The sequence below is a fragment of the Streptococcus sp. LYSM12 genome (genome assembly GCF_004569635.1).
Lineage (GTDB): Bacteria > Bacillota > Bacilli > Lactobacillales > Streptococcaceae > Streptococcus.
Genome location: NZ_SPOZ01000012.1, coordinates 1 through 57671, shown reverse-complemented (window position 1 = coordinate 57671; position 57671 = coordinate 1). Strand labels below are relative to the sequence as shown.

The window sequence follows — 57671 nt, the reverse complement described above, 5'->3', positions numbered from 1 at the left end:
GTATGGAGCAAGGGGATTTACGGCCCATCATAATACGGATGGCTTTGGTGATACTGCCCCTCAATCTCATGCACTGGGAGCAGCTATTTGGGTTTTAACTGTTCCTTGGCTATGCACCCACATTTGGGAGCATTACCAGTATTTTGGAGACAGGACTATACTAGAAAAACACTTTAACTTGATTCAGGAAGCCTTTCTATTCTTTGAAGATTATTTATTTGAGTGTAATGGCTATTTAATGACAGGTCCCACTGTGTCCCCTGAAAATAAATATCGTCTTAAAAATGGTATTGAGGGGAGTGTCTGTCTTTCATCCACGATTGATTATCAAATTCTAAGATATTTTTGCGATTCTTGTATTGGCATTGCGAGAGTTTTAGATGATGTTTCTGATTTTACAGAACGTGTTACGAAAATTAGAGGGAAACTACCCGTCACAAAAATTGGTAAGTTAGGCCAAATTCAAGAATGGTTTGAAGATTACGAGGAGGTTGAACCAGGACATCGGCATATATCTCCACTATTTGGGCTATATCCTTATGATGAAATTGATCTTGAAAAGACACCTGAACTGGCTAATGCGGCTAGAGTTACCATTGAGCGTCGCCTGTCACACGCAGGATTTCTTTCCTCAGAAGATAGGGAAAAAGCAATCGGTAACTGGTTAGTTAGTGGCCTACATGCTAGCACTCAAACAGGTTGGAGTGCTGCATGGCTCATTCATTTCTTTGCTCGATTAAGACAAGGAGATGCTGCATATAAGGAAATAGACGGGCTGTTGAAAAATGCAACACTAGGGAATTTATTTTTAGACCATCCCCCTTTCCAAATTGACGGTAATTTAGGATTGGTTAGTGGTATATGCGAAATGTTAGTCCAAAGCCATAATAATAGGATAACCTTGTTACCTGCCTTGCCACGTGATTGGACTGAAGGAGAAGTAACAGGATTTAGGACAAGAGGAGGTTATAAAATTTCCTTTAGCTGGGTTCAAGGGAAAGTGAATTATTTCAAAATTGAAGGAGGTCAGCAAGATGAAGAATTGATGATTTGTTTAGCTGATCGTACCTGTCATAACAACAAGATGTTACTAACGTTTAACGAGGATAAACTGATAGAAAGAATATTCTAGGTGTTGAGTATGAAAAACATAAGCTACAAGAAAACAATTTCCATACTATCAATTTTGCTACTAGCTATTTTTTGTCTTAAGGTTTCCGAAAATGTTACAGCAGAAAGCGACTTTCAAATGAGAACAACAATAAACAGTCATTCTCCCCTGCTATTATCCCCATTGTATGGTAATGATGAGGGTAACGGTTTTTGGTGGGGGAATACTTTAAAGGGGGCTTGGGATGCTATTCCAGAAGATGTTAAACCATATGCTGCAATCGAACTGCACCCTGCAAAAGTTTGTAAACCCACAAGTTGTATACCTAAGGATACTGTTGAGTTACGTACTTGGTATGAAAAAAAGCTTGCAGAAGCCCAAAAGTATGCTATTCCTGTTTTTTTGGTTATTATGTCTGCTGGAGAGCGCAACACGGTTCCTCCAGAATGGCTAGAAGCTCAGTTTCAAAAATATAGTGTATTAAAAGGTGTTTTAAATATTGAAAATTATTGGATTTACAATAATGAAATCGCACCCCACAGCGCCAAGTATTTAGAAATTTGTGCTAAATATGGCGGTCATTTTATCTGGCATGATCATGAAAAATGGTTCTGGGAAACCATCATGAATGATCCGACATTCTTTGAAGCTAGTAAAAAATACCATAAGAATCTGGTATTAGCGACAAAAAATACACCAATACGAGATGATGCAGGCACAGATTCGATTGTGAATGGTTTTTGGTTGAGTGGCTTATGCGATAATTGGGGTTCATCCACAGACACATGGAAATGGTGGGAAAAACATTATACGAATACATTTGAAACTGGTAGAGCTAGAGACATGAGGTCATATGCTTCAGAACCAGAGTCAATGCTCGCTATGGAAATGATGAATGTATATACAGGTGGAGGTACAGTTTATAATTTTGAATGTGCAGCTTATACATTTATGACAAATGATGTACCTACACCTGCATTTACAAAAGGCATTATTCCTTTCTTTAGACATACTATTCATAACCCTGCACCAACGAAAGAAGAAGTTATAGAAAGAACGAAAGCCGTTTTTTGGAATGGTGAGGGTGGAATTAGCACATTAAATGGTTTCTATACTGGACTTTATTCAGATGATGAGAGCATGCCATTATATGATAATGGTCGTTATCATATTCTTCCCGTTATTCACGAGAAAATTTCTAAAGATGAGATTACGTCAATTTTTCCAAATGCAAAGATACTGACGAAGAACAGTGAAGAATTGTCTGATAAAATAGGGTATCTTAATTCCCTTTATCCGAAACTTTATGCTGGAGATGGATATGCTCAACGTGTAGGGAATGAGTGGTACGTTTATAATAGTAATGTTAATAAAAACATCAATCAACAAGTCCTATTGCCGATGTACACAAACAACACAACATCTGTTTCATTAGATATAACTGCACACACCTATGCAATCATAAAGGAAAATGTTAGCAGTTTAGAGATAGTCTTGAATAATTACAGGACCGACAAGACTGCTATGTGGGCAATGAGTGGCAATTTTGATGCGTCAAGAAGTTGGAAACAAGAAGAATTGGAGTTAGCAAATTGGTTAAGCAGTCATTATTCTGCTCATCCAGCAGATAATGAATTTAGAACGACTGTTTTAACCCTAGAAGGGCATACTGGTGGTAAACCTACTATCATCATTAGTGGTGATGTGAATCATTATTCATATGATGAAAATTGGGATGAAGCAAACCATAGGTATACTTTAACGGTCAATCATAATGGAAAGGTAGAAATTGTAATGGAAACTGAGGGGAATGGTCCAGTCCCATTACCAGAAGCAGATAGCTTTGATGATAGTCATTTGAATATTGCGTATGGAAAACCGACATCACAAAGTTCAACAGATTATGGTGGTCATTCTGATAGAGCGGTAGACGGCAATATTAACGGTGATTTTGGTTTAGGTTCAGTTACCCATACCCGCAATGATAATCCGTCCTGGTGGGAAGTTGACTTGAGGAAGACTGATAAAATTGGCAGGGTAAACATTTACAATCGGACAGATGCGGAGCCTCAAAGATTAGCGAATTTTGATGTCATTCTTTATGACAGTGATAAAAAGGAGGTTGCTAAAAAACATGTTGATTATTTAACTGCAGATTTTATTGAGTTAAGGTTTCAGGCAAAAGAAGCAAAATTTGTCAGAATTCAGCTGAAGACAGGTGGTGTTCCACTGAGTTTAGCAGAAGTTGAGGTATATAGAGAAACAGATATACAGGTCAGTGATTCTGACAAGGAGGAAGAAGCCGCTCTAGCAGTTGACGGAAATGATGGTTATCGTTCTACCCAGACAGGGTTAGAAAAACATGCAGGATAGCAACTGGTTTTGGAAGAAGAAACTTGAGAAGACACGTTGAAGAGCCAGCCGCAAGAGGGAGTAGTAGAGCGGCTACTTTCGATCAGCTCATTGACTTGCTAGGATGTATCTCCATAGACAGTAGGTATCTCATACCTAGGTATAGTATAGTCCTTTCGTTTATTTTTAGTACTAGGCAACGAGTCGCAGGTAGTACGGGAGTACGAGTTAACGAAGTAATAAAAATATAAACGAAATGACTATAAAACAGTTCCAGAGTCGCTACCGCTGTCGTTTATACGCGATAGAAAATGGATATAGTCACCTATATAGTTCGATTATTATCCGTTTTCACAATTTTTTTACATTAAAAATTTGTATAAAATGAAGAAAAATAGTAAAGTGGTAGATGTAGATTCATCAAACACGAGGAGAAAATATGAAGAAATGTTTTTGGTTAAAAAGTAGTGTACTTGCCTTGGTTGCGACTTACGGAGTGTGGGCAGCACATGCGAGTGCCGAGGAAGTTGCAGTCCAAATTTTGGGAGTGAACGATTTCCATGGTGCCTTGGATACAACGGGAAGTGCCTACCTGCCTGAGGGGAAAGTATCTGGAGCAGGAACCGCAGCCTTGTTGGGTAGCTATCTGGATGATGCAGAAAGTGAGTTTAAGGATACGAATAGTGATAAGCATAGTGAAAGTATTCGCGTGCAGGCTGGTGATATGGTTGGTGCTAGTCCAGCTAACTCAGGTCTTTTACAAGATGAGCCAACAGTCAAAGTTTTTAATGAGATGAATTTTGAGTATGGAACGCTTGGAAACCATGAATTTGACGAGGGACTGGCGGAATATAATCGAATTATAGAAGGAACAGCGCCAACTCAAGGGACATTCCACAAGATTGTAGATGACTATGAACGTGAACCCGCTAAACAAGAAATTGTTATTGCAAATGTGGTGGATAAGTCTACAGGGGAAATACCATTTGGCTGGAAACCCTATGCTGTGAAGAAGATTGTAACGCCTTCTAACGAAGAAGTCCAAGTTGGCTTTATCGGTGTTGTAACGACTGAAATTCCAAACCTCGTACTTCGTAAACATTATGAACAATATGATTTTCTTGATGAGGCAGAAAGTATCGCCAAATATTCAAAAGAGCTTCAAGAACAGGGCGTCCGTGCGCTTGTTGTCCTAGCTCATGTACCATCTACTAGTAAGGATGGCCAGGCCTTTGGTGATGCTAAAAAGATGATTGATAAATTGAACACCATCTATCCTGAAAATAGCGTGGATGTCGTTTTTGCAGGACATAACCATGTTTATACTAATGGTTTGGCCGATTCAGATACACTCATTGTGCAGGCAACTTCTCAAGGAAAAGCTTATGCGGATGTTCGTGGAGTATTGGACACAGTGACGAAAGATTTTGTTGCTGTACCAACTGCAACAGTCACTGCGGTAGCACCAAATACGAAGCAACCAAAAGCCTCTATTCAAGCTATTGTTGACGAGGCAAACCGAATTGTAAAAACAGTCACAGATGCCAAAATCAGTACAGCAGCTAGCGGAGAGACGATCACACGTGAGTTAAATGATGCTAAAGAAAGTGCTGTTGGAAATTTGATTACTTCTGGCCAGTTAGCTATTGCACGTAAGGCAGGGTACAATGTAGACTTTGCTATGACCAATAACGGTGGTATCCGTGCAGACTTGCTTGTTAAAGAAGATGGTACGATTACCTGGGGCGCTGCACAAGCCGTACAACCGTTTGGTAATATCTTGCAAATTGTTCAAATGACTGGTCGGCAGATTTATACCGTTCTCAATCAACAGTATGATGAGGAAGAAAGATATTTCCTCCAAGTGGCTGGACTCAGCTATACTTACACAGATGCGGATAACGCGACACCAGAACGTCCATTCCAAGTAGTGGATGTTTACAATGAAGCAGGAGAGAAACTGGATCCAGAGAAAGTATACACTGTAGTAATCAATGATTTCTTATTTGGTGGTGGAGACGGTTTTGCTGAATTCCGCAACGCAACACTTATTGGCGCTATCAACCCAGATACAGAAGTCTTTGTGGAATACCTAACCGATATCGAAAAAGCTGGGCAGAAAGTATCTGCTGAGGTTGGTGGTAAAAAGACATATGTGAAGAAACCTGAAATGGAAACAACTCCTAATCAGCCTGTTCCAGATAACAAACCGAGTCTTTCAGAAGACGGTACAAAAGTATCAGCGCAAGGAACTAATCATGAGGCATCACCTCAAACGAAGCAAACTAATAAACTCCAAAAACTAGGAGGAGCTAAAGAAGAGAAAGATGCATCACAGATAATGAAATCAGTTGTTGTACCGGCTTCTAAACAAATACTTCCAAAGACTGGCGATACAGCAACAGCACAGTTTTGGAGTCTACTTGGTTTGACTAGCTTATTGGTGGGTGCAGTTCGTATCCGGAAAAGTAGAGAAAATCACTGATACAGTTTCTTAGTCCGTGCTTTTGCTAGCAGACAGAGTACAATCCGATAATAGACGATAAACTGAAATGGCTAGACTACAATTATGAAAAGGGATTGGATTCACACCAGTGGGTGAAGAAAGATTTATTTTTGGAAATTGACGTTCCATGGCTCATGCAGGGTTGAGTAAGGAAAAACTGTTAGAGTAGCATAGCAACTACATTGAGAGATACATTTTGTAAAACTGTTTTTAGGGAATGCGGCTGGGACATAAGTCCCAGCTTTTTAACTCTATGAACCGAATGACGTTGATGCAGTGGTGGATTGCTTCAATGGCTATCATACCGTTGAAGGTGGGAAATGAACTGCTGCTCCTTTTTGTTTTAAGGGAACAGACTCAAAAGTCCCAGTGGAGCTTTTTATAGTCTTTTAGTTTACTTTTATTACTAGGCAAGGTGCTGTAGGCTGTACTGGAGTACGGCAAAGCGAGTTAACGAAGTAATAAAAGATAAACGAAACGACTATACTCATATTTGTTCGTATTTCTCACTCCACATCTGACCTATACGACTGATGCGAACGAATTCGCTTCATTTCCAACTTCCAACAGTCACGATTCTGACTGTTGGAGCTGTGCGGGGTGGGAGTGAAACGGTTTGGGAATAGACCGTTTCAGCCCGAAGCTAGAATGTAGGAAATAAGGAAAACCCAACTCTTTTTTTGACTTATCGAGTTCTTTCCTACTCCCTATTCATATATTTGTCATGGTTTGGGCTTAAAGCTGTTGCAGGCTGTGCCTGCTTTACAGATATGGAAGAAACTATCCAGCGGAGAGTTTCTTAGGCACAGGGGACATTCGCTTTTAAACGTCCTCGTATCTTGGGTAATTGAACTCGGGCTAAAATTCTAGTGAAGAAGATAAATTGCCTTGTGTCTTGGGACACGTCGTCAATTTCCTATTTTCATACGAATTTTTAGACGCCCTCGTATCTTGGGTAATTGAACTCGGGCTAAAATTCTAGTGAAAAAGATAAATTGCCTTATGTCTTGGGACACGTCGTCAATTTCCTATTTTTATACGAATTTTTAGACGCCCTTGTATCTTGGTATAGGTGATTTTTTAGACAGTCTTATCATGGCAGCATCTTATGAACTTTTGACTAGACAGTAGTTGTAGTTCACGTATAATAAGGGGGTGCTCTGATAAGACGATATTAGAGAGGCCTATGTGGCTTGATTTGCAGTCGTTTGTTACTAAATGCAGTAAGGATTGCTGCGGCTTAACTAAAGTAATATTGAAAATAGTTGAAACATACTAGAAGCCAGACAAATCAGCAAAAGAATGATATACTAAAAGCATGACAAAAGCAGATAACATTTTTAAAGAAAATATTCAAAAAATTATGAATGAGGGTGTTTTTTCAGAGAATGCTCGGCCGCGTTATAAAGATGGCAATATCGCCAATTCCAAGTACATTACGGGATCTTTTGCTGAGTATGATTTGGCCAAGGGGGAGTTTCCCATTACCACCTTGCGACCGATTCCAATTAAAGCAGCTATCAAAGAAGTCTGCTGGATTTATCAAGATCAGACCAACAGCCTTGAGATTTTAAATGATAAATACGGAGTGACCTATTGGAATGACTGGGAAGTAGGAGATACAGGTACCATTGGGAAGCGTTATGGGGCCATTGTTAAAAAACACCAGATTATTGACAAACTTCTTGAGCAATTAGAGAACAATCCGTGGAATCGTCGTAATATCATTTCGCTATGGGATTATGAGGCTTTTGAGGAAACAGACGGGCTCTTGCCGTGTGCCTTTCAGACCATGTTTGATGTGCGGCGTGTGAATGGTGAGATGTATCTTGATGCTACTCTTACCCAACGCAGTAATGACATGCTGGTAGCTCATCACATCAATGCCATGCAATATGTGGCGCTTCAGATGATGATTGCAAAGCATTTCAGTTGGAAAGTTGGAAAATTCTTTTATTTTATCAATAATCTGCACATTTACGACAATCAATTTGAGCAGGCAGAAGAACTTCTTCGTCGTGAGCCAAGTGAGTGTCAGCCTAAACTCGTATTGAATGTACCGGATGGGACTAATTTCTATGATATCAAACCAGAAGATTTTGAGTTGATTGATTATAATCCTGTCAAACCACAGCTGAAATTTGACTTAGCAATTTAGCAAGGAGATTTCAGAAAAATAAAATAGTAAATTGAGATGCCGGACAATGCTTAGTCTCTGCATTTTTTGTCGAATTTTGATAGAATAAAATTCAAAAGAAAAATGAAAAGGAAGAGATAATGACAAAGAAGATTTCAGCCATTTGGGCACAGGATGAACAAGGTTTAATTGGTAAAGAAGGAGGTCTTCCTTGGTCATTAAAAGCTGATTTAGAGCACTTTAAACGGACGACAACTGGTCATGCTATGGTGATGGGGCGGATTACCTTTGAGGGGATGGGCAAGCGTGCTCTCCCCAATCGTATGTCAATTATCTTGACACATGATCAAGACTATCGAGTAGAACATGACCGTGTCATCGTTTTGCATAGTGTAGAAGAAGTCTTAGATTGGTACCTTCAGCAGGACAAGAACCTCTATGTTATCGGTGGAGGACAGATTTTTTCAGCCTTTGAGGCTTATCTAGATGAGGTTGTAAGAACGGATATTCACGGTAGCTTTGAGGGGGACACCTATTTCCCAGCGACCTTTGATTGGTCTGTTTTTGAAGAAATGAGTGTGACCACATACGAACGAGACGCAGAGAACCCGATTGATTTTACTATCAGAATATTTGAAAGAAGAGAGAAATAACCATGCAGAAAAGTTTATTTGGTTTATTTACTGCGATTTTATGTGGCATCTGTGTGCTCTGCTCGCTCCAGGCTTTCCATAAAAAGCGCCACGGGCTAGCCCTTCTTTTTCTCTTAAATGCAGTGACCAACTTAGTCAATAGTATTCATGCCTTTTATGGCGTATTATTTTAAAATAGGGGTAAGGACGAGAAATAATGACAGTACATCATCCATCAGAGCTTATTTATTGCTCATTTTGTGGAAAAAATCAAGAAGAAGTAAAGAAAATTATTGCAGGAAACAATGTATTTATTTGTAATGAATGTGTGGAATTGGCCCAGGAGATTATTCGCGAAGAATTAGCAGAAGAAGTCTTGATAGACTTGGCTGAAACACCAAAACCACAGGAATTACTAACGATTTTAAACCACTATGTCATTGGTCAAGAGCGAGCTAAGCGAGCCTTGGCAGTAGCTGTTTATAACCACTACAAACGAATCAATTTCCAAGATAGTCGAGAAGAAAATGATGTGGATTTACAAAAATCGAATATTCTCATGATTGGACCGACTGGTTCTGGCAAGACCTTCCTTGCTCAAACCTTGGCTAAAAGTCTGAATGTCCCATTTGCTATTGCTGATGCAACGGCCTTGACAGAAGCGGGGTACGTAGGAGAAGATGTTGAAAATATCCTTTTGAAATTGCTCCAGGCAGCTGATTTTAACATTGACCGCGCAGAGCGTGGCATTATTTATGTAGATGAAATTGATAAAATTGCTAAAAAAGGAGAAAATGTTTCTATTACGCGTGATGTTTCAGGAGAAGGTGTGCAGCAAGCACTTCTAAAAATTATTGAGGGAACAGTAGCGAGCGTTCCACCACAAGGTGGTCGCAAGCATCCGCAGCAGGAACTGATTCAGTTGGATACTAAGAATATTCTCTTTATCGTAGGGGGAGCCTTTGATGGTATCGAAGAAATCGTGAAGCAGCGTATGGGAGAAAAAATCATTGGTTTCGGCCACAATAACCGTGCAATTGATGAAAAAGAATCGTATATGCAACACATCATTGCAGATGATATTCAAAAATTTGGTATTATTCCTGAGCTAATTGGTCGCTTACCTGTCTTTGCAGCTCTTGATCAGTTAACAATAGAAGATTTGATTCGCATTTTAACAGAGCCGAAAAACGCCCTTGTCAAACAATACCAAACCTTACTTTCTTATGATGGTGTCGAGTTAGAATTTGATAGGGAAGCGCTGGAAGAAATTGCGAAACGAGCGATTGAACGCAAGACAGGAGCACGCGGTCTTCGCTCGATTATCGAAGAAACCATGCTTGATATTATGTTTGAAGTGCCGAGTCAAGATGATATTAAGCGCGTACGAATTACCAAAGAAGCAGTGGATGGACAAGCTCAACCAATCCTAGAAACGGCATAAGGAGAGTAGATGGAAATCAATACAAACAATGCAGAAATCGTTTTGAGTGCTGTTTCCAAGGCTCAATATCCGCAGGATGAGATGCCAGAAATTGCTCTTGCAGGACGTTCTAATGTTGGAAAATCCTCTTTTATCAATACACTTCTGGGGCGTAAAAATCTCGCCCGGACATCCAGCAAACCTGGAAAGACGCAACAACTGAATTTCTACAATATTGACGATAAGATTCGCTTTGTTGATGTACCAGGTTATGGCTATGCTAAGGTTTCAAAGACAGAACGTGCTAAATGGGGGAGGATGATTGAGGAATACTTGACTAATCGCGATAATTTGCGGGCTGTGGTTAGTCTAGTTGATATGCGGCATGAGCCATCAGTAGATGATGTTCAAATGTACGAGTTTTTGAAATATTATGAAATCCCGGTTATCATTGTTGCGACAAAGGCAGATAAGATTCCGAGAGGTAAATGGAACAAGCATGAATCAATGATTAAGAAAAAATTGGATTTTGATACGAATGATCAGTTTGTTGTCTTTTCATCTGAAACCAGATATGGATTTGACAAAGCTTGGGAGAGTATTTTGAGTGAAATATAAGAAAATGTAGTTTTTGAAAAGAACCACTTATAATGGACAGTATAAAAAAGTTATATACTATTCTTATAAGGAGGTTCTTTTCTCACTTGAAGAGTGAGTCCTTGAGACTATTTCCAGCTAAAGATAGAAACAGTCTCATCCGTCAATTAGACAATACATTGATTGGTATAACTACCACAGACCACAAGAGAGAAAAGACATGGATACCTCAAAATAAAGATAGTCATACCTTGAAAATGTCTATCTTTTTTTAGTGTCCATTTTACATGGGACTTAACATTTTCATCATTTTTTCAATAAATGATTTTCCCTATGCCTTTGTTACAAAAAAAGATAGCGCTTTCTTGACGTTTCCTTATAAAGTAATGTATAATAGAAGCGAAGAAGGTGTACGAAGGAAGGAGGCAATGATATTGGTAGTATGGCTTCTTTGAAATTATGTATTTCATATAAAAGGAGATTATCTCTATTGGTCAGTATATGGAGATTCTGGGCTTGTAGATGATCGAAAAGGTAATTCAACTCCAATTTATCCAGGGCAAGTATTGCCAATTTATAGTAAGTCTGGTACTTATTTTAGAACCCATAATCCTGTTGTTGGCTCTAGATATCAGGTAACAAATCCTGTTTAAGAAAGGAGAAACTATATGAAAGTAAAGTATCTTGTTAATCTAATAGTTTTAGGTATTATTGCGACCTCGTTAGGAGGATTTCTACTAAAGCAGCCAGCTCTTGCTTCAGAGGATGCTCTACCTAATAATCGTACGATTCAAATCTATGCTCATCTGCTAAAAGACGCTAGTGAAGAAGAAGTTAATGACTATTTTCAAGGTGAAGATGACGCAACGCTCATTATTGCGGATAAAAGTGGTGGTTATTTGAGCACTCTGACGAATGATGTTCATTCTTATTCAGAAGTTCGAGATGAGAACGGTGATTTAATTGAGCGAGTGTCTTTTGATGATGAAACAGTAGCTACTACTATTGCTGAAGTTAAAGAATATCTTCAAGAGCAAAGACAAAAATAAATTAGTATCAAATAAAGAGAGGGAGCTAGGATATGTTTTTTTCGAAAACATGATTTTTCTCTTGCTCCTTTCTCAATATATCTGAATCAAGGTAGAAAAAATGTAGTTTTTGACTACATTTTTTCTTATTTTTGAGCAAAAACTCTTGCAAAGTATGAGAAAGTATGTTAGTATGAGTAAGGTTTGAAAAAACTGACCTAAGACAGTAGGGGAGTTCAACTCATAAACATCCTACCGAGGCACAAAACGGATTAGAAACGTATTTGTACTTTCGTGTCTAGGTTTGGCACGTTTTTTTATTGAAACGAGCTCGAACCCAAAATAATAACGGAGGTAAAACACTAATGAGTGAAGCTATTATCGCTAAAAAAGCAGAATTAGTTGATCAAGTTGCTGAAAAGATGAAAGCTGCAGCATCTATCGTAGTTGTGGATGCACGTGGTTTGACAGTTGAGCAAGATACAGTTCTTCGTCGTGATCTTCGTGGAAGTGAAGTTGAGTATAAAGTCATTAAAAACTCAATCTTGCGTCGCGCAGCTGAGAAAGCTGGTCTTGAAGAACTTGCATCAATTTTTGTTGGACCATCTGCGATTGCATTTTCAAACGAAGATGTTATTGCACCGGCGAAAATCTTGAATGATTTTGCTAAAAATGCTGAAGCTCTTGAAATCAAAGGTGGTGCAATCGAAGGCAAAGTTTCTTCAAAAGAAGAAATTCAAGCTCTTGCAGCATTACCAAACAGGGAAGGTATGCTTTCTATGCTCTTATCTGTACTTCAAGCGCCAGTTCGCAACGTTGCATACGCTGTTAAAGCTGTTGCAGAAAGCAAAGAAGACGCTGCTTAATGCGTCAAGAGGTAGCCTAGTGCTACACCCATCTATTATTTATTAAAAAACAACACTATTTGGAGGAAATAACAATGGCATTGAACATTGAAAACATTATTGCTGAAATTAAAGAAGCTTCAATCCTTGAGCTTAACGATCTTGTAAAAGCGATTGAAGAAGAATTTGGTGTAACTGCTGCTGCCCCTGTAGCTGTAGCTGCAGCTGGTGCTGCTGATGCTGGTGCAACCAAAGATTCATTTGACGTTGAATTGACATCTGCTGGTGACAAAAAAGTTGGCGTTATCAAAGTTGTACGTGAAATCACAGGTCTTGGTCTTAAAGAAGCTAAAGAACTTGTTGATGGAGCACCTGCAGTGGTTAAAGAAGGTGTTGCAACTGCAGAAGCTGAAGAAATCAAAGCTAAATTGGAAGAAGCTGGAGCTTCAGTTACTCTTAAATAAGAGTCATATCATAATTAGATTGCGGAATCCCTATTTACCAGTCTTTGAGAGCGATAAGCGATTGATAGAAACTGATAAATTGATTTGGTTTCCTGCCAAAAATCCTGCCAAAAATTCTTTGGCAGGATTTTTGTTTTAATAAACTTTCGGGGGTAGACACTAGATTGTCTACCCCATTTTTGCGTTTTGGAGGTAATTATGCAAAAGGAAGAACAGTCATCACGTCATATCGTGAAGAGCCATATCATGACCATCATGGGAGTTGATAATCTAAAAGCAACTCAACTGGTAAATGAAATGGAACAAACAGGTTTAATCCGATTTGATGAATTCGGGAATTTTGGACTTTTAGTCTTGGAGGGACAATCATGAAACGTATTACCGCTAATCAATATCAGACATCAGAGCGTTATTATAAACTCCCTAAAATTTTGTTTGAGAGTGAACGTTATAAGGATATGAAGCTGGAAGTTAAGGTAGCCTACGCGGTTTTAAAAGATCGGTTGGAGTTGTCTTTGAGTAAAGGCTGGATTGATGAGGATGGGGCTATTTATTTGATTTATTCCAATTCAAATCTGATGGCACTATTAGGCTGTTCAAAGTCAAAACTACTCTCTATCAAGAAAACCTTACGTGAATATGGCTTAATTGATGAAGTCCAACAGTCCTCTAGTGAAAGAGGTCGAATGGCAAATAAAATTTACTTGGGGGAATTAGAACATGAACCTACCCCAGTCTTACATACAGACGGGGCTAGTGTTAAAAAAACACTAGGGGAGTCTCAAAGAAAGACGGGGCCGGTCTTATATTCAGCCCCTAGTGAGACTGAAGGAAGTGAGACTAAATATAGTGAAACTGAAGGGAGTGACTTAGTTATGAAGGACGAGGAGGAGAGGCAGCTAGTAGATGAGAAAAAAGAAGAAAACTTTACTTCAAAAGTCGATGGCGTGACCAAGTACGATCGAGACTATATTTGGGGTTTGGTTCATGACCAGTTAAGACAGACAGGTCTATCTCAGTCTGCTAGTGACTATGCCATGATTTATTTTAGTGACCGGTATCAGTATGCATTGGAACAAATGCGATTTGCTCGGTCAGCCGAAGTAATAGCTGAATACGTATTTAATGGTGTGCTGTCGGAGTGGACCAAGCAACTGAGACGACAAGAAGTAAAAGGAGGTGAATAAGATGATTTGGTGGATACTAGGTGGAATCTATCTGATTTCTATCATCATTTTGATTGTTGAAATCATCCGTGCACCAGAAATGGATGATCATATATAAGCAAGAGTTTTACAAGTGTAAGGCTCTTTTTTAGTTGGAAAGAGAGGAAAAATGAAATTTTTAGATTTATTTGCTGGGATAGGCGGTTTTAGGCTAGGGATGGAATCACAGGGTCATAAATGCCTGGGCTTTTGTGAAATTGATAAATTCGCTAGAACATCTTATAAAGCCATGTTTAACACAGAAGGGGAAATAGAATACCATGACATTAAAGAGGTCACAGACCATGACTTTAGACAATTTAGAGGGCAAGTGGACATCATCTGCGGGGGATTTCCTTGCCAAGCATTTTCACTCGCAGGCAGACGATTGGGATTTGAAGATACTCGAGGGACTCTCTTTTTTGAGATTGCTCGAGCGGCCAAACAAATCCAACCACGTTTTCTATTTTTGGAAAACGTCAAAGGCCTACTCAATCACGACGAGGGACGGACGTTCGCCACAATCCTCTCCACGCTGGATGAATTGGGGTATGATGTCGAATGGCAGGTGCTTAACAGCAAGGACTTCCAAGTCCCGCAAAACAGAGAACGGGTCTTTATTATCGGACATTCTAGAAGATACCGTTCCAGATTCATATTTCCTCTCAGAAGAGAAGACAGCCCAGCTCATCTTGAAAGGCTAGGAAATATCAATCCCTCTAAACATGGTTTGAATGGTGAAGTCTATCTGACGAGTGGACTTGCTCCTACACTAACAAGAGGTAAAGGAGAGGGTGCAAAAATCGCCATTCCAGTCTTAACACCAGATAGACTAGAAAAACGCCAACATGGTCGTCGATTTAAGGACAATCAAGACCCTATGTTTACTTTGACCAGTCAAGACAAACACGGAGTTGTTGTCGCAGGAAATCTGCCGACTAGCTTTGACCAGACCGGTAGAGTATTTGACATTTCTGGCTTGTCACCGACCTTGACCACCATGCAAGGTGGAGACAAGGTGCCAAAGATTTTGCTGAGGGAGGAGCTGCCATTTCTGAAAATCAAGGAAGCCACTAAAACAGGGTACGCAAAGGCAACTCTTGGAGACTCTGTCAATCTGGCTTATCCAGACTCAACCAAACGTAGGGGACGTGTGGGAAAGGGAATATCCAATACTCTGACGACTTCAGACAATATGGGAGTAGTAGTTGCTGCTCTGGAATATCGACAGGATAAGTGGTATGAAGTCACAGGCATTGTCTTAGAGGGGAAACTTTATCGCCTGAGAATAAGACGACTGACACCAAGAGAGTGCTTCAGACTTCAAGGCTTTCCTGATTGGGCTTATGAAAGAGCAGAGAGTGTTTCTAGTAAGAGCCAACTATACAAACAGGCCGGCAATAGCGTGACTGTCACAGTTATTGAAGCCATTGCCAGAGAATTTAGAAGAACGGAAGAGGAAGAAAAACATGAACTTACTACATAAGAAAAGTATCCTAGATTGTACTGAATTAGAAGAACGTATTCACCAAGCTGAAACCAATCAGCTATTACAAAAGATACTGTCGCTCCCCAATTTTGATTGTGACTTTGAGGTAACTTTTGAAGATGATTACCACAAAGAGATGAATGATCCCCTATTCTACGAATCCAATCTTCATCAGATTTCGGATTTTATGGAAACTAGGGATATTAAAAATGGTGTAGATACACTATTGACGAAAGACAATCACCTGGCCTTTCGTGCCTTTGGTGAAAATTATTCTGCTAGGGGAAAGGAGGGCATTTTAACGACTCTAGTGACGGTCAAGTGCTTTGGTGAAGGACGGATGCCCATTGATATGAGTCGCTATTTCTCAACTCCTGAACCAACAGTTGAAAATAGCCTAACCCTATAAGGAGGTGCCTATGCTTGAGGTATATCTAGGAAATAATACCAATACAAATCAAGATTTACTAACCATTTTGACGACCTATGGAGTGGCTTATCGTTGTACAAAAGCATGTGAGGTAACCCGTGAAATCATACTGTCACTCTTTGCCAAAACCACGGATTGTTTTGAGTTGCTGTCGCCACGATTTCTTCGCTTTAAAAGTCAATATTCGATAAGTTTGAATGAGATGATTCAGCTCATTCTCCAAAAGCCAGACCAAAACCTTCGTCTGCCTCTCATTGTCTGTCAGAATCACGTCTATCCAGCTATTGGGCTAGACGAAGTACGTACTTTTCTTCCCAGACAGGTAAAAGAAGAGTTGTTTCAGGCCAGTCTGATGAAACAAGTGACAGGGTAGGTGTGAAGATGAATGAACGATTTTGGGACAATTTAGAAATCATTCTGGCTGAAAAAGACCTCACTTGGGCAGAACTAGCTCGCAAAGTATTCAACGGTCAATATGTTTATCCAAGTGAATTTAATCGCCTCTATCAAAAATTACGGCATTACAAATCTAATCGTCTGATGCCACAAATAAGATGGGTTGAGCGTATTGTTCTAGTCTTAGATATTGATTATGAAGATTTATTTAAGAGGTGACAATGATAAGGATAGTGTTGTTTTATCTAGCCATACAGCTTAACGGTCTTCTGGTGAGTTTATTCCTGAAAGAGTATCTGACAATAGAGGGTATAGTCTTGCTACAATTGGTCCTATTAAGTGTGACTTGCTTAGAGATTGCCCGTCATAAAACTGTTCCATTAAAAATTGTGGGCGTACAAAATCGCCTAAGTTGGTTGCTTCTTGGCTTTGTGGCTATGGTTGCTTTTGCAGTCTTCATCAGTTTCCTATTTCCAGTTCAGACTAGGAATCAAGCAGTATTGGTACAAGTAGGAAAACAGGTTCCTCCTATTATCTTTTTATTGTTTCTGGTCAATGCAAGTATTCTTGAAGAGATTGTTTACAGGCAATTGCTGTGGGAAAAATTGACATTCCCTTTTGAACAAATAGGCGTGACCAGTTTTCTCTTTGTTCTATCCCATGGACCTAATCAGTTAGGGAGTTGGCTCATCTATAGCTGTCTTGGCTTGACCTTGGCTGTTGTTCGATTGAAAACTGATTGTATGACGGCAATCGCCTTACATTTACTTTGGAATAGTTTGGCTTATGTCGTAACTTTCTTGTGATACCAAAATCAAGAGTGCTTCCGTATTATGGAAGCACCTTATGTTTGATAGGGAATCGAAAAAAGAGGAGGCCACTATGTCATCTGAACAACAAGAACGTCAAGCGATGCAATACGTAGAAAGAAGTAGTTTATTGACAGTCAGAACCCTCTTAAAACTCTTAGAATGGTCGGCTAGGCAAGCCTTAGCTCAAGATTCAGCTTATAAGATTGGGGTTCAAAAAATGGAAGAACTCCTTCAAAGTCCTTACGCCATTGAAGCGATTGATGTTAGTAAAGACATACTGGATAAGCCAATCGATGTGGAGAAATTTAAGGAGTTGATGGAGTCAGAAAAACTGCCAATCGCAATTAGTTGGCAAAAAGACTATCTCTACTTTTATGCCAAGGATAAGACCTTGCTCGATCATCACTTGGATGAATTGTTGAAGAAACTGATGTCTAATCCAGAGAAGCTAGAAGGTTTAACCTTTGATAAAACCTTGGACCAAGAGATAGAACTGGCCAAAGAGAAAATTAGAGTGACAGAACTTTCGGCAGTAAAAACCAAGGAGGTGACCTTGTAATGTATTCCAGGCAAAAAGCATTTGTCTTTGGACTCTTGGGTCTCGCCTTTGGCTATTTCTGCCATCGTCTAACCCTACTCTATGATAGTTTAACTAATGCCCCACCTATGGAACGTATTGCCTACCTCTTAGGAGAGGGGTTAAATCAGGTTTTCAATCCTTTATGGCTATTTTCCTTTACTCAAAAATCTTTTCTTGCCTTTATCCTTGGGGTTCTAATGATGACGCTAGTCTATCTTTATGTATCGACAGGACAGAAAGTCTATCGGGAAGGGGAAGAATATGGTTCTGCACGATTTGGAACCAGTAAGGAAAAGCGGAACTTTTACAGTAAGAATCCTTTCAATGACACGATTTTGGCTCGTGATGTTCGTCTAACCTTGTTGGAAAAGAAGAAACCCCAGTTTGACCGAAATAAAAATTTGATTGTCATTGGGGGTTCTGGGGCAGGTAAGACCTTTCGCTTTGTGAAACCCAACCTTATCCAACTTAACTGTTCCAATATTGTCGTAGATCCGAAAGACCATTTGGCTGAGAAGACAGGTAAACTCTTTTTAGAAAACGGTTATCAGGTTAAGGTTTTAGACTTGGTTAATATGACCAATTCAGACGGTTTTAATCCCTTTCGTTATGTAGAAACAGAGAATGATTTGAACCGTATGTTAACGGTCTATTTTAATAATACCAAAGGAAATGGTTCTCGCAGTGATCCGTTTTGGGATGAGGCTTCCATGACATTGGTGAGAGCTATTGCCTCTTACTTGGTGGATTTTTACAATCCTCCAGGAAGTTCTAAGCAAGAGCAGGAAGCAAGACGTAAGCGTGGCCGTTATCCAGCCTTTTCTGAGATTGGGAAACTCATCAAACTCTTATCAAAGGGAGACAATCAGGACAAAAGTATACTTGAAGTCCTGTTTGAAGACTATGCTAAGAAATATGGTCATGAGAACTTTACCATGAGAAACTGGGCAGATTTTCAAAACTATAAGGATAAGACCTTGGATTCGGTGATTGCGGTCACAACAGCTAAATTTGCCCTCTTTAATATTCAATCGGTGATTGATTTGACGCAAAGAGACACTATGGATTTGAAAACGTGGGGCACTCAAAAGACCATGGTCTATCTTGTTATTCCAGACAATGATACGACCTTTCGTTTCCTATCTGCTTTATTTTTCTCTACGGTTTTCTCCACTTTGACCAGACAGGCTGATGTTGACTTTAAAGGGCAACTGCCTATTCATGTTAGAAGCTATCTGGATGAGTTTGCGAATGTCGGAGAAATCCCAGACTTCGCTGAACAAACCTCAACAGTCCGCTCTAGGAATATGAGTCTTGTGCCTATTCTCCAAAATATCGCTCAACTCCAAGGACTTTATAAGGAAAAAGAAGCTTGGAAAACTATACTGGGGAACTGTGACAGTCTCCTCTATTTGGGTGGGAATGACGAGGAAACTTTCAAATTCATGAGTGGACTTTTAGGCAAACAAACCGTTGATGTCAGAAGCACCAGTCGTTCTTTTGGGCAGACGGGTTCAAGTTCTACCTCTCATCAGAAAATTGCTCGTGACTTGATGACGGCTGATGAAGTTGGAACTATGAAACGAGATGAGTGCCTCGTACGCATTGCAGGGGTTCCTGTTTTTCGAACCAAGAAATATTTTCCTCTCAAACATAAACATTGGAAGTTGCTCGCTGATAAGGAAACCGATGACCGTTGGTGGAACTATCACATCAATCCCTTGGCTAAAGAGGAAGAATTGGACTTGTCAGACTATCAAATAAGGGATTTAAGCACAGAAACGTCACTACATTAATAGAAATGAGGAAAAATATGAATCAAAAACTAACAGGCTTTGTTTACGGAGTGGACGCCAGCTCCATGTTCTCCCAGGCCATGTCTCTATTACAAAAAGGCTTGATTGCAGTAGGAGCCTTTCTTGTAGTCATGGGCATTATCAACCTTTCAACCAACATTAAAGATGGTGGGCCAGGCGTCCGAAATGCCATTTTAGAAATTGTTGGTGGTGTCATGGTGGGAGCCGCAGGTGCTTTTGTGACACAGATTACCATTTAGAGGAGGTCAGAACATGACATGATGATGAATTTTACGTCACCTTTTGTATTTCTAGCCTCTGAAAAAGTGTCAAGCGATAGCCTTTTTGAAGGGTTTCAGGTCGATTTAGAATCAACTGCTAACTTGGTTAAGTCACTGGCGGACTTTAATCCGACGGTTTGGTCTTACATGACAGCCATTACCAAGGGTATTATGCAGCCCTTGGGAGTAGCTATTCTTGCGGTAGTTCTTGTACTCGAATTTTCAAAAATGGCCAAGAAAATCGCAAACTCAGGCGGTGCAATGACCTTTGAAGCCATAGCACCTATGATTGTCAGCTACATCATGGTCGCGGTCGTGATTACCAATACGACGGTTATTGTGGAAGCCATTATTGCCATTGCCTCATATGTTATTGAACAAGTGGCAAGTCTTGTCACGAATGGTGGTGCTAATTATGATACCATCTCAGGCATTAAGGGATCTGGAATTGTAGGAAAAATGATTATTGGCTTTTTTGCGATTCTCATTTGGTTGGTACGAATGGCCAGTATTATGGTTGTCAATATCTTGATTACCATTCGCTTTATCCAACTCTATCTGATGATTCCTTTTGCCCCTGTTACCATTCCGACCTTCCTTAGTGATGACTGGAGAAGTGTTGGGATTGGTTACCTTAAAAACATCATGGTCTATGCCGTTCAAGGTATTTTGATTTTTCTAATTGTATCTCTTGTTCCCTTGTTTGAATCGGCTGGAAAGATTGCCGTATCAAATGGAGCTGGAGTGATGGAATCACTCGCCATTATGTTTGGTGGCTTGGTACAGGCCATATTGTTAATCATTGCCTTGGTTGGCAGTCAACGAACCGCCCGAAGTATTTTGGGGATGTAGGAGGAAGGGAGTCACTATCTCGCCTCCTCTTTTTATAGCTTATTTAGATTGGAGAACATTTATGAACACACGTGTCTTTAAGGACATCTCAAAGGTTCAACACAGGGCATGGCTGGGATTTACAACTAGACAGGTTATTTTTGTATTTCCAGCTGTCGCCCTAACCATTTTGGTTTTGGGCTTGAACCTATTTTATTGGCAATTTGGGGATTGGTTTGTCTATGGTTTTGTTTTTAGCTTTACCATTCCACTCATGTTATTTGGGGTCTATCGCCCCAACGATTTACCATTTGAAATATACCTCAAGTACCGTTTTCATTATGAACTAACGGTGCCAGACCGCACATTTACTGGAAGAAAAGGAGACCAACGTGAAAAAATTAAAACACTCAATGAAATCAAAGACCTCTTCTAATGACAAAAAGCAAAAGACGAAAACACAGAAACAGGAAATCAGCCCTTCTACCGTAAATACGTTAGCCTATCAAGGACTTTTTCAGAATGGCCTTATGCAGGTCAGTCCAAGCTATTTCTCACAAACCTATCTCTTAGGAGATGTTAATTACCAAACAGTTGGCTTAGATGATAAGGGAGCTATCGTGGAGAAATATTCCGATTTAATCAATTCACTGGATGATAAGACCAATTTCCAACTGACTATTTTCAATCAAAAAGTTAATTTGGAAAAATTTCGTAAGAGTATTCTCTATCCCTTGCAGGAAGATGGGTTTGATACTTATCGTGATGAATTGAATCGCATGATGGATGCCAACTTAGAGGCGGGTGAGAACAACTTTTCAGCTGTCAAGTTTCTTTCATTTGGCAAGAGCGACCAAACACCAAAACTAGCTTTTCGTTCTCTGTCACAGATTGGGGAATATTTCAAGAGTGGCTTTTCAGAGATTGATGTATCTCTTGGTTTACTTGGTGGAGAGGAGCGAGTGAATGTCCTTGCGGATATGTTACGAGGTGAAAATCATTTACCGTTTTCTTATAAGGATTTGACTCTCTCAGGTCAATCCACCAAACACTTTATTGCCCCAACCTACCTTTCCTTTAAACACAAGAATCATATTGAATTGGACGATCGATTATTACAGATTGTTTATGTTCGCGACTATGGCATGGAGTTAGGGGATAAATTTATTCGAGACCTCATGCAGTCAGATTTGGAAGTGATGATTAGCCTACATGCCAAAGGCTCTACTAAGTCTGAAACCATGACCAAGCTACGAACCAAGAAGACCTTGATGGAATCACAAAAGATTGGTGAACAACAAAAAATGGCTCGGACTGGAATCTATTTGGAGAAGGTCGGCCATGTTCTTGAGAACAACATCGATGAAGCTGAAGCTCTTCTTCAAACCATGACCCAAACAGGAGATAAACTGTTTGACACCGTATTTCTAATTGGCGTGCTAGCGGATACTGAAGACCAACTCAAACAATCTCTTGATATTATCAAGCAAGTGGCAGGGTCTAATGATATGATTATTGATAACTTGACCTATATGCAAGAAGCTGCCTTTAATAGTCTCTTGCCATTTGGGAAGAACTATCTCGAAGGTGTTTCTCGGTCTCTATTGACTTCAAATATTGCCGTGAATGCACCTTGGACTTCCGTAGATATTCATGACAAGGGTGGGAAATTTTATGGCATCAATCAAATCTCAAGTAATATCATCAGTATTGACCGTGGCAAGTTAAATACTCCATCAGGTTTGATTTTAGGGACTTCTGGAGCTGGCAAAGGGATGGCGACAAAACACGAAATCATCTCAACTAAGCTCAAGGAAGCAGATAGTGATACTGAAATTATTATTGTTGACCCAGAAAATGAGTACAGTATTATCGGTCAAGCCTTTGGTGGGGAGAGTATTGATATTGCCCCAGATTCCACTACCTTTTTAAATGTCTTAGATCTATCAGATGAGAATATGGATGAGGATCCGGTCAAGGTCAAGTCCGAATTTCTCTTGTCCTGGATTGGAAAGCTCTTGGACCGCAAAATGGATGGTCGCGAAAAGTCGCTGATAGACCGTGTGACACGCCTCACCTATAAGCATTTTGACACACCATCCTTGGTCGAATGGGTCTTTGTCTTATCTCAACAACCTGAACAGGAAGCTAAGGACTTGGCACTGGATATGGAACTCTATGTGGAAGGGTCGCTGGACATATTTTCACATCGGACCAATATTAAAACAGACAGTCATTTCCTGATTTACAATGTCAAAAAGTTAGGCGATGAATTAAAACAAATTGCCCTTATGGTTATCTTTGACCAGATTTGGAACCGTGTGGTGAAAAACCAAAAACTAGGAAAGAAGACCTGGATATACTTTGATGAGATGCAGCTTCTCTTATTAGACAAGTATGCCTCTGATTTCTTCTTTAAACTCTGGAGTCGTGTCCGTAAGTATGGGGCGATACCGACAGGCATTACTCAAAATGTAGAGACTCTTCTTTTAGATGCCAATGGCAGACGTATTATTGCCAATAGCGAGTTTATGATTCTTTTAAAACAGGCTAAGAGCGATCGCGAAGAGTTGGTGCATATGCTTGGGCTTTCCAAGGAACTGGAGAAATACTTGGTCAATCCTGAAAAAGGGGCTGGCCTAATCAAGGCCGGTTCCACAGTTGTTCCTTTCAAGAATAAGATTCCACAACACACCAAGCTCTTTGACATCATGAGTACGGACCCTGAAAAAATGAGGACATGAGATGAAAGAGGATAAAAAGCTAGTCAAACAAGCCAGGCAAAATTTTCGAAGCAACTTAAAATCAGCCCGTATGCATTATCGGAAAGAAGTTAGAGCCTTAAAACAGACTGTTCCTAAAAAAGGACGATTTCGTAAACCAGCCCAAAATTCTCTGTTTCAGGAAAAGAAAACAGAGTTAAAAGAAAATCTACTCAGTAGCCAACAAGAAGCAGAAGAGAAGTTTCTAAAGAGAATTACCCATGTGTCTCCTAGACTGTTGAAGGTAAAGGAAATCAAGAACTATCGACTTCCTCAAGCTCAAGAGCGTTTGCGGACGGCAAGAAAACATTTGTCAGAAGTGAAACTAAGTGAGAAGCAAAAGGCAGTTAATCCCAAGTTTACCTTCCAAAAAGATAAATCTTCCTTGAAGTCTCGCTTTCAGTTTCACCAAGAAAAGTCATTCGATCGACTCAGTGCAGAAAAAGAAGTAAGTTCTGCCAAACGTGAGGTCAAACAACTCAAGAAAGTCCAAAAGTCTAAGAAAAACTCCACCAAGTTCAAAGTTGGATTAGGCTTAGCTGCCTCTGAATCGCTTGACTTGGTGGCACAGGATGATGATTTAGATGGTCTAAGAACCTTAAAGGATACTAGCTTGAAAGCCAGACGCTATGGCAGGTTTACCTATCAAGCAGGTAAAGTGGCGGTGAAAAGTGGTCAGACTGGTGTGAGTTTTACAAAGACAAAAGTGGCTCATGGAAAGGAACGATTCCACAACTTCAAAAAGGGAAAAGGATTCACACGGCAGAAACCTCTTAAACCACAAAGACGCTATCAAACCTTTTTAAAGCATGCCAGAAAGCACAGTCTAGCAGGAGTTAAGGGGATTGCCCAAGCCATTAAGGGAAGTCTGACCTTCTTTTCTGCAATTGCGGGAAATCCTTTGACTTGGATTGTCTCAGGCATTTTCTTGATACTCCTTTTGATGATGAGCTTTTTCATGAGTGTCTCAGGTAGCAGTGCCATTCAACAAGATGAGATGGAATTGACCAAGGCCTATACCCGCATGACGTGGGAAGATGCGGAACATACGAGAACCAACGAAAAAGGGATTGCCTACTACACCAAAATTGATGAGGTCATGGTTTACATGAATCATCAATACCAAGACTACAAGCTTGACGATTTCATGGAAAAAGGTGGTGCGACCTACAAAGCATTTCTCAGTCAAGTGTGGATGGACTTAAATGGTGGTGATTCTATTAAATCTATGTCTGACTTGTATAAAGAACCTGCTTACAAGCTGTCTGAGGAGGACCAGGAAGAGCTAAAGGAATTGACCGAAGAAGGCAACTATTTAGCTCTTCAAGAATTGGACAATCCCTTTCAGGGCCGGACTGACGAGGATAGCTTAAACATGACCTACCGATATGGTTATGAGGTCATTGATGAGAAACCAACGCTTCATCACCATATCATCTTAGAAGCAAAAGAAGGTCAAGTCATTGTGTCTCCGATGGATGGCAAGGTATCTCTTGATGGAGAGAACGTTGTTTTGACATCTGGTAAGGGAGTGAATAAGACTAAACTAACCTTGTTTGGCATTCATTCAGGCCGAGTGAGTGAACATCAACAAGTCTTGGCAGGAGATATTATTGGTCAGACCAAAGACGGAACGGGTCTAAAACTCACCTATCAAAAGATTGATGATGACACGGATAAGTTGGTCTATGTCAATCCAGCATTCTACTTTCCAAAAGTGATTCAGGTTCAGACCACCATTCTTCCAACTATCGGTCAGTTTGGCGGCGATGAGTTCGAGAGAGCCAAGGCAATTTATGACTATCTTAAAAGCAAAGGTGCGACCAATCAAGCTATCGCAGCCATTCTAGGTAACTGGTCGGTAGAATCCTCCATTAATCCAAAACGAGCTGAAGGCGACTATTTATCTCCACCTGTTGGTGCGACAGATAGTTCGTGGGATGATGAGGGCTGGCTCACACTTAATGGTCCAACTATATACAATGGACGTTACCCAAATATTCTCAAACGTGGTTTAGGCTTAGGCCAATGGACAGATACCGCGGATGGTTCACGCAGACATACTTTATTGTTGGAATATGCCAAAGGAAAACATCAAAAATGGTATGACTTAGGCTTACAACTGGATTTCATGTTGTATGGGGATAGTCCTTATTACACCAACTGGTTAAAGGACTTCTTCAAAAATTCAGGCAGTCCAGCTAGTCTTGCCCAGCTCTTTCTCATTTACTGGGAAGGAAATAGTGGTGATAAGCTACTTGAACGTCAAACACGAGCCAGTGAGTGGTATTACCAAATTGAAAAAGGCTTTAGTCAACCTAACGGTGGGACAGCACAAAGCGATCCAAAAGCACTTGAAGCTGTACGAGAAGACCTTTTTGAAAACTCTATTCCAGGAGGTGGTGACGGTATGGGTTACGCTTACGGCCAATGTACTTGGGGAGTCGCAGCCCGTATCAATCAACTGGGTCTAAAACTCAAAGGTAAAAACGGTGAGAAGATTCCAATTATCAGTACCATGGGCAATGGCCAAGATTGGGTACGAACAGCCGCAAGTCTCGGTGGAGAGACAGGGACAAGTCCACAAGAAGGAGCTATCCTTTCCTTTGCGGGAGGAGGACATGGCACCCCAACAGAATACGGACATGTGGCTTTTGTGGAGAAAGTCTACCCAGACGGTTCATTCCTTATCTCAGAAACCAACTACAATGGCAATCCAAACTATACCTTCCGTAAATTATCTGGAGTGGATAGTAGCTTGAGTTTTGCTTATACGACGAAATAAAAAAGGATATGCTAACAATAACTTGATTAGTTAGCATATCCTTTTCCTTTAATGTCACGATTACCTAGTGGGGCAGTTAAAAGTTTTAATCAGAGTCAGTAGAAATAATAATTGTAATAAGACTAATCATCTCATCAAGCACATTTGCAAGTGAAATTCCTTTTGTATAACTATATTTTTTTGAATAATTTTGCCATTGTTGATTCTGAGTAGGATCAGATTTGAATCTCTCGAGTAGTTCAATAATTTTTTCGAAATCGAGCTCAGTTTCGCGATAGGAAAAAGTTCTTTGGCAAGCATTTTTTAACTGATTGAAATCAATATCTTTTTTCTTCAATTTTGAAAGAATATAAACATCGTAAAAGTCTTTGCTTCTGCTGTTCAAGAAGTTTCGTGAATAGATGGTTTGGAGTTTTTCAGCTAGAATTGTTTCAATTGTATAAGCAATGATTGGAAAATTGTCTTCATCAAAAATAGCTTTATAGTCGTATGTTATCGGCTGAGGAGTTACAACATCACCTGTCGCAATATCCAAATGGATAACTTGTTTAATATTCTCAAGTTGGCACGAAATTGTTGCTCGATAGCCACCATAGTCATCACTTTCTTTAATAGTTGTGATTGATTGAATCACAAAAGATATACCTTCTTCGGAATCTGCTAAAATTTCCTTGAGTTGCTGTTTAACAGTTTCTTCTGAGAGTGTTATTTGATGGAATAAAAAGTCAATATCAACAGTGCTACGAGATTCAACTCCGATGACATTCGACAGTAGGAATCCTCCTTTGAAGATATAGTGATTTGAATAAGAACTTTGACTTAATTTTTTCAAAATGACTTCTAGGAAGTAATAGGTCATCACGGAATTAAAGGTTAAACCAGTATTCTTTGATATTTTATGACAGAGTGCTGTTAATTTAGCTTTGTTCATATTAGAACCTCCAGAGTTTGTTTAACTTTTTCTAAAGTATTCATTTTTGTCGCATATTCATAGAGTTTTGCTAGATTTTTTTTAGGATAGTTCCCATAAGATTGAAGTGTCTTGACAAAGAGTTCGGAATCAATCTTTTCTCGATGTATTACAAAATCACAAATAATACGTTCAAAATCATATACCCTTACGTTGTTTCCCATAGGAGTAGGTACAGTAGTCATTCCCAGCTCGCTGTATTCTTTAGAGACAAAGTGAATGTTTAGATTAGCTGGAGGAGTATTAAAGCGGTAGCCTCTAGGAACTGTCACATCAAAATATTGTGGAATTTCATCTGTAAACTGTTGTAGATACAGTGCCGAAATATAAGAGAAAATAGCCTTAGGAAAACGATATTGAAAGAAGTAGTATTCATCATAGTCTCCGTTTTGGGTTAGGAAAATACCTTTTTCAACTCGGAAGATAATGCCTTCTTTCTCTAGTCTTGTCAGATATATTGTTGGAATACCTAGTGCTTTACAATCTTTGTTTGTGACAATGCCATTGTTCTTTTCTATAAAATCGAGTAGAATCTCTTTTTTTGACATACGGCCCCCCACTTGTTGCTTTTACACTACAATTTTACAATATTTGTGGTATAAAAGCAACATTTTCTTTTCCCTCAATTTATTGTGATAACAAAATCAAGCCTTCTTTTTTATGATGGTATTGAACTTGGGCTACGAGCTGTACAAAAAAAGAGAGTTTCTCATAGAACGGAAAGTTCTTCGTCAAAACTCCTATTTTTGTCGTGCTCGCTAACGCCCTCGTATCTAATAAAGAGTGACAGTTTGTTGCTACATAAAAAAGAAAAGAAGGACTATTTATGACCAAAACATGTAATCATCACTTTCTTGTCAATCAGGAAAAAGGCGAGAAACACGTCTTTCGCAAGAGTAAAAAATATCGCACTCTATGTTCCGTTGCCCTTGGAACCATGGTGACGGCTGTTGTTGCTTGGGGAGGAACGGTTGCACATGCCGATGAAGTTACAACTTCAGTTGACACCACCATTCAACGAACGGAGAATCCAGCCACAAATTTACCAGAAGCACAACCAAACCCTGTATCTGAACAAACTGAAAGTATGGCATCAACTGGACAATCTAACGGTGCGATTGCTGTTACCGTACCACATGATACGGTAACACAAGCAGTTGAAGAAGCAAAGGCTGAAGGTGTTTCTACGGTTGAAGATAGTCCAATGGATTTAGGAAATACAAGATCTGCGGTAGAAACCAACCAACAAATTTCAAAAGCAGATGCAGATACCCAAAAACAGGTTGAGACTATTAATGAAGTCACTAAAACCTACAAAGCTGATAAAGCGACATACGAATCGAATAAAGCTCGCATCGAACAGGAAAATAAGGAGCTGTCACAGGCCTACGAGGGGGCCAACCAAACTGGTAAAGAGACAAATGCTTGGGTTGATACTAAAGTCAATGACCTAAAAACTCGGTATGCAGATGCTGATGTGACAGTAAAAGAACAAGTAGTTTCATCAGGAAATGGGACATCTGTCCTTGACTATACAAACTATGGCAAGGCTGTTGAAACCATTCAATCAACTAACGAACAAGCTGTAGCGGATTATCTAACAAAGAAAACAAAGGCAGATGATATTGTTGCGAAAAATCAGGCCATTCAAAAAGAAAATGAAGCTGGACTTGCTAAGGCAAAGGCAGATAATGAAGCCATTGAAAGGCGTAATCAGGCTGGTCAAGCAGCTGTTGATGCTGAAAACCGTGCAGGTCAAGCCGCAGTAGATCAAGCTAATCAGGAGAAACAACAATTAGTTTCAGATCGTGCAGCCGAGATTGAAGCTATTACAAAACGTAATAAAGAAAAAGAAGCCGCAGCCAGAAAAGAGAATGAAGCGATTGATGCCTATAATACCAAAGAAATGGAACGCTATCAACGTGACTTGGCCGAGATTTCAAAAGGTGAAGAAGGTTATATTTCTGAAGCCCTTGCTCAAGCCCTCAATCTCAACAACGGTGAACCCCAAGCACAACATGGGGCCATTACCCGAAATCCTGATCAGATCATTTCAACTGGCGATGCTTTGCTGGGAGGCTACTCAAGAATATTGGATTCAACAGGATTCTTTGTCTATGACATGTTCAAAACAGGTGAGACTCTTAGTTTTAACTATCAAAATCTTCAACATGCACGATTTGATGGTAAAAAGATTAGTCGTGTGACTTACGATATTACCAACCTTGTATCACCAGCTGGAACCAATGCCGTGAAATTGGTTGTGCCAAATGATCCAACCGAGGGTTTTATTGCCTATCGAAATGACGGAAACGGTGACTGGCGAACAGACAAGATGGAGTTTCGTGTAGTTGCCAAGTATTACTTGGAAGACGGTTCACAAGTTACCTTCTCCAAAGAAAAGCCAGGAGTCTTCACACACTCTTCCCTCAATCATAATGACATTGGTTTAGAATATGTCAAAGATTCATCTGGGAAATTTGTGCCGATTAATGGTTCAACTGTTCAAGTGACTAATGAAGGTCTAGCACGTTCTTTGGGTTCCAACCGTGCAAGTGATTTGAATTTACCTGAGGAATGGGATACCACATCAAGTCGTTATGCTTATAAAGGAGCTATTGTCTCAACAGTTACATCAGGTAATACCTACACAGTAACCTTTGGCCAAGGCGATATGCCACAGAATGTTGGCTTGTCATACTGGTTCGCCTTAAATACCCTACCAGTGGCACGTACAGTAACACCATATAGTCCCAAACCTCATGTAACGGTGGAACTTGAACCCATTCCAGAACCTATTACGGTAACACCAGATATCTATACACCAAAAACATTTACACCAGAAAAGCCTGTAACTTTCACACCAAAGCCTTTGGATGAAGTAGTGCAGCCTAGTCTAACTTTGACCAAGGTAACCTTGCCTGTCAAACCTATTCCAAAAGAACTTCCAACGCCACCACAAGTACCAACTGTCCATTATCATGCGTACCGTTTGACGACAACTTCAGAGATTATGAAAGAAGTGGTCAATAGTGACCAAGCTAATCTTCATGAGAAAACTGTCGCAAAAGATTCAACGGTGATTTATCCCTTAACAGTTGATGCCTTATCGCCCAATCGTGCCCAAACGACTAGTCTCATTTTTGAGGACTACTTGCCTGCTGGTTACCTATTTGATAAGGAAACAACACAAAAAGAGAATGGAAACTATGTCCTTAGCTTTGATGAGACTAAGAATTTTGTGACCTTAACCGCAAAGGAAAACTTGTTGCAGGAGGTAAATAAAGATTTAACTCAGGTTTATCAATTGACCGCCCCAAAACTCTATGGTTCTGTTCAAAATGATGGGGCAACCTATTCCAATAGTTACAAACTCCTTTTGAACAAGGGTACAACCAATGCTTACACAGTCACTTCAAATGTTGTAACGGTTCGTACACCAGGTGATGGGGAGACAACCACGCTCATTACACCAGATAAAAACAATGAAAATGCGGATGGTGTCCTCATTAATGACACGGTCGTAGCCCTTGGTACAACCAACCACTATCGTTTGACTTGGGATTTGGACCAGTATAAGGGAGATCGTTCTGCTAAAGAGACAATTGCACGAGGCTTCTTCTTTGTGGACGATTACCCAGAGGAAGTGCTTGATGTGGTGGAAAATGGCACGGCTATCACAACCCTTGACGGTCAGAAGGTATCAGGAATTACAGTTAAAAACTATGCTTCCCTAAATGAAGCCCCTAAAGACCTTCAAGATAAATTGGCTCGTGCTAAGATTACACCGACAGGTGCCTTTCAAGTCTTTATGCCGGATGACAACCAAGCCTTTTATGACCAGTATGTTCAAACAGGAACTTCTTTAGCTCTTTTGACCAAAATGACGGTTAAAGATAGTCTCTATGGTCAGACAAAGACCTATACAAACAAGGCTTATCAAGTTGATTTCGGCAATGGCTATGAAACCAAGGAAGTGACCAACACCCTTGTTTCACCAGAACCCAAGAAACAAAACCTAAACAAGGATAAAGTGGATATCAACGGGAAGCCCATGCTAGTGGGAACTCAAAATCACTATACTCTTTCATGGGACTTGGACCAATACCGAGGGATTAAAGCAGACAACTCTCAGATTGCACAAGGTTTTTACTTTGTGGATGATTATCCAGAAGAAGCTTTATTGCCAGATGAAGCAGCTATTCAGTTTGTCACATCTGATGGCAAAACAGTTTCAGGAATCACGGTGAAGTCTTATTCTCAATTATTAGAAGCTCCTAAAACGCTACAAGCAGCCTTTTCCAAACAAAAAATTCAGCCTAAAGGAGCTTTTCAAGTTTTCATGCCTGAGGACCCACAAGCCTTTTTTGAATCTTATGTGACCAAGGGGGAGAATATTACCATTGTCACTCCAATGACGGTTTTGGAAACCATGCTTAATTCAGGGAAGTCTTATGAAAACGTGGCTTATCAGGTGGACTTTGGGCAAGCCTATGAAACCAATACGGTGACCAATTTTGTCCCTAAAGTAACTCCACATAAGTCTAATACCAATCAAGAAGGTATTTCAATTGATGGAAAGACTGTTCTTCCGAATACGGTCAATTATTACAAAATTGTCTTGGATTACAGTCAATACAAGGATATGGTCGTGACGGATGATGTTCTTGCCAAGGGATTTTACATGGTAGACGATTACCCAGAAGAAGCCCTTACCCTAAATCCTGATGGCATTCAAGTTTTGGATAAGGATGGCAATCGTGTATCTGGTATCTCTGTCAGCACCTACGCTAGTTTGTCAGAAGCTCCGAAAGTTGTTCAAGATGCCATGGCTAAACGTCAGTTTACACCTAAAGGAGCCATTCAAGTTCTTAGTAGCGATGATCCAAAAGTCTTTTATGATACCTATGTGAAGACTGGTCAAACCTTAGTTGTCACGCTTCCGATGACGGTAAAAAATGAGTTGACCAAAACAGGTGGTCAGTATGAAAATACAGCCTATCAAATTGATTTTGGCTTGGCCTATGTCACGGAAACAGTGGTTAATAATGTTCCAAAATTAGACCCACAAAAAGATGTGGTGATCGACTTGTCTCATAAAGATGCCAGCCTTGACGGGAAAGAAGTGGCCTTGCATCAAACCTTTAACTATCGCTTGGTTGGAGCGATGATTCCAAGCAATCGTGCGACTGATTTATTTGAATATGGCTTTGAAGATAACTATGATGAAAAGCATGATGAGTATAATGGTGTTTATCGCAGCTATCTGATGACGGATGTCATCCTCAAAGACGGTTCTGTCTTAAAAGAGGGGACAGAAGTCACGAAATACACCTTGCAACAGGTAGATACAGAAAATGGCCTCGTGTCAATTTCATTTGATAAATCCTTCTTAGAGACTGTCTCTGATGATTCAGCCTTTCAGGCAGATGTTTACCTTCAAATGAAACGGATTGCGGCTGGTCAGGTGGAGAATACCTATCTCCATACAGTGAATGGCTATGTCATTAGCTCAAATACAGTTGTAACACATACACCTCAACCTGAAGAACCAAGTCCAAATCAACCCACTCCACCTCAACCACCAATTGAGACTATTGAACCGCCTGTTCCAGCAAGTATTTTGCCAAATACAGGGGAACAGGAATCCCTTTTGGGCTTGATTGGAGCTGGTATTCTACTTGGTACGGCTTATGGACTGAAGAAAAAGGAGGAGAAGTAGATGAATCCAAAAACTATTTATGAAAAGGATTCAGACCAGGATGGTCTGACAGATGCTCAGGAACTAGCTTTGGGAACCGATCCGCAGTCTGTTGACACAGATGGTGATGGTCAAGCTGATTTAGAGGAGCTACAATCTGGACATTCACCATTAGTCCCACAAAAGGAGTTGTACAATGACTTGGAACTTTGACACCATGAAAGAGGCTTTGTCTGAAATGGAGAAGGTCGATTACCAAGAGTTTATCAAGGCTTTTCTCTCTTTGGAATTAAGTATTTCTAATAGAACAATCCTCAATCAGGTTTATCAAGATTATATGGATGAGGATGACCTATCCTTGATAAGTGATGAGCTACGAGTTAAAGTTGATAGTTATCAGGATGAAGTACAGGCAGATATGACTGACATTCTGGAAAAGCTGTACCGAACAGGTGAAGGCTCTAATTTTATTATGGATTTAATGTCCTCAAATAGTCTCTCAGAAACCTTGGAACAGTATGAGGTTTTGGATAGTGACGATTATTCACCACTTAGCCTTGAAACCTTACAGGCCATGATCCAACAGGACTTGGCTATTTCCAGTCAGGATTATTTTGGAGATTTGGTTCACCTTGCCTTGCAAAAAGATTTACTAGACCAGAAAAGTCATTTCTTACAACACTATGTGGCAATTGTAATGGAAGGTATTCCACAAGAAAGAGACCAACGAACCTTGGTCCTAGATTAACTCAAAGGGCTGAGAAACACTCTCAGCCCTTTTAAAATGGGAGGGAAAATGAATCAAGAAGTCTTACTACAAATGATGAGAGCCACTATTCCTCGTGATAGAGGCTTGCTTGAGGCATTTTTATATTACCAAGCAGAGCATTTTGATGAGGAGTGGGATAGTCTTATTCATCAGTTTATGACCAATAGGCAAGAAATAAATAAGTCTGTTCAAGTACTTCACTTTGAGACAGATGTTTCAGCTTTTGTCCAGGCTAGTCCTTATGATACTGCTCATGATCTATTGACCTATACACAAGTTTTCGGCCAAAGTGGTCTTCAAAAACTAGATAAACTATCGCCGTCTGAAAAAAACTTGGTGATAGAAGTGGCCTTGTTCAATCTGGCCACTCGTTTTCAATTATTGGATTCCAATGGACACTACCAAACCATATCGCCGGATTCACTCTTACAAAAGAGTAGGGGAGCTAATTTGGTCAATGTGTATCGTGTGGCTAATAATTTATCGGATCGTATTAGTCGAGATATTGAACAGTTTCTCTTAACTTACGAGCCTGAGCTTGAAACTAGAGCTGATGAAACTGTTCTAGAAAATGAAGAAACTGTTGATGAGCACAAAACAAGTGTTCATCAAGCAATATCTTTTCGAGAAGAGGGCTCTCTGGTTATTGCTAGTTTGGATGTAGATTTGTCTCAACTAGATGTTCAAATAGGAAAAACCAGTCATCTGCCAGCTTATGAAGAGTTATCCTTACGACGTAAATTTGAGATTCTAACATATTTTGACCAAATTCGAAATGAACGTTCCAAAGTCCCAAGTTTTAGACGAGGTGATTTTGACACAGAGATGGAAATGACACCAGTCTTTGATGGCGAGGAATTACTTACTTATCTCGAAGCTGATGGCAGTCCCTATGAGCTGAAACGAACGCTGACTACAGTCGAAGAAAAGGAATTAGAAAAAATTGGACAAGCCATTAGGATAGAAAATCAAGAAAAATTGACTCAGCTAGGGATTGATTTATCTCAGTTTGACCCAGACCGAGTCGGTATTTTATTGGATGCAGCAGGTCGTTTTCGTTTAAAAAATGCAGACCTTGCTTTACTAGGTGGTTATCCCAAAGCCTCGGTAACTCAACTAGCCCTTGCGACAGAACTACTCCAAATGGGACTAAGTCATGAAAAGGTTGAATTTTTCTTTGGTAGCCAGCTTTCCATTGAAGAGCTGCGACAAGTTGCCTACGCCTTTTTACACCAAGAACTCAGCAGAGAAGATGCGGAGCAATTTGAAAAAGATAAAGGTAATCAGCCAGATTTAACTCTCAGAGATTGGAAAAGCAAGCTAGAGAAAGCTGAGGGAAAAGAAGTAGTTGATGAAGAATTCGCGGAAAATCCACTGGTTCAGAGAGTATTGGACACTTATCCTCTGGGGTCATTGGTTTCCTATAAGGGACAGGACTTTGAGGTCATGTCGGTCAGCGATGCTCGATTGAACGGTTTGATTCGGATTGAGTTAGTCAATGACTTTTCGGATATCATTGAACAAAATCCAGTTCTTTATGTGAGGACCTGGGAAGAAGTCAGTCAGGCACTTCATCAGCCAAAGGCAGAACCACAAACAGAGTTAGAAGAAGCGGACCAAGAATTAAACCTATTCTCATTTCTGGAAGAGGAGCCAGTTCAGAGTATTGGACTATTGGAACCAGATGATTCAGAAAATGGTCATAACGATACTGATCTTGAAGAAACAGATAATCAAATTCCTGAAGAGGAAGTCGTCGAAACAATTCCAGAGATTCCAGTAACGGACTTTTATTTTCCAGAAGATTTGACGGACTTTTATCCTAAGACTGCTAGAGATAAGGTTGAGACAAACATTGTGGCCATTCGTTTGGTAAAAAATCTAGAAGTAGAGCACCGCAATGCTTCACCAAGTGAACAAGAACTCCTTGCCAAGTATGTAGGCTGGGGTGGACTAGCCAATGAATTTTTTGATGACTATAATCCAAAATTTTCTAAGGAACGAGAAGAACTGAAGAGCCTAGTCACAGATAAAGAGTATTCGGATATGAAACAGTCCTCCCTGACAGCCTATTACACAGACCCATCCCTGATCCGTCAGATGTGGGATAAGTTGGAAAGAGATGGCTTTACAGGTGGCAAAATCCTAGATCCTTCCATGGGGTTTCGTGTCATAATAGTGATAGAGGCAAATAGTTATGTAAATATAAGGAGTTCAAGACTTCTACCAAAGTTTAAAACTCAAAAAATAAATAGTTGGTGTGCTGCTTAGAGTATCCATTTTAACAATGGGTATTGTAAATAGCATACCAATAAAACTAAGGATTCTTTAAAGAGTCTTATTTTGTTATGAAAATTTAATATGCAAATCTCAGACGATAGAAAGTAATAATTCTGTCGTCTTTTTTATTTCAAAGAAAGGAGGTAAGGATGAATTTTGATTATTTTTATAATAGGCAATCTGAAATGTATAACTTCATTAGGTTACCTATGGTATTAATGGAAGATGAGATTTTTGAGAGCATTTCTATTGAAGCTAAAGTTTTGTATTCATATATGCTTAATCGAATGGGTATTTCATATAAAAATGGCTGGATAGATGAAGATGGAAAAGTCTTTATTTACTACACAATTGAAAGTATAAAAGATCAATTTAATTGTGCGAGTGAAAAAGCAAATAAATTAATAGCTGAACTTGATATTAAATCAGGAATAGGACTTATTGAAAAGAAAAGACAAGGACTTGGAAAGCCTAACAGAATTTATGTTAAAGATTTTATGAGCATATTTAATAATATGGAATTAAAAAATCAAGAAGTTCGAAAAACAAAATTCCAGAAGTTCGATAATCGAAATTCAAGAGATTCGAATATCGAAAGTCAAGATTTTCGAAAATCGGAAGGTAACTATAACAATATTAGTAATAATGAGTTAAGAAATAATGATTTTAGTAAAGGGCAAAAACCTTATGGAATATATAAAAACATATTTTTGACTGCTGAAGAATATAAGGACTTAACAAATGAGTTAGGAAGCAGAATTAGTGAATACATTGATAGGCTCTCGTCATATATGAAAGCAAATAACAGAGTGTATCAAGACCACAAGGCAACGATAATCAATTGGTATCTTAATGATCAGGCAAAAAATATTAATGACAATGCAACAAGGAAAATGAATTACGATATAGGGGAGAGTTTATGAAAAGATTAAAAGATTTTGTATTAAGAGAAAATGATATTGAAAGAAATGGACATATTTATTGCAAGGTCTGTGGTAAAAGAGTAGATGGAGAATTAGTTGACCTTGGATTTACAAAGTTTATTCCCAGAATTAAATGTGAATGTGAAATAAAAAGAGATAAGGAAAATGAAGAAAGAGAAAGACTGATGAAAATATCGTCATTGAAAAGAGATTGCTTCTCATCGCATATCCAGCACCAATATAATTTTGAGAAATACTTAAATGAAAAAGGTCAAGCCTACAAGGTTGCCTATAATTATGCCAAAAGTTTTGAGCAAATGAAGGAAGACAATGTTGGACTTTTATTTTATGGAGATGTCGGTAGTGGGAAGACTTATCTTGCTTGTTCAATTGCAAATGAATTAATCGAAAGAAAGCAAGTTAAAGTTAAGATTATGAATTTATCTCAGGTTATAAACCAAATACAAAAATCAGCATTTAAGCTAGATTCAAATGAAATTATCAGTAACCTCTCTAATATTCCATTGTTAATCTTAGATGACCTTGGAATTGAAAGGGATACATCTTATGCAAGAGAACAAGTATATAACATTATAAACTCAAGATACTTAAAGGGTAAGCCGACAATTTTTACTACAAACTTATCATTGGAAATTATTCAAAATCCTAATATTGACCTTGAGTATCAGAGGATATATTCAAGAATACTTGAAATGACAATTCCAGTTAAAGTTACGGGAGAAGATTTTAGAAGAAAAATCCATCAAGAGAAGTTAAGAAAATACAAAGAGTTACTTTTATATGGAGGTGGAATAGATGATTAATGAAGAAGTATCTAGGTCAAGTCTTAATCTTGAAGTAAGACTTGCAAAAGCAACAAGTAAAGCAATTCTTGATGCCTTAAAGAAAGTACACAAGCAAATAGAAGAACAAGGAGGCTTGAAAAATGTAATAAGAAATAACGGAGAAGAAGTAAAGCTAAAGGATATGGTTAAAAAGGGACAGTTAGAAGAAATTAATCTAAAAGATCCTGAGTTAAAAGAATTAAAGAAAATTTTAAATAAACACGGAGTGAAGTTTTCTGTTATGAAAGATAAGGAAACTGGCAACCACTCTGTGTTTTTTCAATCTAAGGATATAAAGGTGATGGAACATGCCTTTAAAAAAGCAGTTAAGGCTTCTGAAAGAAAGGCCGATAGAAAAGATTCAATAACGAAGACTATAAATAAGTTTAAAGATATGGCTAAGGACACCATTAGCAAAGATAAAGTTAAAAATAAACATAAGGAGCAAAGCTTATGATAAGTAATTTAAAAACATTTGAAAATAAGAATTTTGGGAAACTCACTGTTTTAGAAAAAGACGGTGAGTTTTTCTTTATAGCAAATGAAGTAGCAACTATGTTGGGATATGTCAATCCTAGAAAAGCTATTTATGACCATGTAGATGAAGAAGATAAGGGTGTAACGAAATGGAACACCCCTGGAGGAATACAGAATATTTCAATAATTAATGAATCAGGATTGTATTCACTTATCCTCTCATCAAAACTACCACAAGCAAAAATATTCAAAGCTTGGGTAACTAGAGAAGTCTTACCTAGTATTAGAAAAAACGGAGGATATATTGTAGGGCAAGAAAAGAAAACTAACGAAGAGTTACTTGCAGATGCAATTCTGGTAGCCAATAGAATTATTGCCGAAAGAGAAGAAGAGATTGAAGAATTAAGACCAAAGGCAGACTATTATGACAAATTAGTAGATTATAACCTACTTACAAACTTTAGAAATACTGCCAAAGAGTTAGGGATACCACAAAATCAATTTATAAGTTTTCTAATGGATAAGGGATTAATTTATAGAGATAAGAAAAAGAAACTTCTACCTTATGCTGATAAGAACAAGGGATATTTTGAAGTAAAAGAATGGGTTGATTCACTAGGTACACTTGTGGGAATACAAACATTTATAACGCCAAAGGGAAGACACTACCTACTAATTTTATTAGATAGTGAAGGTTTCTACGATGAATAAGATATTAGAAGCCATTCTTTCTGATATTAAAAAATTAATTAAAATAGACAACCCAAAGAAATTTATATTAGCAAACATTCCTTATCTATCCTTTTTCTACATTGGAAATATCTTTTTTAAGCACATCAATTCCTATGTTGGAGGAGATATTATTGATAGAATAATGGTAGGAATTTCTGATATAGGAACTTTATCTTATATACCAAGCCTTAATCCAAGGGACTTGTTAGTAGGTATTTCAGTTGCTGGTCTTGTTAAGCTAATTGTTTATAGCAAAGGTAAAAATAAGAAGAAATATAGGCAAGGTAAAGAGTATGGATCTGCAAGATGGGGAGAAAGTAAGGATATTGCTCCATACATTGACCCTAAGTTTGAAAATAATGTACTAATAACTAATACTGAAAGACTTACAATGAACTCAAGACCTAAAAATCCCAAATATGCTAGAAATAAAAATGTATTAGTAATAGGAGGTTCTGGGTCAGGTAAGACAAGATTTTATGTAAAGCCAAATCTAATGCAAATGCACTCTTCCTATGTAGTAACAGACCCTAAAGGCACACTTGTGTTAGAGTGTGGAAAAATGCTTTATGAAAATGGATATGACATAAAAATTTTGAACACAATAAATTTCAAAAAATCTATGAAATACAATCCCTTTGCATATTTGAGAAGTGAAAAAGATATTTTAAAACTTGTTCAAACAATTATAGCCAACACCAAGGGAGATGGAGAAAAGGCAGGAGAAGATTTCTGGGTAAAGGCTGAGAAGCTATATTACACTGCCCTTATCGGCTATATCTATTATGAAGCACCAGAGGAAGAAAAGAACTTTAAAACACTTTTGGATATGATTGACGCAAGTGAGGTCAGAGAAGATGACGAAACCTATATGAACCCAATTGATAGGCTCTTTGAAGCTCTTGAAAAGAAAGATCCAAGTCATTTTGCAGTTAAGCAATACAAGAAATATAAGTTAGCAGCAGGAGTAATAGAATTAAGGAGAACACTTAATCACTATTTTAGTGAAATATGTACTTCTTAATTCTTTTTTTATTGAAAAATTAAGAGAAAGGGGGTAAAAATGAGGAATTTTGAAAAGATAACAGCACTCTATGAGAGATTAAGTCGTGATGATGAACTGCAAGGAGAAAGTAACTCCATCATCAATCAGAAAAAAATACTGGAAGAATACGCAAGCAAAAATAACCTGTCAAACATCATTCACTTTACAGATGACGGAATCAGCGGAACGCAGTTTGACAGACCGGGATTTATGGCAATGATGAACGGAGTCAATCAAGGAAATATTGGTTGTATCATTGTAAAAGATATGAGCAGACTTGGCAGAGATTATCTCAAAGTCGGTCAATGTATGGAGATACTAAGACAAAAGGGCGTAAGACTAATCGCTATCAATGATAATGTAGATAGTTTTTACAGAGAAGATGATTTTACTCCCTTTAGAAATATCATGAATGAATGGTATGCAAGAGATACATCAAGAAAAATACAATCGACTTTCAGGTCAAAAGGCGAAAGTGGGAAACATACTGCAAGCACACCGCCTTATGGCTATATCAAAGATGAAAAAGATAAAAACAAATGGATAGTAGATGAAAAAGCAGCAGAGATAGTAAGGCGAATATTTAACCTGACCATGCAAGGCAATGGTCCGTATCGAATAGCAAAGATATTGGAGAGTGAAAAAGTAGATATACCCGCCTATCATCAACAGAAATTAGGCTATGGACTATATCAAAGCAAAAACTTTGAACATCCCTATCGTTGGTGCAGCTCAACAATAGCAAGCATTTTAAAGAAACAGGAATACTTGGGGCATACAGTCAATTTCAAAACAAGAAAGCACTTCAAGGACAAGAAAAGCAAATATGTATCCGAGGATAACTGGCTTATTTTTGAAAATACACACGAGCCAATCATAGACCAAGAAACCTTTGATAATGTGCAAAGGATAAGAGGAAATGTAAAAAGGTATCCTGACGGTTGGGGAGAATATCACCCACTCACAGGACTAATGCATTGTGCAGATTGTGGGAGCAAGATGTATGTTCATAGAACAAGCAATTATAAGAATATTCCCTATTACACTTGCAGTGCCTATACCAAAACACCTTGTGGCACACTTTGTCCATCAGCACACAGAATAAAAGCAGAAGCGGTCTTAAACCTTATTAGGGAAACACTAAAAGATATTAAAAAATACCTTAATGAAGATAATGAAGCCTTTATCCGTTCCATTCAAAATGAAATGGAAGAAAAGGAAAAAATAGAGATAGAAAAGAAACGCACAAGGCTTATTGACAGCAAAGGAAGATTACAGGAATTAGAAAGACTGATGTGTCGTATCTATGAAGATATGATCCTTAACAAAATACCAAATAGCAGATATGAAATACTAAATAACCAATATGAAACGGAGCAGATAACTTTAAGTAAAGAAATTAAGGATTTGGAGCAGCAGGTATCAAGATATGAAAAAGAAACAGACAGAGCTAAAAAATTTATATCTCTTATCAGTCGTTATGAAAACTTTGATGAACTTACAACCACAATGATAAATGAGTTTGTAGAAAAGATTGTCGTACATGAAAGAGATAGAAAAGGAAGTCAGACATCAAAGCAAAAGATAGAAATTTACTTTAATTTCATAGGCAATTATGAACTGCCACAGGCGGAGTTAAGTGATGAAGAAAAACAAAAACTTGAGGAAGAAGAAAGAAAAATAAAGAAAAGAAAAGACAAGCTACATCAAAATTACCTGAAACGAAAAGCAAGCGGAAAACAGAAAGAGTATGAAGATAAATATAAGGCAAGGAGAGAACAGAAGAAACAGGAGAAAATAAAGGTTTTGAAAAGAGTGGGGATACCGGTGAGTGAGTATATAAAAACAAATATTTAAACCTATCTTGACAAATATTGAATTTTGATTTATTATTAAATATATATTCAGTATTGGAATAGAAAGAGGTGTGCTATGGCACAAGTATTAAAAGAAGAAGTTAGAAATAGAATACTCGAAGCAGCAGAAAAAGTATTTTATAAAAAGGATTATAGAGGTGCCAAATTAACAGAAATTGCAAAAGAAGCAGATATTCCTGTGGCACTAATTTATACCTATTTCAAAAATAAGGCAGTTTTGTTTGATGCAGTAGTAAGTTCTGTTTATATAAACTTCGAGTCAGCTTTTAATGAGGAAGAATCTTTGGAAAAAGGTTCTGCTTCTGAAAGGTTTGATGAAGTTGGAGAAAATTATATTCATGAACTTTTAAAAGATCGTAAGAAGTTAATTATTTTAATGGATGAAAGCTCAGGTACAAAGCATACAGAAGCAAAACAAAAACTCATATCGCAAATGCAGGTTCATATTGAAGTAAGTTTAAAAAGACAATCGAAACAGGAATATGATCCAATGCTTGCCCATATTTTAGCCAGTAACTTTACAGAGGGACTTCTTGAAATAGCAAGGCATTATCAAAGTGAAAAGTGGGCAAAAGATATGCTAAAACTTATTGCAAAGTGTTATTACAAGGGAGTGGAATCATTGTAAGTTGATTTGATATTTAAATGCGATAAATTTAAATTTTTGGAGGAGATATTTTGAAGATATATAAAGATAAAGAAGAACTGAAATCTGAGATAAATAAAAGTTTTGAAAAGTATATTTCTGAATTTGATATTATTCCTGAATCTCTCAAAGATAAGAGAGTCCCTGAAGTTGACAGAACACCAGCAGAAAATCTTGCTTATCAACTCGGATGGACAACATTAGTTTTGAAATGGGAAAAAGATGAGAAAAACGGTTTTGAAGTAAAGACACCGTCGGATATGTTTAAATGGAATCAACTTGGAGAATTATATCAGTGGTTTACCGATACTTATGCTCATTTATCGATAGAAGAATTAAAGAAACGATTGAAAGAAAATATTATATCTATCTATACAATGATTGATACACTAAGTGAAGAAGAATTATTTCAACCGCATATGAGAAAATGGGCTGATGAAGCTACTAAAACAGCGACATGGGAAGTTTATAAGTTTATTCATGTTAATACGGTTGCCCCTTTTGGAACGTTTAGAACTAAGATTAGAAAATGGAAAAAGATTGTGCTATAATTTTTGATTTGCTGATACAGTAATTTAAAAAAATATAGTGATCGGATAAAATAGACTTTGCGTAATCAGCAAAGTCTTACTTTAAACCTTAATACTGAATTGAAATTCAATATTATTCAATTTTGAAAGGAGAGTTGTTCATGCCGGAAAAAGAATTAAGGAAAAAAGTGATTGGGAAAAATAGTTTATCCAATTCACTTCTTGCTTTAAAAATAGTATTTGATTTGATACCACAAATCTTACTTGTATATTTGATTAGTTCTTTAATCACAAACAATATTAACGAAGGTAATTTAAAGTATATATTCTTGGGAATCTTTATATCGTTTGTATTAAAAGGAGTGTTTTATTATTTTGCAACAAAGGTTGCCCATGAGAAAGCATACGAAAAATTAACAGAACTTAGGTTAGATATTATCGGTCATCTGAAAAAACTAAGTTTGGGATTCTTTAAAGAACATAATACAGGAGAGCTTACCAACATTGTTCAACATGATGTAGAGCAAGTGGAAGTATACCTTGCCCATGGTCTTCCTGAAATAATGGCAGTTACACTTCTGCCTACCATTATTTTTGTAGCTATGATTTTTGTTGATTGGCGTCTTGCTCTTGGAATGATTGCTGGAGTTCCACTCATGTATTTGGTAAAAGTTCTTTCACAGAAAACAATGGATAAAAACTTTGCTATTTACTTTAACCATGAAAATAAGATGAGAGAAGAGCTAATGGAATATGTAAAAAATATTTCTGTGATTAAGGCTTTTGCTAAAGAAGAGGAGATTAGTGAAAGAACATTAAAAACGGCAAGAGAATATATTTACTGGGTTAAAAAGAGCATGGGAGCAATTACAATTCCAATGGGACTCATTGACATATTTATGGAAATTGGAGTAGTTATTGTCATGATTTTGGGAAGTATATTTCTTTACTATGGAAATATTACAACCCCTAATTTTATACTTGCCATTATTTTATCGTCTGCTTTTACTGCATCTATAAGTAAGACGGCTACATTGCAACATTTTTCTATTGTGTTTAAGGAAGCACTAAAGGCGATTGGAAAAGTTTTAACAGTTCCGCTTCCAAAGAAAAAGACAGAACAAGGTTTAGAATTTGGAAATATAGAATTTAAAGATGTGAATTTTGCATACGGAAAAGATAGCTTTGAGCTTAAAAATATCAATTTGAATTTTAAGAAAAATAGTTTGAACGCCTTTGTAGGAGCAAGTGGTTGTGGGAAAAGTACTGTATCTAATTTGCTTATGGGATTTTGGGATGCAGATGAAGGACAAATACTGATAAATGGAAAAGATATAAAAGAATATAGTCAAGAAAATATCTCAATGCTGATTGGTAGTGTGCAACAAGAAGTTATCCTTTTTGATTTAAGTATTTTTGAAAATATAGCAATTGGAAAACTAAATGCAACAAAAGAAGAAGTCATAGAAGCTGCTAAAAAAGCAAGATGCCATGATTTTATTTCAGCATTGCCAAATGGATATGAAACACGAGTAGGTGAAATGGGAGTTAAGTTATCTGGTGGAGAAAAACAAAGAATCTCCATAGCAAGAATGATACTGAAAAATGCACCGATTTTAATATTAGATGAAGCAATGGCAGCTGTTGATAGTGAAAATGAAAGACTAATCGGCGAAGCAATTGACGATTTAAGCAAGGATAAAACCATTATTACAATTGCTCATCATCTAAACACAATTAGAGATTCAGACCAAATTATAGTTATGGATAAGGGTGTTGTTCTTGATGCAGGAAGCCATGAAGAGTTGATGAAAAGATGTGAGTTCTATAAGGATATGGTTGAAGCACAGAACAAGGTAGATAGATGGAATTTGAAAGAGGTGGTAACAGAAAATGTTTAGAGAAATGTTAAAGCTGCTTACAAAAACCGGCAAGAGAGATTTGATTATATCAAGTGTATTCTTTGCCCTTTATGGACTAAGCTCCATAGCCATGATTGTTATCGTATTTTCTATACTGTTTCAGATATTTGATGGGACGAGTTTAGCAAGTTTATATAAAGGTTTTATTGCAATTGGGTTACTTGTAGTATTCAAAGGCATTTGTAATATGGTTGCAGATATGAAAAAGCATAGTGCAGGTTTTGATATTGTTCAGCAAATCAGAGAACGCATGATTATTAAATTGAAAAAATTCAGTTTGGGATTTTATACCAATGAAAGACTGGGAGAGATCAATACAATTTTACACAAAGATGTTGATAATATGTCTCTTGTTGTAGGACACATGTGGTCGAGAATGTTTGGCGATTTTTTGATAGGTGCAGTCGTATTTATCGGTCTTGCAAGTATTGATTTCAAACTTGCTATTCTAATGGCTGTATCTGTTCCGATTGCACTTGTCTTTCTATATCTGACAATTAAGCAATCTGAAAGAATAGAGAATCAGAATAATTCAGCACTTCTTGATATGGTTAGCTTATTTGTTGAATATGTTAGAGGAATACCTGTACTAAAGAGTTTTTCAAACAATAAAAGCTTGGATAATGAGCTTATGAACAAGACAAAAAAGTTTGGAGAAACAAGCAAAGTAGCTTCAAGATTCAAGGCAAAACAGCTATCTATATTTGGGTTTTTACTGGATATTGGATATTTAGTTCTTTTAATTGCAGGAGCAATACTTGTTATAAAGGGAAGTCTTGATGTACTTAATTTTATTATCTTTGCAGTAATTTCAAAAGAGTTTTATAAGCCGTTCGCTTCTATGGAACAACACTATATGAACTATGTTTCGGCGGTAGATAGTTACGAAAGACTTTCAAGAATTTTATATGCAGATGTAATCCCGGATAAAGTGAATGGAATTGTTCCGAAAGATAATGATATAGCTTTTGATAACATTGGATTTTCCTATGAAAAAGATGAATTTAAAATGGAAAAATTGAGCTTTTCTATTGCTGAAAAAACAATGACAGCCTTAGTTGGAGAATCAGGTAGTGGAAAGACCACTATAACCAACTTACTTCTAAGATTTTATGATGTGCATAAAGGAAAAATTACACTCGGAGGAATTGATATAAGGGATATTCCTTATGATGAGCTTTTAGACCGTATTAGCATTGTCATGCAGAATGTTCAATTGTTTGATAACACGATTGAAGAAAATATCAGAGTAGGTAAAAAAGGAGCTACAAAAGAGGAAATCATTGAAGCTGCAAAGAAAGCAAGAATACATGATTTCATTATGAGTTTACCAAAAGGTTATGAAACTGATATTGGCGAAAATGGAGGAATTTTATCAGGTGGACAAAGACAAAGAATATCTATTGCAAGAGCTTTTCTAAAAGATGCACCGATTTTAATTCTTGATGAAATGACAAGTAATGTTGATCCTGTAAATGAATCTTTGATACAGGATGCTATTACAGAACTTGCAAAGAATAGAACTGTACTTGTAGTGGCTCATCATTTAAAAACAATTCAAAAAGCTGACCAAATTCTCGTATTTCAAAAAGGAAATTTACTTGAAAAAGGAAAGCATGGTGAACTTCTTGCGAAAAATGGTTACTACACAAAATTATGGAAAGCTCAGTACGAGGTATAATCATGATTTTGTTAAAAAATGTTTCTTATGAATGGGAAGATGGGCGAACTGCTTTAAAAAATATCAATCTTGAAATTAAAAAAGGTGAATTTGTTTTAATTTCAGGGAAAAGTGGAAGTGGTAAAAGTACTCTTGGAAGTGTAATGAATGGTCTTATTCCACATTATTACAAAGGCAAAATGCAAGGAGAAGCCTTTGCGTCCGGAAAAGATATAAGCAAATTATCGCTTCATGAAATAGGGCGTATTGTAGGTACTGTATTTCAAGATCCAAGAAGTCAATTTTTCACGACAACGACAGATGAAGAAATAGCTTTTGGGCTTCAAACTATCTGCAAATCAAGATATGAAATCAAACAGAGAGTAGAAGAAGTATATGCAGAGCTGGATATTGAGGAACTGAAAGGAAAATCTGTTTTTGAATTATCAAGCGGGCAGAAACAAAAGATAGCTATTGCAAGCATCTATGCAATGAATCCGAAAGTTTTAATTTTAGATGAGCCTTCAGCAAATTTGGATATGAAAGCAACATTTGACCTATTTTTAATTTTGGAAAAATTAAAGAAAAAGGGAACAACTGTTGTTCTAATTGAACATCGTTTGTACTATGTAAAATCTTTATTTGACCGTTTTCTTTTGGTTAAAGATGGAGAGATTGCACAGGACTTGAGTCGGGAAGAAGTTATCCATCTTGAAGGGAAGTTTTGGGATGATAATGGACTAAGAACTCTTGAATTAAAAGAATACAGGATAAGTGAGAAGAAAGATTTATATCAATTAAATGATGAAAGTATCAGTGGGAAAGGCTTGAAATTTTGTTACCCAAGTGCAACTAAGGTTGGAAATAAGCAAAATCAATACATCTTAAATCATCTTGATTTCAATATGGAGTGTGGAAAAGCCATTGGTCTTATTGGGTTAAATGGTACTGGGAAAACTACTTTTGCAAGGGTAATTTCAGGACTTGAGAAGATAAAAGAGGGGAAAATATGGGCGGAAAAAGATAAAGAGTTGAATCGTAAAGATTTAATGGATATGTCATATTTTGTATTTCAGGATTCAGACTATCAGTTATTTTCGGAAAGTGTACTTGATGAAATGCTGCTTGGTATTTCAAATAAAGATAAAAAAGAAAATACCCAAAAGGCAAAGTCTATTTTGAATGTTCTTGGCTTAGATAAATATATAGATAAGCATCCGTTTGCTTTATCAAGAGGAGAAAAACAAAGACTGACAATAGCTTGTGGAATGATGAAACAGGCAAAAGTTTTCATCTATGATGAACCAACATCAGGTTGTGATAAAGACTCAATGCTTTCAGTCGCAAAACTGATTGAAGAACAATTAAAAAAAGGGATAACAGTTTTGGTAATAAGTCATGATTTTGAGTTTTTAGCGAACACAGTGAGTAAGCTCTGGGTAATGGGAGATGGAAAAATAGAAAGTGTTTTGAATATGAGTGAAAGTAATAAAATTCTCATATTGGACAAGATGAGAGGAGGTAGATAACTTGATGGATAGAAAAACAGTCGATCCGAGAATAAAACTTACTCTACTTCCAATTGTTGGATTTACGAGCTTTTTTATAAGCGATACAATTCTACTTTTCGGACTGATTCTCTTTGCCTTTTTTCTGTATGTATACAGCAGTATGTGGAAAAGAGCATTACGCTTTATTTTGTTTTTTGTGATTTTATACTGCATAGAGTTATGGCTTGGAAAGTTTTGTGAAGCAAGTATCGTATTTGCAATATATATGTTTATTTACTTTGCATCAAGGATGACCTTAATTGCTATGTTTGGTGGATATATAACAAAGACTACAAGTGTAAGTGAAATGCTTGAAGCATTAAATAGAATGAAAGTACCAAGAAGCATTGGTATACCTTTTAGTGTTTTGCTTAGGTTTGTACCAACTATAAAAATAGAACTCAAGGCATTAAAAGAGAATATGAAGATTCGAGGAATCGTAACAAGTAGATTTTTCCCCTTGCTACATCCAATTAAATATATTGAATATACGCTTGTTCCGCTTTTAATGAGAATGATTAAGATTTCAGATGAACTGTCAGCTTCAGCACTCATTAGAGGACTTGATAGTGATGAGAACAGGGTTACATTAACAAAATTGAGGTTTAGAACAACGGATTTGTTGATTGGACTATTAGGAGCTTTGATGATTGCTCTTGTGATAGTAATACAGAAAATTTATTAGGAGGACTTTTATGAAAAACAAATTAAATGGTCGTGATTTTATTACAATCGGAATCTTTAATGCAATTGGAATTGTCATATACATGGCGGTTGCATTTGCTATGGCAACAACAGTGATTGGAGGATTTATTGCTTCAGGAGTTAGCTTTATGGTAGCTGCTACCGTTTATATCCTTATGGCTTTGAAAGTTAAAAAGAAGGGCGTATTTACAATATCAGGAACGCTTCTTGGTTTAATTGCATTGTCAGGAGGACATTTGCCTCATGCAGTCTTTGCTGTAATCGGTGGAATTATATGTGATTTGATTATAGGAAATTATGAGAGCAAGGGACGAATGATTATTGGATATGGGATATTTGCATTAGCGGATTTTTTAGGGACAGTAATTCCTGTGATTTTATTCGGAACAGCTTCTTTTGTGGAAAGAGCATCAAAATGGAAAATGAGTGAAGCACAAATAAATGAAGCATTATCTTATTTCAAAGTTTCATGGGCAGTAGGCTTTGCCTTGATAACATTTGTTCTTGCTTGCATAGGAGCATTCGTTGCAACAAAGATACTCAAAAAGCATTTTGAAAAAGCAGGAGTGATTTAATAATAAATTTACTTAGGAGGGAAAATAATGGAGGGATAATTATGTCAAAACTTATAGTTTCGGTTTTCACAGAACGATATAATTATCCTTTTTTATTCTTGGAATTGCTTACACATAGCAATAATACTTTACCAGAAACGACCAAATAGAAAATTATATAAAACATTAGTTTTTAAGCCGAGAGGACTTTTTACGCCAAAGTGTAGAAGTCCTCCTTTTTTATTCTCAAAACCAAAACAGAGAACTTAAAAAGGAGGATGACTAAGTGGCAAAGAAAGAATATTACCTTTATGTAAAAGGCAAAGCCGTACCTGTAAGTGAAGAAGTCTACAAAGCCTATTGGAAGATAACAGAGCATGAAAAGTATCTCCAAAGAAAAGATTGGAAGCATAATGTAATACCATTTTCGGCACTGGATCATGATGGACACTTTGTAGATAACATCATAGATGAAAAGATAGACTTAGAAAAAATTGTAGAAGTAAAAATGCGAATTGAAGAACTTCATAAAGCATTAAATACTCTTACAAAAGAAGAACGAGAACTAATGGAAGCCATCTTCTACAAAGAAGAAAGTCTAAGGTCAATCAGCAGAAGAGAGAAAGTTACACATCAAGCAATCAGTGGGAGGAGGGATAGGATTTTAGAAAAACTGAGAAAGATTTTAGAAGATAAAATCTAAAAACTTGGAAAGGTTAAGTGTCAAAAAAGGTGCTTAACCTTTCTTTATGGAAACAAGCAGATACCAAAACGGAGGAATTAAAAATGAAGAAAGAAAAAACATTACAGGAAGTACAGGAACAAATTTCTGAACTTCAGGAAGAAAGAGAAAAGTGCGATGTAAAGCTGAAACAATTACAAAATCAAGGCAAAAAATTAGAAAAACTGGCAAATGAAAAGGAACGAAAAAGAAGAAATCACAGGCTCATACAAAGAGGCTTGATAGTAGAAAGAGTAATTGAAAATTCCCTTATGTTTGCCAATGAGGAGATAGAAGAACTACTTAAAGTTGCTACTGATACAGAAGAATACAGACAAGCCTATGAAGAAATGATAAATGGAAAAGATATGGAAGATGAAACAGATATTGAGTGAACAGAATAAAAAAACTTAGTTTTTTCAGAAGCTCCCTGCAAGGGCAAAAAGCTTCGCAGAACGCAAAACACCCTTTAGGGTGTATAATTGCGCCCTTAGAAAAACTAAGGGATTTTAGCAAGTATTAAAAAATCCAAAACTTAATAAAAATATACGGATAAAGCAGATAGGAAAAGATACAAAAAATAGCCTGTCTGCTTTTTTCCTTTACCTAAAAACAAATAAAAAATGAAAGGAGCTTATGAAGATGGCAGAAACATTTCACTTTAATATTTCCATGATAAGCAGAGGAAAAAGTAAATCGGCAGTTGCAAGTGCAGCATATATCTCTTGTGAGAAAATCAAAAATGAATGGGATGGAGAAGTTCATGACTATCATAATAAAAAAGGACTTTTACATTCAGAAATCTTCTTGCCGGAGAATGTTCCCATAGCATTAAAAGATAGAACTACTTTATGGAATAGCGTTGAACTAAATGAGAAAGCAAGTAACGCACAGCTTGCAAGAAACTTCATTATCGCCTTACCAAAAGAATTATCCTTTGAAGAAAATAAGAAACTCATTACCGACTTCATACAAGAAAATTTTGTATCAAAAGGAATGATAGCAGACCTTGCAATCCATGATGAAAGTGATGAAGAAAATAATAATATCCATGCACATATTATGACTACCCTCAGACCAATCAATGAAAAAGGAGAGTGGCAGGCAAAAAGCAAAAAAGAATATGTAATTGATGAAAATGGAGAAAAGATAAAACTAAAAAGCGGGAACTACAAAACAAGAAAAGTAGAGCTGACAGACTGGAACAATAAAGGAAACGCAGAGAAATGGAGAGAGAATTTTGCAAGACTTTGTAATCAGTATTTAGAAAAAAATCATCAAGAAAAGAGAGTGGATCATCGTTCCTACAAAAGGCAAGGGATAGAAGAAATCCCAACCATTCACATGGGAGCAAGTGCCAGTGCCTTAGAGAAAAAAGGAATCGAAACCGACAAAGGAAACATCAACAGAGAAATAAAAAAACATAACTCTTTAGTAAAAGCTATCAAGAACAAGATAAAAGAAATCACTTCTTGGATAGACTCTTTACTTGGAAATCTGCAAGCAAAATACGATGGGTATAAACAGACCAAGAAAGATGAACTGGAGAACAAAGCAGAACTCTTTAACCTTTATGAATATATTTCTATCTACAACGAAATACAGGGAGAAAAAACAAAAAATCTATCCTACTATGGACAGATAAAAAAGGGAAATGCAGACCTAAAGAGATTTGTAAAAGCAATCTACTATCTAAAAGATAATCATCTTCAAACCATAGCAGACCTACAAGAAAAAGTTTTTGAACTGGCAAAGCAAAGTAAAAAGATAAGTGAAGATATTCAAAGCAAAACCCAAAGAATAAAGGAGTTAAATCGTTGCTTTATTTGTGCAGACATCATCAAAGAAAATAAGGCGGTATATCAGGAATATAAAGATAAAACTTTTCTTAAAGATAAATTTAACAATTCACATAAAGATGAAATTGAAAACTACAAAAAAGCAAGAAAGACTATAGAAAAATTTACTGGAACATCAGCTATAAAGTCGAGTGATTGGCAGAAAGAAATATCAAGCCTTGAAAAAGAGATACAAGACTTAACTGAAGATAAAGCTAAAGTTCAAGACGAATTTAAGCAGATAGATCATATCAAATATGCAGTAAAGATTGTGGGTGACGAGTATGGAATAGATTTATCTATAGAGATAGACAAGGCAATTAAGAGGGGAGATAAACCAAGTGTAATTGCACAACTGAAAAAATTTCAAGAGCAAGAGGAAAGAAAGGGTCAGTACAAACAAAAAGCAAAAGAAAAGGCTAAAGAAAATTATAAAAATAAAGGGGAGGAAAGATAAAAATGGCAGACAACAGAAGATACTATTGGTTAAAATTGAAAGAAGATTTTTTTACAGATAAGAGAATCAAAAGGCTAAGAAAAATATCAGGAGGAGATACCTATACAATCATTTATCTTAAATTGCTTTTACTTAGCTTAAAAGATAGTGGGAAGCTGTATTATGATGGAGTAGAAACAGACTTTATCAAAGAGCTTGCCTTAACGATTGATGAAACGGAAGATGATGTAATGGTTATAGTGAACTATCTTATGGCACAAGGATTGATGGAGATAATCACAGAAAATGACGAGTATTTTTTAACAGAAATCCCAAGTCTTATAGGTTCAGAAACAGCGTCTACAAGGCGTTCGAGAAAATCGAGAGGACAAAAAGCGTTGCAATGCAACACTAATGCAACACATTGCAACCTTTTGCAACAAAATTGCAACGGAGATATAGAGAAAGAAATAGATATAGAGTTAGAAAAAGAGGGGGAGATAGAAAAAATATCCCCCGTTTTTTACGGAGAATATAAAAATGTTTCCTTAACAGATGAAGAATATGGAAAGTTAAAGGATAAAATGCAAGGTCATAGGGAGAAAATGATAGAAAAGCTTTCGACTTATATGCAAAGCACAGGAAGAAACTACAAAGACCATTATGCGACCTTAATTCATTGGTATGAACAAGATAAAGGGAAATTAAAGGAGTGTAGTAAATCAACAGTATATACCCTTGAAGATTATGACAAGGGAGAACATTTATAATCTCATATAAGACGGTGGAGAGGCTTTTTTAGAGCGTTAATGGCAAAAGAGGTATCAGAATATAGCTAAGTGTGAAAACATCATGTGAGGGCTTAAAATTGCAGTATGGAAAAATCATCGTATTTATGATAAAATGACAGTGATATGATAATAAACTCAGTTATAAAGAGAGGATATATAAATGCGAATTCAATTTACAGTAAACGATGAAGAACTGAAAATTTTAACTAAAAAAGTTATAGAGGGTAATTACCCAAGTATTAGTGAATATTGTAAGTGTAGCAGTTTACAAGAAAATACAAGTTATGTTGACTTATATAATACCTTACTAAATAAAATAAGCTTTTTGCCGAAAGACAAAGAATTTGTTTTACGAGAGTTAATAGCAACACCGCCGGCTTTGATTGGCAGATGGTTTTATGAAAATGTAAATAAGGGACTTGTGAAAAATGTAGAACACATCGGAAAAGCTGAAGGTGGAGTAGAAAAATATAAAAAGATATGAGACTTATTTCAAAAAGCTACGCAGTGCGTGGCGGATTGGAAAAGATATTTAGATAATTTTGGAGGTGCATTTCATGGCAGATGAAAATAAAGAGATAGTTATTGTAGATGATAAAACTATACAAGAAAAAATATATTTCATTCGTGGACAAAAAGTAATGCTTGATGCAGATTTAGCTGAAATATATGGTTATGAAACTAAAAACTTTAATAGACAGGTAAAAAATAATATTGAAAAGTTTGAAGGCGAAGATTTTATGTTTCAATTGACCGAGAATGAGTTTGAAAACTTGAGGTGCAAAAATTTCACCTCAAGTTGGGGCGGCTCAAGGTACCTACCAAATGCCTTTACGGAACAAGGTATTTATATGCTTATGACTGTATTAAGGGGAGAACTTGCGATTAGGCAAAGCAGAGCCTTAATTAGAACATTTAAGCAGATGAAAGACTTCATTATTGAAAATCAAGATTTTATCGGTTCAAAAGAATTAGTCCAAATAGCTATTCAAACCAACCAAAACACAAATGATATTGCAGAAATAAAATCTCAAATGGCTACTAAAGAAGATTTGAAAAAAGTAATGGATAATTTTATCGATCCGGACACTTACAAGCATTTCCTTTTGATGAATGGAGATAAGATTGAAGCGGATGTTGCCTATACAAAAATATATAAGTCAGCAAAGAAAAGCATTTACGTAATAGATAACTATATAGGCTTGAAAACCTTAGAATTATTAAGAGCTGCAAAAGACAATGTTGAAATTATAGTCTTTAGCGACAATGTGAAAAATAAAGATATGCTTACAAAAAACATCCTAAATGATTTTAGAAGAGATTATCCAAATATCAACTTAAAAATGAAGGTTGCAGGCAAAAAATATCACGATAGATATATTGCAATAGACTATGGAACAGAAAATGAAGCCTTTTATCTTTGCGGAGCTTCATCAAAGGACGCAGGAAATAAAATATCAAGTATTACCAAGATAGAAGAATCCTCTAAGGATATGTATCATACAATGTTTGGTGGAATGTTAAACAATAAGAATTTGAAAATTTAATATGCAGATAACAGAATAGACAGTTATATGAGCTTTAAGCAAGGCGGTAGAAGTAAAAATCTATCGTCTTTTTTAATTGCAACAAACAGGAGGAAAACTATATGCAAGAAAATAAAAATGAACAGAATACAGGAACAAAGACGATAAAGAAAATTGGGAAAGTAACCTATGAGGTTGTTGTCCACTTTAATGAAAATGCAACGGAAACCATGCAAGACAAATTAAAAAGGATAATGCTTAGAGAAATGGAGATGAAAAAACATCAAAAAGGAGATAAAAATGATTAGAAAGTCCTTGACAAGTTGTTACAGGAAAAACTGCTAAGTCAATTCTAATATCTTGTGGAGCAAGACTTGCACCTTTTGATATAAGAGAGCTTAGAGAACTAATGAGTGAAGATGAACTAGAACTCGATAAAATTGGGGATAGGAAAACTGCTTTATTCGTAATAATATCAGATACTGACGATACCTTTAACTTTGTAGTTTCAATAATGTATTCTCAATTATTTAATCTACTATGTGATAAGGCAGATGATGTGTATGGCGGAAGACTTCCAGTTCATGTTAGATGTCTACTTGATGAGTTTGCAAATATAGGATTAATTCCTAAATTTGAGAAACTAATAGCGACAATTCGTTCAAGAGAAATATCGGCAAGTATAATACTGCAAGCACAATCTCAATTAAAAGCAATCTATAAAGACCATGCAGATACAATAGTTGGTAACTGTGACTCTACACTCTTTTTAGGAGGAAAAGAAAAAACAACAGTAAAAGAGTTATCAGAAACCCTAGGAAAAGAAACTATAGACCTATATAACACATCAGAAACAAGATCAAATCAAAAATCTTTTGGTCTAAATTACCAAAAAACTGGCAAGGAACTTATGAGTCAAGATGAAATAACTGTAATGGATGGCGGTAAGTGTATTTATCAGTTAAGAGGAGTAAGACCTTTTCTATCTGATAAATTCGATATTACAAAGCATAAGAATTACAAGTTGTTGGAAGATTATGATAAGAAAAACTTGTTTGATGTGGAAGAGTATTTAACAAATAGAGATAAAATAAAAATAAACAGGAACAGTTTGATTACAAGATTATGAATTAAGCCTAGGATAAAAATATTTTTGGTATAATATCTATATAAACCATGGAGGTAGGCATATGAGGTCTTATGAAAGTAAGGAAGAATTAAAAAATGAGATAAAGAAAACTTTTGGAAAATATATTTCAGAGTTTGATAATATCCCAGAAGAATTAAAAGATAAAAGAGTAGATCAAGTTGATAGGACACCAGCTGAAAATCTTGCCTATCAAGTAGGTTGGACAACTTTAGTTTTGAAATGGGAAGAAGATGAAAAAAAGGGAATTGAGGTTAAAACGCCATCTGACAAATTTAAGTGGAATCAACTTGGAGAATTGTATCAATGGTTTACAGATACCTATGCTCATAAATCGTTAAAGGAATTAAAAGAACAACTATCACAGAATATAGAAGATATTTACTCTTTGATAGATAATCTTACAGAGGAAGAATTATTTAAACCACATATGAGAAAATGGGCAGATGAAGCAACAAAAACTGCAACTTGGGAAGTATATAAATTTATCCATGTAAATACAGTAGCACCATTTGGAACATTTAGGACTAAGATTAGAAAATGGAAAAAACTTAATAATTTTGTGAATGTAATTAAATAATAAGGTTGGTGCTTTAATTGAATTATGAAAAATTTAAAAAAATAATAAATAGAAAAACCTCTATAATAGTATTAGATACAAATGTAATACTTGACTTAGCTCGATATTCATTATACAGTAGCAAAAACATATTAGAAATTTTCAAGGAGTGTAAGGATTTAATATGGATTCCGAATCAAGTGTATAAAGAATTTAATAAAAATAAATATAGCGTATTCGGACAATTGAAAAAAAAGTATCAAAATTTTGAAAAAGATTTACTAAGAGTAATTGAAAGGAGTCAAAAAAATTTAGAGAGTGTCTTGATTAAATCATCTAAATATAATTATTTTGGAAGAAAAAATTTGGAGAATGATTTAAATAACAAGTTAGTTGAATTAAAACAAATAATCAAATCTTATAAAAATAGTGTTGGTATTGAATATGATGAAATAACAACAGATTCTCCTGAAATAATTAAAGATATAGATAATCTTATTTCATATTTAGAAAAAAATAATAGGATAGGTAATAGGATAAGGTTTAGTGAACAATTAAAAATTATTAGAGAGGGTGAACTTAGGTATAAATATAAAATTCCGCCTGGATATGAGGACATTAATAAAGATGGAGTTGAAAAATTTGGAGATTTATTTGTTTGGAAAGAGATATTAGATTTACCAGTTGAAAAATCAGTAAAAGATATTATTTTTATTACGAATGATATAAAAGAAGACTGGTGGAGTAAGGATAGTCAAGATAATTTAGTAGTTCACGATAAATTATTAAGTGAATTTAAAGAAAAAAATCCAAATGTAAATATTGAATTTTTAACAACAGGAATGTTTCAGAATTTCGCTTCAAAAGTATATGATAGATACCCGTGGTGCTAGTTGATTTCAAAATACTTCAAATTATAAGCTAGTATGAATTGTTCAAGTCTCAATTGTAATCCAGATAGTCCCCTAGCCAATGTCTGCTCAATATCAAATATAGAACAAAGTT

The 57671-nt window shown here is 36.9% G+C and carries 51 protein-coding genes, 4 pseudogenes and 1 other annotated feature (1 of these 56 running past the window's edge); of the genes and pseudogenes, 52 read left to right on the top strand and 3 right to left on the bottom strand.

Features of this window, described 5'->3' with window-relative positions; all coding sequences use genetic code 11:
- The 25 genes and pseudogenes from E4T79_RS05270 to E4T79_RS05145 form a co-directional block, all read left to right on the top strand.
- Positions 1-1132, top strand: partial view of a glycoside hydrolase family 95 protein gene (locus E4T79_RS05270; protein WP_135028354.1) — the final stretch only. It extends 1166 nt beyond the left edge of the window; the window shows 1132 of its 2298 coding nt (coding positions 1167-2298); its start codon lies beyond the left edge, outside the window; it ends in the stop codon at positions 1130-1132.
- Between the two features lie 117 nt (positions 1133-1249).
- A pseudogene (locus E4T79_RS05265) lies at positions 1250-3400 on the top strand (glycosyl hydrolase family 98 C-terminal domain-containing protein); the annotation flags it as partial.
- A 502-nt stretch (positions 3401-3902) separates the two neighbouring features.
- Positions 3903-5948 carry a bifunctional metallophosphatase/5'-nucleotidase gene (locus E4T79_RS05260; RefSeq protein WP_135028350.1) on the top strand — a complete coding sequence of 682 codons (2046 nt, stop codon included), beginning with the start codon at positions 3903-3905 and terminating at the stop codon, positions 5946-5948.
- A 1339-nt stretch (positions 5949-7287) separates the two neighbouring features.
- On the top strand, positions 7288-8127 hold the full coding sequence (locus E4T79_RS05255) for a thymidylate synthase (RefSeq protein ID WP_135028348.1): 840 nt from the start codon (positions 7288-7290) through the stop codon (positions 8125-8127).
- A 119-nt stretch (positions 8128-8246) separates the two neighbouring features.
- Entirely contained in the window at positions 8247-8759 is a 513-nt protein-coding gene (locus E4T79_RS05250) for a dihydrofolate reductase (RefSeq protein WP_135028346.1), read from the top strand.
- A gap of 2 nt (positions 8760-8761) precedes the next feature.
- On the top strand, positions 8762-8932 hold the full coding sequence (locus E4T79_RS05245; protein WP_135028344.1) for a hypothetical protein: 171 nt from the start codon (positions 8762-8764) through the stop codon (positions 8930-8932).
- A 23-nt stretch (positions 8933-8955) separates the two neighbouring features.
- Positions 8956-10182 (top strand): ATP-dependent Clp protease ATP-binding subunit ClpX, encoded by a 1227-nt coding sequence (clpX, locus tag E4T79_RS05240; protein ID WP_135028342.1) that lies wholly within the window; start codon positions 8956-8958, stop codon positions 10180-10182.
- A 9-nt stretch (positions 10183-10191) separates the two neighbouring features.
- The gene (gene yihA / locus E4T79_RS05235) at positions 10192-10779 is read left to right on the top strand and encodes a ribosome biogenesis GTP-binding protein YihA/YsxC (protein WP_135028340.1); all 588 of its coding nucleotides are present in this window, start codon (positions 10192-10194) and stop codon (positions 10777-10779) included.
- Between the two features lie 647 nt (positions 10780-11426).
- Positions 11427-11807: a hypothetical protein gene (locus E4T79_RS05230; protein WP_135028338.1), complete on the top strand. Its 381-nt coding sequence runs from the start codon at positions 11427-11429 to the stop codon at positions 11805-11807.
- A gap of 178 nt (positions 11808-11985) precedes the next feature.
- Positions 11986-12114 (top strand) — a sequence feature (ribosomal protein L10 leader region).
- A gap of 37 nt (positions 12115-12151) precedes the next feature.
- Positions 12152-12652 (top strand): 50S ribosomal protein L10, encoded by a 501-nt coding sequence (rplJ, locus tag E4T79_RS05225; RefSeq protein WP_075098255.1) that lies wholly within the window; start codon positions 12152-12154, stop codon positions 12650-12652.
- Positions 12653-12726: 74 nt separating this feature from the next.
- Positions 12727-13095, top strand: coding sequence for a 50S ribosomal protein L7/L12 (rplL, locus tag E4T79_RS05220; protein WP_135028336.1), 369 nt, complete (start codon positions 12727-12729; stop codon positions 13093-13095).
- 198 nt (positions 13096-13293) lie between these two features.
- The gene (locus E4T79_RS05215; protein WP_001168336.1) at positions 13294-13467 is read left to right on the top strand and encodes a hypothetical protein; all 174 of its coding nucleotides are present in this window, start codon (positions 13294-13296) and stop codon (positions 13465-13467) included.
- Positions 13464-14282, top strand: coding sequence for a replication initiator protein A (locus E4T79_RS05210; RefSeq protein ID WP_000822785.1), 819 nt, complete (start codon positions 13464-13466; stop codon positions 14280-14282). Before E4T79_RS05215 ends, E4T79_RS05210 begins: the two co-directional genes overlap by 4 nt.
- Before the next feature lie 148 nt (positions 14283-14430).
- The gene (dcm, locus tag E4T79_RS05200; protein ID WP_000670052.1) at positions 14431-15786 is read left to right on the top strand and encodes a DNA (cytosine-5-)-methyltransferase; all 1356 of its coding nucleotides are present in this window, start codon (positions 14431-14433) and stop codon (positions 15784-15786) included.
- Positions 15770-16198 (top strand): hypothetical protein, encoded by a 429-nt coding sequence (locus tag E4T79_RS05195; protein ID WP_001050386.1) that lies wholly within the window; start codon positions 15770-15772, stop codon positions 16196-16198. Before dcm ends, E4T79_RS05195 begins: the two co-directional genes overlap by 17 nt.
- 10 nt (positions 16199-16208) lie before the next feature.
- The gene (locus E4T79_RS05190; RefSeq protein WP_135028334.1) at positions 16209-16592 is read left to right on the top strand and encodes a hypothetical protein; all 384 of its coding nucleotides are present in this window, start codon (positions 16209-16211) and stop codon (positions 16590-16592) included.
- Between the two features lie 8 nt (positions 16593-16600).
- Positions 16601-16834 (top strand): hypothetical protein, encoded by a 234-nt coding sequence (locus E4T79_RS05185; RefSeq protein WP_001005707.1) that lies wholly within the window; start codon positions 16601-16603, stop codon positions 16832-16834.
- Between the two features lie 2 nt (positions 16835-16836).
- Positions 16837-17421, top strand: coding sequence for a CPBP family intramembrane glutamic endopeptidase (locus tag E4T79_RS05180; protein WP_000619432.1), 585 nt, complete (start codon positions 16837-16839; stop codon positions 17419-17421).
- Positions 17422-17497: 76 nt separating this feature from the next.
- Entirely contained in the window at positions 17498-17986 is a 489-nt protein-coding gene (locus E4T79_RS05175) for a hypothetical protein (RefSeq protein ID WP_000093699.1), read from the top strand.
- On the top strand, positions 17986-19803 hold the full coding sequence (locus E4T79_RS05170; RefSeq protein ID WP_000287313.1) for a VirD4-like conjugal transfer protein, CD1115 family: 1818 nt from the start codon (positions 17986-17988) through the stop codon (positions 19801-19803). Before E4T79_RS05175 ends, E4T79_RS05170 begins: the two co-directional genes overlap by 1 nt.
- Before the next feature lie 17 nt (positions 19804-19820).
- On the top strand, positions 19821-20063 hold the full coding sequence (locus E4T79_RS05165) for a hypothetical protein (protein ID WP_001072182.1): 243 nt from the start codon (positions 19821-19823) through the stop codon (positions 20061-20063).
- Between the two features lie 18 nt (positions 20064-20081).
- Positions 20082-20936, top strand: a complete 855-nt coding sequence (locus tag E4T79_RS05160) for a conjugal transfer protein TrbL (protein WP_000980125.1) — start codon at positions 20082-20084, stop codon at positions 20934-20936.
- 61 nt (positions 20937-20997) lie between these two features.
- Positions 20998-21351 (top strand): PrgI family protein, encoded by a 354-nt coding sequence (locus E4T79_RS05155; protein WP_001097576.1) that lies wholly within the window; start codon positions 20998-21000, stop codon positions 21349-21351.
- The gene (locus E4T79_RS05150; protein WP_000734152.1) at positions 21308-23659 is read left to right on the top strand and encodes a VirB4-like conjugal transfer ATPase, CD1110 family; all 2352 of its coding nucleotides are present in this window, start codon (positions 21308-21310) and stop codon (positions 23657-23659) included. Before E4T79_RS05155 ends, E4T79_RS05150 begins: the two co-directional genes overlap by 44 nt.
- A gap of 1 nt (position 23660) precedes the next feature.
- On the top strand, positions 23661-26462 hold the full coding sequence (locus E4T79_RS05145; RefSeq protein ID WP_007894110.1) for a phage tail tip lysozyme: 2802 nt from the start codon (positions 23661-23663) through the stop codon (positions 26460-26462).
- A gap of 85 nt (positions 26463-26547) precedes the next feature.
- Here E4T79_RS05145 and E4T79_RS05140 read toward each other — a convergent pair whose 3' ends face one another.
- Complete coding sequence (locus E4T79_RS05140; RefSeq protein WP_001030302.1) at positions 26548-27393, bottom strand: nucleotidyl transferase AbiEii/AbiGii toxin family protein; 846 nt, start codon at positions 27391-27393, stop codon at positions 26548-26550.
- Entirely contained in the window at positions 27390-27980 is a 591-nt protein-coding gene (locus E4T79_RS05135; protein WP_000037239.1) for a type IV toxin-antitoxin system AbiEi family antitoxin domain-containing protein, read from the bottom strand. The genes E4T79_RS05140 and E4T79_RS05135 overlap by 4 nt, the downstream gene beginning before the upstream one ends.
- 278 nt (positions 27981-28258) lie before the next feature.
- Here E4T79_RS05135 and E4T79_RS05125 point away from each other — a divergent pair, with 278 nt between their 5' ends.
- The 27 genes and pseudogenes from E4T79_RS05125 to E4T79_RS04995 all read left to right on the top strand — a co-directional run bounded on the left by E4T79_RS05125 (position 28259) and on the right by E4T79_RS04995 (position 57559).
- A complete protein-coding gene (locus E4T79_RS05125) occupies positions 28259-33154 on the top strand; it encodes an SspB-related isopeptide-forming adhesin (protein ID WP_000167703.1) in 4896 nt (1631 codons plus the stop codon).
- Positions 33155-33346 carry a calcium-binding protein gene (locus E4T79_RS05120; RefSeq protein WP_001068445.1) on the top strand — a complete coding sequence of 64 codons (192 nt, stop codon included), beginning with the start codon at positions 33155-33157 and terminating at the stop codon, positions 33344-33346. It abuts the gene before it with no gap.
- On the top strand, positions 33330-33881 hold the full coding sequence (locus tag E4T79_RS05115; protein WP_000220099.1) for a hypothetical protein: 552 nt from the start codon (positions 33330-33332) through the stop codon (positions 33879-33881). Before E4T79_RS05120 ends, E4T79_RS05115 begins: the two co-directional genes overlap by 17 nt.
- Positions 33882-33929: 48 nt before the next feature.
- Complete coding sequence (locus E4T79_RS05110; RefSeq protein ID WP_135028332.1) at positions 33930-36173, top strand: hypothetical protein; 2244 nt, start codon at positions 33930-33932, stop codon at positions 36171-36173.
- A gap of 158 nt (positions 36174-36331) precedes the next feature.
- Positions 36332-37105, top strand: a complete 774-nt coding sequence (locus E4T79_RS05105) for a replication initiator protein A (RefSeq protein ID WP_135028330.1) — start codon at positions 36332-36334, stop codon at positions 37103-37105.
- Positions 37102-37929, top strand: a complete 828-nt coding sequence (locus E4T79_RS05100; protein ID WP_135028327.1) for an ATP-binding protein — start codon at positions 37102-37104, stop codon at positions 37927-37929. The genes E4T79_RS05105 and E4T79_RS05100 overlap by 4 nt, the downstream gene beginning before the upstream one ends.
- Entirely contained in the window at positions 37922-38407 is a 486-nt protein-coding gene (locus E4T79_RS05095; protein WP_135028325.1) for a PcfB family protein, read from the top strand. The genes E4T79_RS05100 and E4T79_RS05095 overlap by 8 nt, the downstream gene beginning before the upstream one ends.
- Positions 38404-39138 (top strand): BRO family protein, encoded by a 735-nt coding sequence (locus tag E4T79_RS05090; RefSeq protein WP_135028324.1) that lies wholly within the window; start codon positions 38404-38406, stop codon positions 39136-39138. Before E4T79_RS05095 ends, E4T79_RS05090 begins: the two co-directional genes overlap by 4 nt.
- Positions 39131-40126 (top strand): annotated as a pseudogene (locus E4T79_RS05085) (type IV secretory system conjugative DNA transfer family protein); the annotation flags it as partial. The gene E4T79_RS05090 and the pseudogene E4T79_RS05085, both read left to right, overlap by 8 nt.
- Positions 40127-40222: 96 nt before the next feature.
- Entirely contained in the window at positions 40223-42061 is a 1839-nt protein-coding gene (locus E4T79_RS05080; RefSeq protein WP_001243446.1) for a recombinase family protein, read from the top strand.
- Between the two features lie 75 nt (positions 42062-42136).
- Positions 42137-42709 carry a TetR/AcrR family transcriptional regulator gene (locus E4T79_RS05075; RefSeq protein ID WP_135028321.1) on the top strand — a complete coding sequence of 191 codons (573 nt, stop codon included), beginning with the start codon at positions 42137-42139 and terminating at the stop codon, positions 42707-42709.
- Positions 42710-42759: 50 nt separating this feature from the next.
- A complete protein-coding gene (locus E4T79_RS05070) occupies positions 42760-43278 on the top strand; it encodes a ClbS/DfsB family four-helix bundle protein (RefSeq protein WP_000708365.1) in 519 nt (172 codons plus the stop codon).
- 140 nt (positions 43279-43418) lie between these two features.
- Complete coding sequence (locus tag E4T79_RS05065; RefSeq protein ID WP_001114256.1) at positions 43419-45158, top strand: ABC transporter ATP-binding protein; 1740 nt, start codon at positions 43419-43421, stop codon at positions 45156-45158.
- Entirely contained in the window at positions 45151-46860 is a 1710-nt protein-coding gene (locus E4T79_RS05060; protein ID WP_004837644.1) for an ABC transporter ATP-binding protein, read from the top strand. Before E4T79_RS05065 ends, E4T79_RS05060 begins: the two co-directional genes overlap by 8 nt.
- Positions 46861-46862: 2 nt before the next feature.
- Complete coding sequence (locus E4T79_RS05055; RefSeq protein WP_028078446.1) at positions 46863-48368, top strand: ATP-binding cassette domain-containing protein; 1506 nt, start codon at positions 46863-46865, stop codon at positions 48366-48368.
- A 1-nt stretch (position 48369) separates the two neighbouring features.
- Positions 48370-49074 carry an energy-coupling factor transporter transmembrane component T gene (locus tag E4T79_RS05050; RefSeq protein WP_025194627.1) on the top strand — a complete coding sequence of 235 codons (705 nt, stop codon included), beginning with the start codon at positions 48370-48372 and terminating at the stop codon, positions 49072-49074.
- Positions 49075-49084: 10 nt separating this feature from the next.
- Positions 49085-49669: an MptD family putative ECF transporter S component gene (locus E4T79_RS05045; RefSeq protein WP_000791747.1), complete on the top strand. Its 585-nt coding sequence runs from the start codon at positions 49085-49087 to the stop codon at positions 49667-49669.
- A gap of 265 nt (positions 49670-49934) precedes the next feature.
- Positions 49935-50351, top strand: a complete 417-nt coding sequence (locus E4T79_RS05040) for a sigma-70 family RNA polymerase sigma factor (protein WP_001074477.1) — start codon at positions 49935-49937, stop codon at positions 50349-50351.
- Positions 50352-50434: 83 nt separating this feature from the next.
- Positions 50435-50764 (top strand): DUF3847 domain-containing protein, encoded by a 330-nt coding sequence (locus E4T79_RS05035; protein WP_028078447.1) that lies wholly within the window; start codon positions 50435-50437, stop codon positions 50762-50764.
- Between the two features lie 247 nt (positions 50765-51011).
- The gene (gene mobQ, locus E4T79_RS05030; RefSeq protein ID WP_049691251.1) at positions 51012-52664 is read left to right on the top strand and encodes a MobQ family relaxase; all 1653 of its coding nucleotides are present in this window, start codon (positions 51012-51014) and stop codon (positions 52662-52664) included.
- A gap of 2 nt (positions 52665-52666) precedes the next feature.
- Positions 52667-53413: a phage replisome organizer N-terminal domain-containing protein gene (locus E4T79_RS05025; protein ID WP_065355236.1), complete on the top strand. Its 747-nt coding sequence runs from the start codon at positions 52667-52669 to the stop codon at positions 53411-53413.
- A 181-nt stretch (positions 53414-53594) separates the two neighbouring features.
- Positions 53595-53918, top strand: a complete 324-nt coding sequence (locus E4T79_RS05020; protein WP_028078916.1) for a hypothetical protein — start codon at positions 53595-53597, stop codon at positions 53916-53918.
- A 73-nt stretch (positions 53919-53991) separates the two neighbouring features.
- Entirely contained in the window at positions 53992-54981 is a 990-nt protein-coding gene (locus E4T79_RS05015) for an ORF6N domain-containing protein (protein ID WP_002838522.1), read from the top strand.
- 101 nt (positions 54982-55082) lie between these two features.
- Entirely contained in the window at positions 55083-55268 is a 186-nt protein-coding gene (locus E4T79_RS05010) for a transposon-encoded TnpW family protein (RefSeq protein WP_028078917.1), read from the top strand.
- 23 nt (positions 55269-55291) lie between these two features.
- Positions 55292-56089, top strand: a pseudogene (locus E4T79_RS05005) (VirD4-like conjugal transfer protein, CD1115 family); the annotation flags it as partial.
- A 61-nt stretch (positions 56090-56150) separates the two neighbouring features.
- Complete coding sequence (locus tag E4T79_RS05000) at positions 56151-56687, top strand: ClbS/DfsB family four-helix bundle protein (RefSeq protein WP_001258251.1); 537 nt, start codon at positions 56151-56153, stop codon at positions 56685-56687.
- A 17-nt stretch (positions 56688-56704) separates the two neighbouring features.
- Positions 56705-57559 (top strand): PIN-like domain-containing protein, encoded by an 855-nt coding sequence (locus E4T79_RS04995; RefSeq protein WP_228063798.1) that lies wholly within the window; start codon positions 56705-56707, stop codon positions 57557-57559.
- On the opposite strand, the pseudogene E4T79_RS04990 reads toward E4T79_RS04995, so the two are convergent.
- Positions 57556-57671: pseudogene (locus E4T79_RS04990) on the bottom strand (IS982 family transposase); the annotation flags it as partial. The gene E4T79_RS04995 and the pseudogene E4T79_RS04990 overlap by 4 nt on opposite strands.

What these genes read in the sequence shown, in the direction of transcription:
- E4T79_RS05170 (WP_000287313.1), top strand. Translation starts at nt 17,986, where the DNA reads ATGTATTCCAGGCAAAAAGCATTTGTCTTTGGACTCTTGGGTCTCGCC.
- dcm (WP_000670052.1), top strand. Translation starts at nt 14,431, where the DNA reads ATGAAATTTTTAGATTTATTTGCTGGGATAGGCGGTTTTAGGCTAGGG.
- E4T79_RS05230 (WP_135028338.1), top strand. Translation starts at nt 11,427, where the DNA reads ATGAAAGTAAAGTATCTTGTTAATCTAATAGTTTTAGGTATTATTGCG.
- E4T79_RS05095 (WP_135028325.1), top strand. Translation starts at nt 37,922, where the DNA reads ATGATTAATGAAGAAGTATCTAGGTCAAGTCTTAATCTTGAAGTAAGA.
- clpX (WP_135028342.1), top strand. Translation starts at nt 8,956, where the DNA reads ATGACAGTACATCATCCATCAGAGCTTATTTATTGCTCATTTTGTGGA.
- E4T79_RS05190 (WP_135028334.1), top strand. Translation starts at nt 16,209, where the DNA reads ATGCTTGAGGTATATCTAGGAAATAATACCAATACAAATCAAGATTTA.
- E4T79_RS05100 (WP_135028327.1), top strand. Translation starts at nt 37,102, where the DNA reads ATGAAAAGATTAAAAGATTTTGTATTAAGAGAAAATGATATTGAAAGA.
- E4T79_RS05065 (WP_001114256.1), top strand. Translation starts at nt 43,419, where the DNA reads ATGCCGGAAAAAGAATTAAGGAAAAAAGTGATTGGGAAAAATAGTTTA.
- E4T79_RS05115 (WP_000220099.1), top strand. Translation starts at nt 33,330, where the DNA reads ATGACTTGGAACTTTGACACCATGAAAGAGGCTTTGTCTGAAATGGAG.
- E4T79_RS05060 (WP_004837644.1), top strand. Translation starts at nt 45,151, where the DNA reads ATGTTTAGAGAAATGTTAAAGCTGCTTACAAAAACCGGCAAGAGAGAT.
- E4T79_RS05110 (WP_135028332.1), top strand. Translation starts at nt 33,930, where the DNA reads ATGAATCAAGAAGTCTTACTACAAATGATGAGAGCCACTATTCCTCGT.
- E4T79_RS05135 (WP_000037239.1), bottom strand. Translation starts at nt 27,980, where the DNA reads ATGTCAAAAAAAGAGATTCTACTCGATTTTATAGAAAAGAACAATGGC.
- E4T79_RS05185 (WP_001005707.1), top strand. Translation starts at nt 16,601, where the DNA reads ATGAATGAACGATTTTGGGACAATTTAGAAATCATTCTGGCTGAAAAA.
- rplJ (WP_075098255.1), top strand. Translation starts at nt 12,152, where the DNA reads ATGAGTGAAGCTATTATCGCTAAAAAAGCAGAATTAGTTGATCAAGTT.
- E4T79_RS05215 (WP_001168336.1), top strand. Translation starts at nt 13,294, where the DNA reads ATGCAAAAGGAAGAACAGTCATCACGTCATATCGTGAAGAGCCATATC.
- E4T79_RS05260 (WP_135028350.1), top strand. Translation starts at nt 3,903, where the DNA reads ATGAAGAAATGTTTTTGGTTAAAAAGTAGTGTACTTGCCTTGGTTGCG.
- mobQ (WP_049691251.1), top strand. Translation starts at nt 51,012, where the DNA reads ATGGCAGAAACATTTCACTTTAATATTTCCATGATAAGCAGAGGAAAA.
- E4T79_RS05175 (WP_000093699.1), top strand. Translation starts at nt 17,498, where the DNA reads ATGTCATCTGAACAACAAGAACGTCAAGCGATGCAATACGTAGAAAGA.
- E4T79_RS05000 (WP_001258251.1), top strand. Translation starts at nt 56,151, where the DNA reads ATGAGGTCTTATGAAAGTAAGGAAGAATTAAAAAATGAGATAAAGAAA.
- E4T79_RS05245 (WP_135028344.1), top strand. Translation starts at nt 8,762, where the DNA reads ATGCAGAAAAGTTTATTTGGTTTATTTACTGCGATTTTATGTGGCATC.
- E4T79_RS05105 (WP_135028330.1), top strand. Translation starts at nt 36,332, where the DNA reads ATGAATTTTGATTATTTTTATAATAGGCAATCTGAAATGTATAACTTC.
- E4T79_RS05210 (WP_000822785.1), top strand. Translation starts at nt 13,464, where the DNA reads ATGAAACGTATTACCGCTAATCAATATCAGACATCAGAGCGTTATTAT.
- rplL (WP_135028336.1), top strand. Translation starts at nt 12,727, where the DNA reads ATGGCATTGAACATTGAAAACATTATTGCTGAAATTAAAGAAGCTTCA.
- E4T79_RS05155 (WP_001097576.1), top strand. Translation starts at nt 20,998, where the DNA reads ATGAACACACGTGTCTTTAAGGACATCTCAAAGGTTCAACACAGGGCA.
- E4T79_RS05020 (WP_028078916.1), top strand. Translation starts at nt 53,595, where the DNA reads ATGCGAATTCAATTTACAGTAAACGATGAAGAACTGAAAATTTTAACT.
- E4T79_RS05145 (WP_007894110.1), top strand. Translation starts at nt 23,661, where the DNA reads ATGAAAGAGGATAAAAAGCTAGTCAAACAAGCCAGGCAAAATTTTCGA.
- E4T79_RS05250 (WP_135028346.1), top strand. Translation starts at nt 8,247, where the DNA reads ATGACAAAGAAGATTTCAGCCATTTGGGCACAGGATGAACAAGGTTTA.
- E4T79_RS05075 (WP_135028321.1), top strand. Translation starts at nt 42,137, where the DNA reads ATGGCACAAGTATTAAAAGAAGAAGTTAGAAATAGAATACTCGAAGCA.
- E4T79_RS05090 (WP_135028324.1), top strand. Translation starts at nt 38,404, where the DNA reads ATGATAAGTAATTTAAAAACATTTGAAAATAAGAATTTTGGGAAACTC.
- E4T79_RS05255 (WP_135028348.1), top strand. Translation starts at nt 7,288, where the DNA reads ATGACAAAAGCAGATAACATTTTTAAAGAAAATATTCAAAAAATTATG.
- E4T79_RS05025 (WP_065355236.1), top strand. Translation starts at nt 52,667, where the DNA reads ATGGCAGACAACAGAAGATACTATTGGTTAAAATTGAAAGAAGATTTT.
- E4T79_RS05035 (WP_028078447.1), top strand. Translation starts at nt 50,435, where the DNA reads ATGAAGAAAGAAAAAACATTACAGGAAGTACAGGAACAAATTTCTGAA.
- E4T79_RS05120 (WP_001068445.1), top strand. Translation starts at nt 33,155, where the DNA reads ATGAATCCAAAAACTATTTATGAAAAGGATTCAGACCAGGATGGTCTG.
- E4T79_RS05160 (WP_000980125.1), top strand. Translation starts at nt 20,082, where the DNA reads ATGATGATGAATTTTACGTCACCTTTTGTATTTCTAGCCTCTGAAAAA.
- E4T79_RS05015 (WP_002838522.1), top strand. Translation starts at nt 53,992, where the DNA reads ATGGCAGATGAAAATAAAGAGATAGTTATTGTAGATGATAAAACTATA.
- E4T79_RS05045 (WP_000791747.1), top strand. Translation starts at nt 49,085, where the DNA reads ATGAAAAACAAATTAAATGGTCGTGATTTTATTACAATCGGAATCTTT.
- E4T79_RS05165 (WP_001072182.1), top strand. Translation starts at nt 19,821, where the DNA reads ATGAATCAAAAACTAACAGGCTTTGTTTACGGAGTGGACGCCAGCTCC.
- E4T79_RS05055 (WP_028078446.1), top strand. Translation starts at nt 46,863, where the DNA reads ATGATTTTGTTAAAAAATGTTTCTTATGAATGGGAAGATGGGCGAACT.
- E4T79_RS05140 (WP_001030302.1), bottom strand. Translation starts at nt 27,393, where the DNA reads ATGAACAAAGCTAAATTAACAGCACTCTGTCATAAAATATCAAAGAAT.
- yihA (WP_135028340.1), top strand. Translation starts at nt 10,192, where the DNA reads ATGGAAATCAATACAAACAATGCAGAAATCGTTTTGAGTGCTGTTTCC.
- E4T79_RS05125 (WP_000167703.1), top strand. Translation starts at nt 28,259, where the DNA reads ATGACCAAAACATGTAATCATCACTTTCTTGTCAATCAGGAAAAAGGC.
- E4T79_RS05010 (WP_028078917.1), top strand. Translation starts at nt 55,083, where the DNA reads ATGCAAGAAAATAAAAATGAACAGAATACAGGAACAAAGACGATAAAG.
- E4T79_RS05180 (WP_000619432.1), top strand. Translation starts at nt 16,837, where the DNA reads ATGATAAGGATAGTGTTGTTTTATCTAGCCATACAGCTTAACGGTCTT.
- E4T79_RS05080 (WP_001243446.1), top strand. Translation starts at nt 40,223, where the DNA reads ATGAGGAATTTTGAAAAGATAACAGCACTCTATGAGAGATTAAGTCGT.
- E4T79_RS05195 (WP_001050386.1), top strand. Translation starts at nt 15,770, where the DNA reads ATGAACTTACTACATAAGAAAAGTATCCTAGATTGTACTGAATTAGAA.